The following is a 57,671-nucleotide window of genomic DNA, read 5'->3' on the forward strand; positions in this document are numbered from 1 at the left end:
ATTTTGAATGAAAGGGTGATTACATGACTGTAAACTATAATCCTTTAGTAAGCATAATAGTTCCCACATTTAACAGAGCCCAACTAGTAAAGGAAGCTATTAGTAGTGTATTAAATCAGACTTATAGAAATTTTGAAATTATCGTAATTGATGATAATTCTACTGATAATACTGCTGAATTAATAAGTAAGATAAATGATGGTAGAATATATTATTTTCGTTTAAATAAGAACCAGGGTGCGCCTGCAGCAAGAAATCTAGGGCTAAAAAAAGCAAGTGGTCAATTAATTGCTTTCTTAGATTCAGACGATCAATGGGTTTCTAAGAAATTAGAAAAACAGATAGCTCTTTTTGAAAGAGAGCAACAAATAGGTCTAGTGTATACAGGGATAAAATTTATAAATAGTCAATTTGAAAGAATCTTAGTTCCAAAAGTTAGAGGAGATATTAGTAAGAGTATTTTAAAGAAAAATTATGTGGGACCTACATCTTCTGTAGTGATAAAAAAAGCATTAATTGATGAGGTAGGAGGATTTGATGTAACTCTTCCTAGTTGCCAGGATTGGGATTTATTTATAAGAATAGGCCAAGTTTGTGAGATTGATTATATTGCAGAACCCTTAGTTTTATATTTTGAGCATGAGGGTACAAGAATTTCCACTAACCCTAAGGCAGTTGTAACTGGGCATTTAAAAATTTACAGCAAATATCGCCAACATATTAAAGCTCTATCAATGAAAGAAAAGCAAAAACATTTTCTGAATATGGGAAAAATATTGTTAAAGGCTAGTCTATTAAAAGTAGATAAAAATATTATAGAGAAGAGTCGATTTATAGAGAGGATAATTTTTAAGGTTATTCGGTTCTTATTTATGAAAACTGTTAAATTTTCACCTTTATTTTCCAGTAAGTTGATTTATTATAAAAAGTTTAGAAAACGTTTGAATTTGAAAAATCCTCAAACGTTTAATGAAAAATTAATGTGGTTAAAATTTAATGAAGAAGATTCTTTAAAAACGCTCTGTACAGATAAATCTTTAGTTAGAGATTATTTAAGTAAATTAGGTTACTCCGATATATTAGTGGATTTATATCAAACATATGATAGTACTGAACAAATTGATTTTGAACAATTGCCGAATAGTTTTGTGCTGAAGTGTACACATGGGTCGGGCTTTAATATTATATGTTCTAATAAGAAAACCTTGGATAAAGAGAGTGCCATAAAGCAATTAAAAAAGTGGATGATAATTGATTATTCATTGCTGATGGGCGAATCGCATTACTCTAAAATCAAACCACGCATAATTGCAGAACAATATTTGGGTGAAGAAGGAAATAACAAACTACCAGTAGACTACAAAATACATTGTTTTCATGGGGAACCCAAAATTTTGGATATCGTATTGGATCGAGGAACAAACGAAAAAAAACACATTATGTTCAATAGTGATTGGGAAATGATTCCCTATACAAATGATAGTATTAACTTCAAGGAAGAGATTAAAAAACCTGAGAAATTAGAAGAAATGTTGGAGATGGCAAGGGGACTAAGTAAAGGATTTACGTATGTAAGAGCAGATTTTTATTATTATAATGATAAGATCTATTTTGGCGAACTAACATTTACACCTGGAGCTTGTTTAGATACAGATTATGTTGAGGGCGTTGATTCTAAGATGGGGCAGTTAATCGATTTGACTATTTTAAGAAAAGAAAACTTGAACAATAGATTGATTAGAATATGAAATGAAAAAAATCTATTCTCTCATTTATGTGACACCATCGTCTAGAATAAAATATTTGAAGAATAATTTTATAGTAAGAAGTGTCATGAAGGTGGCATCAGGTACTGCTTTTGCACAAATAATCGCTTTGTTGCTTATTCCATTTATAACAAAAGTTTATGGAGCAGAGTCATATGGAATTATGGGCGTATATTTATCTACTCTTGCAATATTGACAAGTATAGTGGCCCTTACACTACCTAGAGCTATTGTTTTACCTGAAAAAAGAGAAGAAGCACAAGCAATAACTGCTGTATCTTTTAAAATAATTATTTTTATGACTTTACTATCATTCATTTTTTTAATTTTTACTAAAAATAAAATATTGATATTATTAGGAATTGAAACAATCGGTAACTGGATACTTTTGGTCCCAATTGCAGCATTTTTTTCTGGTATTCTTCAAATTATGCAGCAGTGGGCAATTAGAGAAAATCAGTTTGGAATATTCGCGAAAACAGCAGTATATCAATCTTTATATAATTATGGAGGAAAAGTTTTAACTGGTTGGATAGCGCCAATAACTGCCAATTTAATTATTATATCATCTTTAGTAGATTTATTACGGGCCAATACTATCATGTTTTCATTAAAGCATAGATTGGAAATTAACTTTGGATTTTTCCGGAAAAATCAGTGGGAAAATCGTAGGTTATTAAAGAAATATAAGAACTTTCCTCTATATCAGGCACCTGAGGAATTTATCGATGCCATTGCTCAAGGAATTCCGGTAATCATATTAACGTTTTTTTTTGGTCCTATGAGTGCAGGGTATTATACATTAAGTAGAATGGTGATTTCTACACCTTCTTCTCTATTAGGGAATGCAATAAATGATGTATATTATCCAAGATTAGCACAAGCGTCACAAAATAACGAGCCAATCAGGCCTATTTTAATAAAGGCTACAAAAGCTTTAATCATTGTAGGGGCGTTTCCTTACACAGTGTTTTTTATCTTTTCGCCGTTTATATTTGAATTAATATTTGGTGAAGAGTGGAGAACAGCAGGAGAATATTCAAAATGGTTAGTTTTATGGATTTATATGATGTTTGTAAATGGTCCAAGTGTAAAAGCCTTACTAGTAATAGGTGCACAAAAATGGAGTCTAAAGTTCACAATAATTACACTCATTTTTAGGTTGATGTTATTAATCATTGGTGCAGCATATTTTAAAAACGAGTTAATTGCAATTATTCTCTTCGCAATACTTGGATTCATAGTAAATATAACTTTAATTTTACAAACACTTATTAAAGTGAAAAAATTCGATGAGAGTAAGGGGGGAGACATTGACTAGTTTATTTATTTGTGGAGATATTTTAAATGAGTATAATGATCAGGAAATTTGTGATCAAAATTTAAAGGAAATCATAAAAAAGTCTGATTATGCAATTTGCAATTTTGAAGCACCTATTGAAGGGTTTGGTAGTAAAATTCAGAAATCAGGTATTCATCTCCGACAAAAGAGAGAAACGGTTGAAATTTTAAAGAATACTGGATTTAACTTATTATGCTTATCTAATAATCACATAATGGATTATGGCAAAGAGGCATTAGATGACACAATAAATGAAATTAAGGAAAATAACCTAGAATATATTGGGGCAGGAATGGATTTCAAATCAGCATATAAGCCGCTAATTAAACAAATTGATAATATAAAACTAGGAATAATTAACTGTTGCGAAGCCCAGTTTGGGGTTTTAGACAATAAAAGTAACAAAACTGATGCTGGGTATGCATGGATTAATCACCGGCTTATTTGTCAGATAATTTTGAATTTAAAGGAAGAATGTGATTGTGTTATATTACTTGCACATGCCGGCTTAGAAGATGTTTCTATCCCGCAAATAGAATGGCGTGAAAAGTACAAGCTTTTTTGTGATTTAGGAGTGGATATTGTAGTAGGTTCTCATCCTCATGTTCCACAAGGATATGAAAAATATAATAATTCTTATATCTTTTATAGTTTAGGTAATTTTTATTTTGATGATAAAGAAAATCACTTGGCAAAAAGGGATAGTTCATTTTCACTTCTAATTCAGATCGATGATAAAAAGGTATCAGGTATCGATTTTGTTTACCATTATACAGAAATTAACAAAGTGCGATTAGCAACTAAAGATGAAGTCGATATTGAAGAATTAAATAATCTACTAGGTAAAGGGTATGAATATCTTCATAAAAAAATAAGTAATGAAGCATATGCAAACATACTAACAGTAACTAAGTTATTTTCGAAAACCACTAATATAAATTTTAAAAATTTTATAAAAAATAATAATTTTATTAGAAGTATGTTTAAGAAGGATAAAATTGATAAAAAAGTAACCAATATGCATTATTTAAGAAATGAATCTTATTATTATGTTATTAAAAACGTGCTTATAGATAGAATTTATAATAAAACTACCGGGAGATGAGGAAAACGTGAAGACTCAATTACTCCAAACTAGTATCTTAAGTGAATCACTCTTACACATTAAGTGGTCTGACTATTATGAATCAGTTAATACTATTCATCATTATATAGAAAGAGAAAATGGTGAACTAACGGGTTGGATAAATTCACCCATAGAAAACAATGGTGTAACGTTGAACTCAATTCTTCAAATAGCCAATAAAATCAAATTGTACGCAGACGTTTTAGTAGTAGTAGGCATCGGTGGCTCCTTTTTAGGCGCTAAGGCGATTCAAGATGCATTAACCCCTTATTTTGGGCAAATACCAAGTGGAATTGAAGTTATATATGTCGGTCACAATATGAGTGGGACCTATATAAAACAATTACTGAAAAGCCTTGAAGCTAAAAGTGTCTATATAAATATTATTTCCAAATCCGGTTCTACACTTGAGCCTGCATTGGCATTCCGGGTATTACGCAATTATATGGAAAATCGATATGGTGATGATGTTCAAAATAGAATTATTGTTACGACAGATGCTAAAAATGGTCTATTAAAGAAAATAGCAAATAGTTCGGGTTATCGACAATTTGTCATTCCTGAGAATATTGGTGGTAGGTATTCTGTATTAACACCAGTCGGACTATTGCCAATTGCTGTTGCTGGCATAGATATAACACAATTATTAGAAGGAGCGAAAAAAGCTGCACTTCAATTAAAAGAAGAAAGCCTTGAAAAAAACGAAGCCTATCGTTATGCAGTCATTCGTCACGTGCTATATAAAAGAGGGTACAAGATGGAATTGCTTGCTTCATTTGAACCTGGACTTTCAATGTTTCAGGAATGGTGGAAGCAATTATTCGGCGAAAGCGAAGGAAAAGAAAAAAAGGGCTTATACCCAAGTGGTGTAATTTACACAACGGATTTACATTCTGTTGGGCAGTTTATTCAAGATGGAAATCCAATCCTTTTTGAAACAATCCTTCATTTTAATGAAGTTGCTACAGACTGTATCATACCGTTTGACAGGTATAATCGGGATGGGTTAAATTATCTGTCGAATAGAAGCTTTAATGAAATAAATTCGATTTCCAAACAAGGTGTAATTGCTGCACATACAGATGGAGGAATTCCTGTTATACAGTTGGAATTAGAGAGATTAGATGCCTATCATATTGGTTATCTTATTTATTTTTTTATGAAATCTTGCGCGATGAGCGCTTATTTATTGGAAGTTAATCCATTTGACCAACCGGGTGTAGAGGCTTATAAGTCGAAGACACGCGAGTTAATGCAAAGAGAAATTGTTTATAAAGAATCACTTGCATAACTCCAAAAACGAAAATAATTAGTTTCTATCTAAAAACCAATCATTAAAAGAGGAGAGAAGTTTTACAAGGGGGGAATGGAATTGGAAGAAACACTCGGTCTACAAGAATTTGCAAAAATATTAAAGAAACGCTCATGGCTTATTATTATTTTAACTGTTATTAGCATTGCAATCAGTGCAGGTATCAGTTTTTATGCCTTAACCCCAGTTTATGAGGCACAAACTCAAATTTTAGTAAATCAAAACAATAGTGCTGAGGGGGTATACTCTTGGCAAACAACTGAAACCGATTTACGTTTAATCAATACGTATAATGTCATTATTACAAGCCCTGTTATTCTAACTCCAGTAATCGATGCACTCGATTTAAACTACACTCCATCACAATTAACACAGCAAATCTCCATCTCTAACGAAAATGACTCAAAAGTTGTAACAATCAGCGTGGAAGATTCAAATCCATCAAAAGCAGCAGAAATTTCAAATAAGGTAGCAGAAGTATTTAAAGAACAAATTCCACATTTAATGAGTGTCGATAATATTTCTATTTTATCCGCAGCTAAACTAAGTGAAAATCCTACACCGGTTAAACCGAATAAAATGCTGAATGTAGCGATTGGCGGTCTTATCGGTATAATGGTTGGCATTGGTATGTCGTTTCTGCTTGAATTTTTAGATATGACTATTAAGAGTGAGACGGATGTGGAAGATTATTTGGAGTTGCCGGTGATTGGAATGGTTGATTTTATTAAAGAAGATAAGCAAAAGAAATTTTCATTGAATCTCCGAAAAGCGAGGAGAAGCTAAATGGTTAAATTGAGTTTAAGAAAAAAAGGGAAGAATGTAGAAACTGCGCAAATAGCTCGAAAACTGGTAACTATTTCAGGAACGAAATCTTATATTACCGAGCAATTTCGTACAATACGCACAAACATTAAGTTTTCGATGCCTGATGAACCATTAAAGACACTATTAATCACTTCCTCAACTCCAGGGGAGGGGAAATCTACGAATGCTGCGAATCTAGGTGTTGTATTTGCACAGGAGGACAAAAGAGTACTAATTATTGATGCAGACATGAGAAAACCGACGTTGCATCATACATTTAAAACATTCAATAAGGTAGGGCTTTCGAATATTCTTGCACGAAGATCGGCCTTACATGATGCGGTCCAGGAGACGTTTATTGTTGGGCTCGATGTTATTACAAGCGGTCCCGTCCCACCAAACCCTGCGGAATTGCTTTCGTCTCAATCATTGGAGGCTTTACTTCAGCAGGTAAAGAATGATTACGACATTGTCATTATTGACTCACCTCCATTATTATCGGTGACCGATGCGCAAATATTGGCGAATAAATGTGATGGGACGATTATGATTCTAAATACTGGTGTTGTCGATAAACGAGCCGTTAAAAAGGCGAAAGCTTTATTGGAAGCTTCGCACACAAAAATTTTAGGTGTGGTGTTGAACAATTATAAAACACCGAGTCATTATAACTATTACGAGGAGTATAGTTTCTCTGAATAATTTTCTTTACATAGATACGATTTTCGTAGTCTATTTAAGAATTGAAGCGCATACAATGACGTACAGGCAATAAAAATTGCCTAAAAAAAGATAAAGCAGTACTAGATGAGGAGGAAATAGCTGTGGATTCATTAAAAGTATCATCTCGTTCTAATCCTAATTCTGTTGCAGGAGCACTCGTTGCGGTTATACGAGAGCAAGGGTTTGCTGAAATGCAGGCGGTAGGTGCAGGTGCGTTAAACCAGGCAATTAAAGCAGTAGCAATCGCTCGAGGGTTTGTAGCCCCAAGCGGCACAGATTTAATTTGTGCACCGGCTTTCGCGGACATTATCATTGCTGGAGAAGATCGTACGGCATTAAAACTACTCGTTGAAAAAAGAAGTCGTTAAATCATGAAGACCCATACACCCGCTTAGCACCCGTACAAGGCTAAGCGGGTGTATTTTTGTTTGCGAGGTATATTAAAATAGAAGAGATTTGAATTGAAAATAAATTTTCCATGTTTTTTCGCCACTTTAAAAAAATGAAATTCTCACCTCATATATTTGAATGCCACCTCGCTTTATTTCAGAACGCAACCATCTTCCATAACCAAACGTCCTCCAATAAAAGATTTCTCATATAAATTTTAGGGAATAGAAATCTTGTTTTAATTCAAAACAAGTTGTGTACAGAACTTTCCGTCAAAGGTCTGATTTTTTGACTTGATATGACATTTGCAATAGAAGAGACTAACACTTCATGTTAAACTAATGTAGGAAAAAACTATAAAAAGGCTGTGCAATACGGCAGCTGCTCGATAAAGCATCTTATACGCTTTATTTATAAATACAGAAATCTTAAGGAGATGTTGATATGTTACATCAGCTTTCATGGAAAGTCGGTGGGCAGCAAGGTGAAGGGATTGAGAGTACAGGTGAAATCTTCTCAATGGCAATGAATCGTCTAGGGTATTTCCTATACGGTTACCGTCATTTCTCTTCTCGTATTAAAGGTGGCCATACGAATAATAAAATTACGGTTCGTCCGACAGAAGTACGCGCAATTGCGGACGACTTAGATATACTAGTTGCGTTTGACCAGGAAACAATCGACGTGAACTATAAAGAATTAACACCGAGCAGTATCATTTTAGCGGATGCGAAATTCGATCCGAAAAACCCGGAAGACAGTGTTGCGCCGTTATACGCGGTACCCTTTACGGAAATTGCGGCTGAGCTTGGTACATCTCTAATGAAAAACATGGTTGCGATTGGTTCAACAGCAGCACTTTTAAACTTGGATGAATCGGTTTTCCAAAGTGTTGTAAATGAAATTTTCGGACGTAAAGGTGAAGAAGTCGTAGCGAAAAACATCGAAGCGATTGAACGCGGTCGTCAAGCGATTTCAGAGCAGATCGGTGACCGTGTAGGCACATGGGAAATTGCGCCTGCAGACGGAAAACGCCGTATGTTCATGATCGGCAACGATGCAGCGGCATTAGGTGCATTGGCAGCCGGCTCTCGTTTTATGGCGGCATATCCGATTACACCGGCATCTGAAATTATGGAATACATGATTAAAAAGCTACCATTAGTAGGTGGAGCAGTTATTCAAACAGAAGACGAGATTGCAGCGGCAACAATGGCGATCGGTGCCAACTACGGTGGTGTGCGAGCATTCACGGCATCTGCAGGTCCTGGACTTTCATTAATGATGGAAGCAATCGGTCTTTCAGGTATGACGGAGCAGCCGCTTGTTGTTTTCGATACACAGCGCGGTGGTCCATCAACAGGTTTACCGACAAAGCAGGAGCAATCAGATTTAATGGCGATGCTTTACGGTACACACGGTGAAATCCCGAAAGTTGTTATTGCGCCATCTACAATGGAAGAAGCATTTTATGATACAATTCAGGCGTTTAACATTGCCGAAGAATTACAAATACCAGTAATCGTTATGACAGATTTGCAGTTATCATTAGGTAAGCAATCGGTTGATCCATTTGATTACAGTAAAATTGAAATTCGCCGCGGTAAAATTGTCGAAGCGGTTGAAGACGAAGAGACGAAAGATTACTTCAAGCGCTATGAAAATACAGAAGACGGCATTTCTCCACGTGTCCTGCCTGGTACAAAAGGCGGTATTCACCACGTAACAGGTGTAGAGCATGATGAAACAGGTAAGCCTTCTGAAGCAACGGGCAACCGTCGCACGCAAATGGATAAGCGTATGCGTAAATTACAGCATGTCCGCTTTGAAAACCCGGTATACGTGAACGCGCCACATGATGATGCGGACGTTTTACTTGTAGGCTTCAACTCAACGCGCGGTGCATTGGAAGAAGTTCAGGAGAAACTGAACTCTGAAGGCGTAAAAGTGAATCATGCACATATTAAGCTGATCCATCCATTCCCTGCAGAAGAGATGAGTGTATTAATGGATAAAGCGAAAAAAGTGATTGTTGTTGAAAACAATGCGACAGGGCAGCTTGCAAATATTATGAAAATGAATATCGGTGGTCACGCGAAGACTAAATCGATTTTAAAATACGATGGTACACCATTCCTACCACGTGAATTAACAAACTTAGTGAAGGAGGAAATTTAATCATGGCAACATTTAAAGATTTCCGAAATTCCGTAAAACCTAACTGGTGTCCAGGCTGTGGTGACTTCTCCGTACAAGCGGCGATCCAACGTGCAGCAGCAAACGTAGGCTATGAACCAAGCGAATTGGCAGTTATTTCAGGGATCGGCTGTTCAGGTCGTATTTCAGGCTATATTAACTCATACGGTTTCCACGGCATTCACGGTCGTGCATTACCGATCGCGCAAGGCCTTAAAATGGCAAACAAAGACTTGAAAGTTATCGCTTCAGGCGGTGACGGTGACGGCTTCGCGATCGGTATGGGACACACAATCCATGCGATCCGCCGTAACATCGACATTACGTATGTAGTAATGGATAACCAAATTTACGGATTAACAAAAGGGCAAACATCTCCACGTTCTGCTGCTGGTTTCATTACGAAATCAACACCAGGCGGAGCAATCGAGCCATCATTAAAACCATTGGAAGTTGCATTAACTGCAGGTGCGACATTTGTGGCACAAGGCTTCTCAACGGATATTAAAGAACTGACAGCAATGATCGAAGCCGGCCTGAACCATAAAGGCTTTTCATTCATTAACGTATTCTCGCCATGTGTAACGTACAACAAAGTGAACACGTACGACTGGTTTAAAGAGAATTTAACGAAACTTTCTGACATCGAAGGCTATGATTCATCTAACCGCGAAGTGGCGATGCAAACAGTAATGCGCCATGAAGGTCTTGTAACAGGTATTATTTATCAGGATACTGAAACAACTTCGTATCAGGAAAAAATCAAAGGCTATTCAGAGCTGCCGTTAACAGATATCGATATTAGCTTATCAGAAGAGCAATTTGATCAGCTGACTAAGGAATTTATGTAAATAGTTATTTTAGGGCTATACAGGCTGGAGTTTCCGGCTTGTATAGTTTTTTATTGTTAAGGAAATTATAGTTTTAGGCATTGTGCTTTTGGTGAAATACTAGGAGATTCATTTGATAAGTATGCGGCGAGCGCTTTTATTGAAACAATGGGGTGGCTATAAAAAAGAGTAGCGGGCTTTGGCTTTTATTAGAACAATGGAGTGGTTTATTGGACAATAATAATAGTTTATTAGAAGAAATTGGTGTCTTATTAGAAAATCGAACAACAAAATTTGAATAAAGCATCTTTAGAGCTATTTTTGAATTCAGATGCGATAGGGAATGAGTTAGCTTGGGTTTTTATTAGAACATTGTAATGGTTTATTAGAAATAGTCACCGTGATATTAGCAAATCAGGAGATGATATTTGAACATTCCGAACACTTATTAGAATAACAGGGGGCTATATTAGAAAATCTGCATTTTATTAGAACAATTAAAAATATATTGGAAGATTTCTTAATATATTAGAACATCTCCAGCCGCCAGCCTTTCTTAAAAGAAATAGACCTTTCTCGACAAAACAAAATATAGCGGGGATACTAATTGGTTCAAATTTCGGCTCAATCGCTGATTTGTCCGTTATGACGGCAGCAATTATAATTCACATAACAGATTATCCGACTCTAAATACCATTCTTCCATTGAATTTCATTAAGTCTTTTAAGGTAACAGAAATGAAAACCCCCACTCTTTTACAACAATTTTACATATTTACATATATTCGTTTACATAGTCCCTTTATACTGAATCAAAATACATAGATAAATGAGGTAGTGTAACGTGCGCTTTCGGAATGCGATTAAATTTAAAGACCGGCTTGCCGTATTAATGATCATTTGTATTTGCTCGAATATCATTTTAACCGTATTTAGTATGGATTACTTGCGGAAAATGGAAAGAGAAGCACAGGATTTATATGAAGAAAAGCTCATGACCTTACATATGATGCAGGACATCGAACATCAGTATCTCCAAACGAATGAAAACCCGGCACATTCCACAGAGCAGTTAACCACAGCCGCTTTCGATTCCAAAATGGAGTTTTATATGAAGCAGCTGGCGAGTAATCCATCCGCCGCACTGTTTGAGGAAATCGATGCATACATAATCGAGCGGGCATCCGCACAATTAGCCAGTCATGAAAACGATATAAAATTCGGCTACAGTCTTCTATTATCGATCTCCATCATTTTAATGCTGCTTGTAGTGTTTTTCGGCATTCAGGCGATTCGCTCGATCAATAAGCCGACCCGCGAGCTGAAGCAACTATTTAAACTCGTTCAGCAAGGGGATTTAACGAAGTACGCGACATACTCTGCGCGCGATGAGCTAGGGGAAACAACGAAATACTACAATTTAATGATCGGGGATATGAAGGAGCTCCTTAAAACAGTCCGGAAAAATACAGAATCGGCGACAGAAGCGAATAACGAGCTTCAGATAAATGCCGAGCAGATTACAACAGGGGCAGTACGTATTGCAGCAAGCTCGGATGACATGTCCGGTTCACTGCAGTATGCAGCGGCCCAATTAGCGGATAATGCGGCATCTGTTCAGCAGGTGGCTGCAGGAATTGATGAAATAACAGAGCGCATGCATCATGTTGACCATTATATAAAAGAAACGATTTCCCAAGCCGTGGACGGGGAAGCAATCGTTGGGCAAAATCTAGTACAAATGCATGAGGTGGAACGGGCAATGCAAACAGCGAACAATTCGATTACCGAGTTGAATGAACAGACTCAGCATATTTCACGGGCGGTCACAATGATTCACTCGATTGCCGACCAGACGAATCTGCTTGCGCTGAATGCCTCCATCGAAGCAGCAAGAGCAGGGGAACACGGGCGAGGTTTTGCCGTTGTGGCCCAGGAAGTGCGTAAACTGGCGGAACAATCGCAGGAGTTCACAAAGTCCATTGCAACAATCATCACGAAAATTCAGCATGGGACTCTAGAAGCGACGAACAATATGGAAGATGCGATGAGAAGTGTTGATATGGGGGTTACTACAACCGAACAAAGCGCGGGCAAGTTCAGGGAAATTACGATGCAAGTACAACAGATCGGTCCGCAAATGGAGCAAGTTTCTACTATTATGAATGAAATTTCCAACCATACTCATGATGTCGCGCAAAGTTCGATTGAATTAAGCAACCGCTCTGAGGAAAATCTCGTGTCGATGCACCTTATTCAGCAACAAATTGACAATCAAAAAAATTCAACGTCAGAAATTTATCAAGACATCCAAAGCATCGCTAAAAATATGCGTTCCTTAACACATGCAGTAAAACGATTTCATATTTAATCAAAATGCTTTTGACGAGTTTTGTCGAAAGCATTTTAATTTTTGTTATATTACTGTAATATTTATAAGTAATTTACAATAAAAGATAAAAATACGATAAAATTTGTAATTATTTTCTGAAAACTGATGAAATTTATCATGAAAACTGGTATCTTTAATCAAGAAGTCATATTAATGAATGATATGTAAATTTATTCCATAATACAATACACCTAAAGTCATTAATTTAATATTAAGAATATTTTTAATAATGTAGCTTTTATTAAATTATTGACTGTAGTAGAATAGTGGTATAAAAATACGTATTTTATTAGTTAATACGAAATTATATAGAGAGAATAGTTAGTAGAAAATACTTGTTTCGCACCATTTCATTTCAATGCAGACTTCATTTTTCTGAATGTTTGAAAAAGGGCAGAGTGTTATGTTCAACGTGGCAAATATTTAATAATTGCTGTGATCAATTAGATTTGTCATTAGATAAATATATTAATTAAGGGGATGTATTTTTTATGAACAGTCAAATTCAACTAATCGTACCGAAGTGGTTTGTCCAGGATGAGCTACATATTATCGAAACGATCGTTAGCAAAACGTCAGCGGATACTGGTATTGTCATTGCCGGTGAAAACTTTGATTCAACAAAGCGATGCCGCCCAACTGTACGCCTTTATATGATCCAATTATTGGATGATCAATATGAAATAACAAAAGAATTGGATGCCTTCCAATTCGACACTGCTGAAGAAGCAAAACAATTTTGCGCAAAGCTGCCTGAAATGACAGCTATTGATTTGGTAATGTTAATGAACAAGGAAGAGCCTGTATTTTCTATTTAATAGATTAATCCAGCTTTGTTGAATGAATCTTCATTTAACAAAGCTTTTTTTGTTGTTCTTTTTCCGAGGGTCCGTATTTGTATTTTAGTGGAGAAAGGCTACAATAAAGGAGAACAACTAGAATAAGGAAGTGATTTAAATGGCTAGAGGTGTATATATTCACATTCCTTTTTGTCATCAAATTTGTAACTACTGCGATTTTAATAAAGTATTTTTTAAAAATCAGCCAGTTGATGAATATATTGAAGCGCTTGGCCGGGAAATGGAAATGACGGTTGCGCAAATGCCGGAAGCGTTCTCGAATATTGAAACGATTTTCCTTGGTGGCGGTACCCCGACTGCATTATCTGCAAAGCAAATTGAAAAATTATTGTCGCTAATTACGAAACATATTCCGATGTCATCCGTAAAAGAGTTTAGTAGTGAAGCAAATCCGGATGAGCTGACGATCGATAAATTGCAGGCACTTTATAATGGAGGCGTCAATCGTTTAAGTATGGGCGTACAGTCATTCGACCAGTCACTGCTAAAGAAAATCGGACGTACCCATTCGAATGAACATGTATATGAAACGATCCAAAACGCAAGAAATGTTGGCTTTAAAAATATAAGCATTGATTTAATGTATGGTTTGCCTGGCCAGTCGATGGAGCAATGGCAAGAAACGCTTGAAAAGGCTTTGGCATTGAAACTGCCGCATTATTCAGCATACTCGCTTATAGTTGAGCCTAAAACGATCTTTTATATCCAGTATGCGAAAGGGAAGCTCCATTTGCCGACAGAAGATCTTGAAGCGGACATGTACGGTGTTTTGATGGACAAAATGGAAGCGCATGGATTGAGGCAGTATGAAATCAGTAATTTTGCGAATGAAGGCTATGAGTCTACACATAATAAAATCTATTGGGATAATGACGAATACGCAGGATTTGGCGCTGGTGCTCACGGTTACTTGGAAGGAGTACGCTATTCCAATGTCGCACCGATCAAAAAGTATATTGACACAGTGATGGCAGGAGAGCGTCCTTTATTGCATGAGCATGAAGTTACAGGTGATGAGAAGCTGGAAGAGCAGATGTTTTTAGGATTGAGAAAATCTGCCGGCGTGACACATGAAGAATTTGAAATGAAATTCAGTCAGCCGATGGTTTCTATATATAAGGAAATAATCAACCAGTTACTGGAAGAGCAACTGATTGAACTTGACGCTGAAGGGATCCGTTTAACAAGAAAAGGCCGGTTTATCGGCAATGAAGTATTTCAGCGGTTTTTAGTAGGGGAATAAACTTTTTGCAGCGGTGCTTTAAAAAAGTTAAAAAAAACGGACGAATTCATTGACATCATTTTAGAGATTTGCTAATTTATAAATATATTAGCACTCCTCTTAATTGAGTGCTAACAGAGGTGAGAAAGATGTTAACAAATCGGCAGTTACAACTATTGCAAGTAATCGTAGACGAATTTGTGATGTCAGCACAGCCTGTTGGTTCGCGTCAACTATCCAAAAAAGAAGGTATTACGTATAGTGCTGCTACAATACGTAATGAAATGGCAGATTTGGAGGAGTTAGGTTTTTTAGAAAAAACACATACTTCTTCAGGCAGGGTACCTTCTGAAAAAGGGTATCGCTTTTATGTCGACCATTTACTTCAGCCTCAAATCATTACGAGTGGCGAAGTAGCACAAATCCAGTCGCTCTTTAAAAAGCAGATTGTTGAAGCAGAACAAATTATAAAAGAATCCGCAAATATATTATCGGAGTTGACGACATACACGACGATTTTACTCGGTCCGGATGTTCAAAAACATCGTGTCAGAAAATTCCAGATTGTGCCGTTAACAGAACAAACAGCGGTGGCTATTATCATCACAGATAACGGTCATGTAGAAAATCGCACATTAACGTTACCACCGGGTTTTAACCCGCATGATATTGAAAAAATGGTTAATATTTTGAATGACCGCCTAGTTGGTGTACCGCTGTATGAGCTTCCGATAAAGCTTCAAAAAGAGGCGATTTCGGTATTGAAGTCACATATTCATGCATCGGATTCGATTGTCCGTTCATTGTTATCCATTACTTCAAACCATCACGAAAATAAAGTTTATTACGGTGGTAAATCCAACATGTTGAATCAGCCGGAGTTCCATGACTTAGAAAAAATGCGAATGCTGATGGATCTGATCGACAAGGAAAGCCAAGTTCAAACTTTATTCAATGAACAGAAAAATGGTATTCAAATCCGAATAGGTTCAGAAAACAATCATTTAGCGATGGAAAACTGCAGTGTCATCACCGCCTCTTTCCTTGTAGGGGAAGAACAGCAGGGGGCGATCGCAATTATCGGTCCGACGCGTATGGATTACCGACGTGTTGTTACATTATTGGATGTCATGGCAAACAGTCTGTCCAGAGCGTTTTTCGATAAAAAACAGTAAAGCCATTGATTCAGCGGTCACAGCGTTATACATACCGCTGAATTCATAAATGATTGATACTCGAGGAGGAAAAGAAGTGTCAGAAACAAAAAACAATGAAGAATTGCAGCAGGAAGAAACTACGGAAGAAGTAGTGGAAACAGCTGAAACTACCGAAACAGAAGAAAATGCAGTAGATGAAAAAGATCAGAAAATCGCAGAACTCGAAGCGAAACTGGCTGAAGAGGATGCGCGTTACCTGCGTTTGCGTGCCGACTACGATAACTTGACGCGACGTAACCGTTTAGATCGTGAAGCGGCTGAGAAATACCGTGCACAAAGCTTATTAACTGAACTTTTACCGGTGCTGGACAATCTAGACCGCGCACTGCAAGTAGAAGTGACGACAGAAGAAGCGGCTTCGTTGTACAAAGGTGTACAAATGGTATATGACCAGTTACTTGCTGCAACGCAAAAAGAAGGTCTTTCAATCATTCCGGCAGAAGGCGAAAGCTTTGATCCGAACTTCCACCAAGCTGTAATGCAGGAGCAGGACAGTGAAAAGGAAGCAGGCATCGTTTTACGCGAGCTGCAAAAAGGGTACCAGTTAAAGGACCGTGTACTGCGTCCGTCAATGGTATCTGTAAACGAGTAATTTAGTGCTTTTCGGTACTATTTATATATTTAATTAAATTTGATGTTTTTATATCAAACACATTTTGTTTTTTACTATTAGGAGGAAAATTAAATTATGAGTAAAATTATCGGTATTGACTTAGGAACAACAAACTCTTGTGTATCTGTATTAGAAGGCGGAGAACCAAAAGTAATTCCAAACCCAGAAGGTAACCGTACATCTCCATCTGTAGTAGCATTCAAAAATGGAGAAAAACAAGTTGGTGAAGTAGCAAAACGCCAAGCTGTAACAAACCCGAACACAATTATTTCTATTAAATCAAAAATGGGTACGAACGAAAAAGTTAAAGTGGAAGATACTGAGTACACTCCACAAGAAGTATCTGCAATGATTTTACAATACTTAAAAGGCTATGCTGAAGAGTACTTAGGTGAAAAAGTAACAAAAGCTGTTATTACAGTACCTGCTTACTTCAACGATGCTCAACGTCAAGCAACTAAAGACGCTGGTAAAATCGCTGGTTTAGAAGTAGAGCGTATCATCAACGAACCAACAGCTGCAGCATTAGCTTACGGTTTAGATCAACAAGACGTTGACCAAAAAATCCTAGTATTTGACTTAGGTGGCGGTACATTCGACGTATCGATCCTTGAATTAGCTGACGGCGTATTCGAAGTATTAGCAACAGCAGGTGACAACAAACTTGGTGGGGACGACTTCGACGACAAAATCATCGCTTATTTAGTAGAAGAGTTCAAAAAAGAAAATTCAGTAGACTTATCAAAAGACAAAATGGCAATGCAACGTTTGAAAGATGCAGCTGAAAAAGCGAAAAAAGACTTATCAGGTGTAACTTCTACTCAAATTTCATTACCGTTCATCACAGCAGGTGCTGATGGCCCGCTTCACTTAGAAATGTCATTATCTCGTGCGAAATTCGATGATTTAACAAAAGACTTAGTTGAGCGTACAATCGTTCCAACTCGTCAAGCATTATCAGATGCAGGACTTTCTGCCTCAGAATTAGATAAAGTAATCTTAGTTGGTGGTTCTACTCGTATTCCTGCAGTAGTAGAAGCAATCAAAAAAGCAACTGGTCATGAACCACACAAAGGCGTAAACCCGGACGAAGTAGTAGCAATGGGTGCTGCTGTACAAGGTGGCGTATTAGCTGGTGACGTACAAGGCGTATTATTATTAGACGTAACACCATTATCATTAGGTATCGAAACAATGGGCGGCGTTATGACGAAACTGATCGATCGTAACACAACAATCCCAACATCTAAATCTCAAGTGTTCTCAACAGCTGCAGATAACCAGCCAGCAGTAGACATTCACGTATTGCAAGGTGAACGTTCAATGGCTGCAGACAACAAAACACTTGGTCGCTTCCAATTATCTGATATTCCACCAGCACCACGTGGTATTCCACAAATCGAAGTAACATTCGATATTGATGCAAACGGTATCGTATCAGTTAAAGCGAAAGACTTAGGAACACAAAAAGAACAAACAATTGTGATCCAATCTGATTCAGGTTTATCAGAAGAAGAAATCGAGCGTATGGTGAAAGATGCAGAAGCAAACGCTGAAGCAGATACGAAACGTAAAGAAGAAGCAGATCTTCGCAACGAAGCAGACCAATTAGTATTCCAAGTGGATAAAACAATCACAGACTTAGGCGAGCAAATCACAGAAGACGAAAAGAAATCTGTTGAAGATGCACGCGACGAGTTAAAAGCAGCTTTAGAAAAAGGCGAACTTGAAGGCATCAAAGCTTCTAAAGAAAAATTAGAAGGCGTATTACAACCATTAGTAATGAAAGTATACGAACAAGCGGCAGCAGCAGCTCAAGCACAAGGCGGCGCTGAAGGCTTCGAAGGCGCAGCAGACGCTGGTCAAAAAGATGACGGTATCGTAGACGCTGACTTTGAAGAAGTAAAAGACGACAAAGACAATAAATAATTCTTTCTGATTTCCACATAAAAGCCAAAGACCGCTTGCGGCTTTGGCTTTTAAGCTTGTCATGAGCCCCATTTTTATTCGGGAGATTGGGCGAGGCAAGGCGGAGTGAAGCAGCGATTTTAATCCGTTTTAGGAAGTATCGCCAGTGGTTCGCGGGAGTTGGAGTTTTATTGGAAGAATTAGGCGAGAAAGTAGAACTTATGGGAGTGAAAGTAGAAAGTTCAGGGGCTGAAGTGGAAATTTTTCGATGAAAAGTAGAACAATTCACCCGTAAAGTAGAAGTTTGATTTTAATTAGAAGATTCGCTTGAGAAAGTAGAACTTATGGAAGCGAAAGTAGAAAGTTCAGTGACTAATGTGGAAGCTATTCAGAGAAAAGTAGAAGTCCTCGCCTATATTGTAGAACTTATTGAAAAGTCGGTTAATAAATCTTAACAAACCTTGACTCAAATTAAATAAGAAGCCCAAACTCCATACCAAACCTGAGTTGTGTGGAGTGGAGGGGCCGACTCCTTGGGGATTAAGCGTGCGCGGAAAATCCACTTGATGTATGCCGCCGTAGAGGCATACATCAAGTTAGTTGGAGCCACGCCCCCAGGAAAGCGTGCCCCGTAACGCAGCACAACGGGCTCTATGAAAGAAACGAAGTTTTTATAACTTTGAATCTAAGTAGAAGCAACGGACTTTATGAACAATCCGAAACATTATTTAAATTCACATAAGATGGACCAAAGCAAAAGCTATACATCAATTTTTCAACATGTTAAAATAGACGTTATGTAAAAAGAGCGGAGAGTGAACAATGAGTAAGCGCGATTACTATGAAGTACTTGGCCTGAGCAAAGGTGCAAGCAAAGATGAAATAAAAAAAGCGTATCGTAAATTATCTAAACAGTATCACCCTGATTTAAACAAAGAAGAGGGCGCGGACGAAAAGTTCAAAGAAGTCGCGGAAGCCTATGAAGTGCTGTCAGACGATCAGAAACGTGCCCGTTATGACCAGTTCGGCCATGAAGATCCAAATGCCGGCTTTGGCGGGGGCGGCTTCGGAGGTGGCGCTGGATTCGGCGGTTTCGAGGATATTTTCAGTTCGTTCTTCGGAGGCGGCCGACGCCAAGATCCAAACGCCCCACGTAAAGGTGACGATCTTCAGTTCCGTATGAACATTTCTTTCGAAGAAGCAGTATTCGGAAAAGAAACAGAAATTGAAATTCCAAAAGAAGAAACATGTGATACGTGTCACGGCTCTGGTGCAAAACCAGGTACGCAGCCGCAAACATGTTCACAATGTAATGGTGCGGGTCAAATTAACCAGGCGGTCGACACACCATTTGGCCGTATGGTAAACAAACGTTCATGTCCATCATGTCGTGGTCAAGGTAAAATCATTGTGGAGAAATGTACACCATGTCGCGGTACTGGTACGATTACGAAAAAGAAAAAAATCAAAATCACGATTCCAGCAGGTGTGGATGATGGCCAACAATTACGTGTAGCAGGTCAAGGTGAGGCAGGATTCAACAATGGTCCGGCCGGCGATTTATACATTATTTTCAATGTTCGCAAGCACGAGTATTTCGAACGTGACGGCGACGATATTTTATATGAACTAAAACTAACAATCCCGCAAGCTGCGTTAGGTGATGAAATCGAAGTACCGACAATTCACGGGAAAGTGAAGCTGAAAATTCCTGCAGGCACACAATCCGGTGCACAATTCCGCCTGAAAGATAAAGGCGTAAAAAATGTACACGGCTATGGCATGGGGAACCAGTATGTCATCGTAAACGTTGTCACACCGACGAAATTAACGGAAAAACAAAAACAATTGTTACGTGAATTTGCAGAAATAAGTGGAGACATTCCGGAAGAACACGGAAGCTCCCTGTTCGACAAAATTAAGAAAAAAATTAAAGGCGACTAAGGAGTGTATTGCAAGTGAAATGGACAGAACTTTCGATTTTAACAACGCATGAAGCTGTTGATGCAGTGACGAACATTTTACACGAAGCTGGTGCAAGCGGTGTAGTAATTGAAGACTCAAAGGAATTAGACAAAGAGAGAATCGATAAATTTGGTGAAATTTACGCACTGAATCCTGAAGATTTTCCGAAAACAGGTGTCATTGTAAAAGCATATTTATCGGCTTCAAGTTTTTTAGCGGAAACAATCGAAGAAATTAAGCTTGCAATCGCAAACCTTGTTAACTTTGATATTAATATTGGCGAAAATGTATTAACCCTTTGTGAAGTGGATGAAGAAGATTGGTCAACGGCGTGGAAGCAATACTACCATCCGGTAAAAATTTCGGAACGCTTCACAATTGTACCGACTTGGGAAGATTACAAACCAGTATCAACGGATGAGCTGATCATCGAGCTCGATCCGGGAATGGCGTTCGGAACAGGAACACATCCTACAACAGTTATGTGTCTGCAGGCACTTGAAAAAGTTGTACAACATGACCACGCAGTAGTCGACGTTGGTACAGGATCTGGCGTACTGTCAATAGGTGCTGCTATGCTTGGCGCGAAAAGTGTTCATGCACTGGACTTAGATGAAGTGGCAGTAAATGCAGCGCGTGAAAACGTTGAATTGAATAAAATGAGTGATATTGTTGAAGTATTCCACGGCAATTTATTGGACACAGTAAAAGAACCTGCTGATATTGTCGTAGCGAATATTTTAGCAGAAATCATTATGTCATTTACAGATGATGCATTTTCAATTGTAAAACCAGGCGGTATTTATGTTACATCGGGTATTATCGGAGCGAAGAAAGATGATGTAAAAGCAGCTCTTGAAAAAGCCGGATTTGTCATTGAAGAAGTCTTAATGATGGAAGATTGGGTAGCGATTATTTCACGTCGTCCTTAATTAAATCGTTTAATCGAAAATCGAACATTTTGCTATTGGGCAAAATGTTCGATTTTTACGTTATCAACAAGGAGTGAAGACAATGCAAAGATATTTTGTAGATACACTGGATAATGATATGGACCAATTTATCATTTCCGGAGAAAACGCGCGCCATATTTCAAAAGTAATGCGCATGACGGTAGGAGAAGAAATCATTGTTGTGCATGACAATGTAGCATATGTTTGTGAAATTATCGAGCTGGATCAGGATGTCCATGCGAAGAAAACAGGTACGACAATCCCTTCACCGGAAATGCCGGTTAAAGTCGATATTGCATGTGGCCTGCCAAAAGGCGATAAACTGGAACTGATTGCACAAAAAGCGACAGAGCTCGGAATGTACGCATTAATTCCGTTTGCTGCGGAACGTTCGATTGTAAAATGGGATGATAAAAAAGCGAAGAAAAACCAGGAACGCCTTCAAAAAATCGCTCAGGAAGCGGCTGAGCAATCGCATCGTACATATGTCCCGAGTGTTGCACAACCAATTAGTTTCAAACAGCTTGTACAAACATTCTCTAACTATGATGCGGTATATATTGCAGATGAAGAAGATGCGAAGCTGGTGGCACGTACGACATTTAAACAAAAGCTGCAGTCGTTAAATACTGATAAAACACCGCGCATCTTATGCATTTTCGGTCCTGAAGGCGGCATTTCCCGCAATGAATTGGCAGCATTGCTCGAAGCCGGTGCACAGACAATGTCACTTGGGCCGCGTATTTTACGCGCAGAGACGGCACCGTTGTATGCGTTGGCTGCGATTTCTTATGAATTTGAATAATTGAATGCGTTTTAAATAACAGTGCCAAAGAAAGCAGAAAGCCTTAATTTCTCACGTAAAGAGAAATTAAGGCTTTTTGTTTTAAAAATATCTCAAATTAAATGTATTTCCGCCTTGTATAACGAAATTCAAATATGTATAATGTTTGTATAATATAAGACAGCGTCTATGGACAGAAATTTATTGTAAATAGCTTTATTGTGAAAATTTATTAATATTAACAGTGAAAAGAATTAATTACACCTCTGAACATTATACAAATTAATCTGTGTGAGTGAAACATTGTACAATATTGAATCGAAACAGGGAGGAACTATAAATGAAAAAAATTGCAGTGGTAGGGGCAGGACCTGGCGGATTAGCAGTCGCCATGTTATTGGCGCATAAAGGTTATGAAGTGACGATTTATGAAAAGCAGGCTTATGTAGGTGGGCGAACAAGCGAAATTAAGCTTGGTGATTATAAATTTGACATGGGCCCGACTTTTTTAAATATGTTGTACATTGCAGAAGAAATTTTTGACCTAACAGGCCGTAATATACACGATTATGTGGATTTGATTGATTTGAATCCGATGTATCAATTAATCTACCATAATAAAAAAATTAATATGACACGTGATGCAGATGAGATGATTCGTCAAATCAATGAGCTTTTCCCTGGGAATGAGGGGAGCTACGAGCGTTACATGGAGCAGACGCAAAAGAAACTAGAAGTGCTTGCCCCTGTGCTGCAGGCTCCGATGAATAAGCTGACAGATTTGTTCAACCCGAAAGTTATGAAAGCTTTTAAAGAATTGGAAGTTGGAAATTCTCTTGTTGATACGTTGTCCAAGTTTTATAACGAAGAGGAATTACAGCTCGCTTTCACATTCCAGGCAAAATATTTAGGGATGTCTCCATGGGAAAGTCCTGGCGCATTTTCAATACTTTCGTATATTGAACATGCGTACGGCGTTTATCATATTAAAGGCGGCATCAATAAGCTGACGGAAGCAATGGGAAGAGTTGTGCTGGAATCGGGCGGGAAAATTCTTCTCAATAACGGCGTAAAAAAATTGAAAACTAACGGCAGAAAAGTGACGGGTCTACTACTGGAAGATGGTCAGGAAATCGAAGCGGATGAAGTAATTATTAACGGAGATTTTGCACATGCGATGACAAATCTTGTTGAGCCGGGACTATTAAAAAAATATACACCGGAAAAACTCGAGAAAAAACAATACTCCTGTTCAACGTTCATGCTGTATTTAGGTGTCAATAAACGATTTGATTTACCGCACCATACAATATGGTTTGCGAAGGATTACCGGAAAAATGTGGAGGAGATTACAAAAACAAAACTGATGTCCGAAGATCCATCGATTTACATTCAAAATGCAGTAGTAACGGATGAAACGGTAGCACCGAAAGGGAAATCAACATTATACATTTTAGTACCGGTACCGAATAATATGAGTGGAATTGACTGGTCGGAAAAGGCAGGTCCTTTCCGGGATATGGTTTTAAATATGGTAGCAGATAAACTTGGTGTTAAGGACATTTGGGACCATATCGAAGAAGAGCGTATGATTACACCTGCTGACTGGGAGCGCGATATTCATGTATATAAAGGGGCGACGTTCAACTTAGGCCATCAATTATCGCAAATGCTTGTATTCCGTCCTCGAAATAAATTTGAAGAGCTGGATCATTGCTGGTTAGTCGGTGGCGGAACACACCCGGGCAGTGGGTTGCCGATTATTCTGGAATCAGCCCGAATTACAGCAAACGGCATTTTACAGCAGGATAAACAGACGTTGCTTCCTGTTAAACCACTGCCGAATGTGGAACTGTATAAAAAGAAAAAACCACAATTACAGCATCAGCCTGCAGCTATTCAAACAAATGCTTAGAGAGTGAGTTCATTGTATGAAACTTTTATTTGAATGGAAACGTATAATAACTATTCATTTAAAGGAGGCAATACAATGTTCAAAAAATTAGCATCAGATGCATTAGGTCTATCAGATATTGGGGTAGTTATTTCAAGACAGGACTTTGACAAAACAGATTCGGATGATTTTATTTTTAATGAAGTAGATGAAAAAATTTATTTCCTGATCAAAACAAAAGCGGATGAGTATTGCTTCACAAACTACGCATTAATTCATGTAGACGGGGCGAATGCAATCAGTAAAAAACGTATGCTGCGTCGCTATGATTATGAACATTTTGCGATTGAAGAAGTGCTGCTGGAAACGGCCGGAACAATTGATCTGGATGTTGAAATTAAATTTGTGATCGGAAATGTGCCGTTAAGCATTGATATTCATAAAAAACACTTAACGGAAATAAAAGATCTGTACAAAGCGCTTCATGCTATTTCACTTGAACAAAAAGCGAATACATTCAGTATGGATGCTGCAAAACAAAGCTTGAATTTAGCTGCATCAGCAATCGGCCGCGCGGGTAATGAGGGTGTTTCACCAGCTGATGCATTTAAGGAAATCACAGCATTTTCACATAGCTGGCTGCTGGAGCAGAAGAAATCGTTTGTTAGAAAAGATTTTGGCGATGTTTTCGAGAAATATATTAATAACTAATAGATTGTAGACGCACTCATAATCTGAAATAGATTATGAGTGTTTTTCATATCAATTCTTTCCGTTTTCGGACCGTGTTTTAGGGGAATAGAAACATTAAAGTAATTCTTTCCCTTTTTAATTAAAATGATGATAGGTGGCGCTGATGAAAAAAATATTACTCGTACTAGGATTGCTGCTGCTCATAACAGTTCCGCTAGCGATTTATTTCATCAATGATAAATCCATTTCGGAAAGTGATGAGGCAGATGGGGAATCTTCAACATCAAAGCAAATAGTTGCAACATCCGTTGAACCGGTCCATGAGCAGAATATTGCCTATAATGCCCGGGTGCTAAGCGATCGATATGAGGTGCTGCAAAACGGTAAATGGCAGGAAATGACCATAAAAGGGGTAAATATCGGTATGGCTAAGCCTGGCCTTTTCCCGGGAGAAGCAGGAATCACAAAAAAAGATTATACTAGATGGCTCGAATCAATTGGTAACATGCACGCGAATGCAATCCGTGTTTATACGATCCACCCGCCGGCATTTTATGAAGCGTTGTTGGAGTACAATGAGTCGCATGAACAGCCAATCTACTTGTTCCATGGGGTATGGCTGGAAGAAGAGCCGGTAATTGAGAAGCTGGATGTATATGGTGAAACGACGGAAAAGTTTCAAAAGGAAATAAATGATATTATCGACATTCTGCACGGCAATGCAGAAATTGAGCATCAGCCGGGCCATGCTTTTGGGGATTATACTGCGAATGTCGCTCCATATGTAATTGGCTGGATGATCGGCATCGAGTGGTACCCGGAAGCAGTTAAATCGGTTAATGAGAAATATAAAGGCAAGGCACAATATGATGGTAAGTATTTTTCGACAAAAGATGCTGCTCCATTTGAAATCTGGCTTGCAGAGCAGATGGAATATGCGGCCCAGTACGAAATGGATGAATACAAATGGATGAGGCCGTTCAGCTTTACGAACTGGGTAACGACCGATTTATTGAACCACCCGTACGAACCGAGTGAAGAGGAAGATATGGTGTCCGTAAATCCGAATGTCATTTATGAGAAAAACGAGTTGCAGCATGTTGGTCAATTTGCAAACTACCATGTTTATCCATATTATCCCGATTTTTTGAATTTCACGCCTGAATATTTACAATATAAGGACCATCGCGGTGAACCGAATAGCTATGCAGCATATTTAAATGATTTGAAGAAGGCGCACCGTCTGCCGATATTAATTTCCGAATTCGGAATTCCGGCTTCCCGCGGGTTGACACATAAAAATCCGTTTGGCTGGAATCAGGGTTTTGTGACCGAGCACCAGCAGGGGGAATATTTAGTGAGTCTCTATGAAGATATTCTGCAAGAAGGTATGCTTGGCGGTATAGTATTCTCCTGGCAGGATGAATGGTTTAAGCGGACATGGAATACGATGGATCTCGATAATCCGGACCAAAGGCCATTTTGGTCAAATGCACAAACGAATGAACAGCAGTTCGGACTGCTCAGCTTTGATACGTTGAAAATAAAAGTAGATGGGGATATATCGGACTGGTCAGGGAAAAAGCCGATGTATGAAACGAAACAGACCGCCATGTATATGGATTCTGATGAACGCTATTTGTATATACGGATGGATGTGGAAAATGCACAATTCTCAAATGACAATTATCCGATAATCTATTTTAATACAGTAAAAGGGCAAGGAAATTCAACATATAAGGACTACCCGTTATTGAATAAAGCAGATTTCGTACTGACGATTAAAGATGAGGAAAATAGCAGAATCGAAGTGGATGCCTACTATGATCTGTTCCAGAAACTGTATGGCGACCAATTGAAGCTCGTACCGTTTGAAGGGATGACTGAAAAAAACAGCGGGCAATTTAACTCGATTGAGTATGCGATAAATAAACAGCTCACGATTCCAATTCTCGATAAAACCTATCCATTCGAAAAATACGAGACAGGGAAACTGCGAAAAGGAAACGGCAACCCGGAAAGTCCGGATTATGATTCACTTGCCGATTATGAAATCAACGAAGCCGATGGGATTGTCGAAATTCGCATTCCTTGGCTATTGCTGAATTTTACGGATCCGAGCCGCCAGAAAATTTGGTCGGATATATATGCAGGTGAGGAAATGACAAGAGAAATTACCGGAGGGATTGAAGTGGGTGCATTATTCATCGAAAATAATGCCGTGAAAAACCGTATACCGGAAAATAAATCCGACCTGAAAACCTATACATGGGAAGGTTGGACACTACCCAAGTATAAGGAACGTTTAAAGGAATCGTATTATATTTTGCAGGAAAAATTTTCAGAGATACATTGAGCCATTGTAAATATCCACTGTTTTCCGAGCGATTGGATGTGGATTGCAGTGAGGCGAGGCATCTGTATAAACAGGGGTGAAATAAAATGGAAGAAAATGAGAATCATTTAAGTAATAGCATAGAGAATTTTCAGAGTTTGAAGGATCTTTATGATTTGCAGATAGCTTATATTAAGAAAAAGGGGATTCATTTTACTTTTGTTTTCGTAAAATATTCAGATGAAATCTCAGTAAGCTATGAAGAATTCTATCAGTTAGTGCAAGAAAATTTACGTAAGTCGGATTTTGTTTTTGCGCATCGGTCAAAACAATATATCATTCTTGTTCTGTCAATCAGCAAAGCTATGGAAACCAAATCATTTCTAGGACGGCTTCAATCTGCCATATCACCATTCAAAATGCCGCTTGTCGCCGTTATTGCAGAAATTGCGAATTCTTTGCATCCGCTTGAAGAAATACTGGAAGTTGGCGAGGCAGAGGTGATGAGCCTGGAATTTTCAGAGGCACAAATAGTGTCGATTCCTCATTTTATGGAAAAAGAGCGAATTAAGATGAAAGTCAGCATCATCGAAAATGATCATATTACACAATCTATTTTTTCGAATCTGTTTCAAAACCTGGAAACAGCTGAACAGGATTTGGATGTCCGGGTGTTTAATGACGGGCTTGAATTTGTAGAATCAGACTGGTATCGAAGTGAGCATCATCACATCATCGTGCTGAATGATATTTTACCTAGAAAAAATGGCTTTGAGGTTTTGCATTATTTGCGCGGTTTGCCTAATGAAGAAAAATATTTAATTTTGTTTATTTCAACGCGTAATTCAGAGGAGGCTCAGCTTTATAGTTTTGAAAATGGTGCTGATGCTTACTTTGTCCGTCCCTTTAATTTGAAAATTTTTGAAATACGTATTAAAAATCATTTGAGAAGGTCGCGATAATATGATAGATCGTCAATTTTTAGTCGGGGCGCTCATGGCCGGCGCTATCATGCTGATCGTTATATTATGTATATTTATATATTTAGTCTATAAAGGGATGAAAAGAAATCGGACGAATGAAAAGATGAACGCATATTTCGAACAATATAAAACGGTATGGTATAACTATCTTGTTTATAACGAACCGCTAGATCACCGGCCGGAAAATCAAATTACGATGAAGGCGGTGGATCATCTGTTTGTTTCCTATTTGACGACACTTAATAATGATTCTATTCATAGAAAGGTTTCCGAATACGCAGCATTGAATATGCAGAATTACTATATCGAGCAAATAAAAAGCCGTGATCGATCGGTCCGTTTGAATGTATTGCAGCGTACTTTGTTGCTGGAGCTGGAATTTTTAGTACCGATCATTGAGCGGCATTTAAAGAACAAGCGCGATTATGAGATGGAAGAATATTTATTAATGCTGCGGGTAGTCGCAAAATTTAATCAGAACTTGTTTTATGCCCATGTGTATCAGCCGAGATTACCTTTGGATGACTATGAATATAAACTTTTGTTATCGACGATTGGTGAAGGCTATATCGACTATTTTACAAACCATTTTGATTCCTTGCCAACGGGGCTGAAACTTGCCCTTCTTGATTATCTGAGTTTAAGCACAAATGTAAGTAATGATTCTCTCTCTTTCTATGAGCGTTTGTTAATATCCGAAGATCAGGAGCTAAGAATCCGGGTTCTAAAAGCGATTGCCTCATTCGGCATGGTTTCTGATCTCCAACTGTATGAGCGTTTTGTCGATTCCGCCAGCTGGGAAGAGAGGCTAATGATGGCGAAAATTTTGCGGTTTGTAAAAGAAGAGCAATCTTATCAAAATCTTCAACGATTAATAGCCGATTCAAATTGGCAAGTACGTAAACAGGCGGCCTTATCTTTATTGAATATGCCAGGCGGGCGAGTGATTTTACAGCAAATAATCGACAGTGAAAACGATTTGTATGCAGCAGATATGGCAAAGGAAGTCATGAAGTTAGGATGATGATAAATGAATTCAGATAAAATACTTTATTGGTTTAACGAAGTGTTCAGTTCATTAATTTTTATATACATGTTATTTGTTATTGTGGTTTATACATTAATGCTGGTCTTTGCTTTTTTTCAGTTGAGGAAAGACAGGAATCTGGATAAGAATTTGGAAGGAAAGGTAAATTTGAATGCAGTCTATTCAAAGCCTGTTTCAATAATTGTCCCAGCTTATAATGAGGAAATCGGAATTATCAGTACGGTTCAGTCATTATTGACACTTGAATACCCGCAATATGAAATCTTGATTGTAAACGATGGTTCGAAAGATTCGACATTGCAGACTGTGATTGACGTCTTTCAGATGGAGCCTGTTTTCCGGACCGTACAGAATCAGCTGCCGTCAGCGGAAATCAGGGGCATTTACCAGTCGAAGCTCCATTATAATATTGTTTTAGTGGACAAGGAAAATGGAGGGAAGGCGGATGCTTTAAACGCAGGCATTAATGTATCAAGATATCCTTATTTTTGCTCAATAGACGGCGATTCGATTTTATCCACTAAGTCATTGCTGCAGGTGATGAAGCCGATTGTCTCTTCTAACGGAAAGGTCATTGCAGCAGGGGGAAGTGTGCGTATAGCAAACGGTTCAGAAATCGAGTACGGCAGTGTATTGAAATCGGTTGTCCCGAATAATCCGATTGTCGTCATGCAGATCATCGAATATTTACGTGCATTTTATATGGGCAGAATTGCGCTGAGCCGTTTCAATTTATTGTTAATTATTTCCGGTGCGTTTAGTGTCTTTTCGAAAGAATATACAATAAAAGTCGGCGGCTACAATAAGAATACGATTGGCGAGGATATGGAACTGGTCGTCCGGCTGCATAACTATTTATTAAAGAATAAAATAAAAAAATCCATTGAATTTATTCCCGACCCGGTATGCTGGACAGAGGCACCGGATAATTTAAAGGATTTAAAAACACAGCGTAGACGGTGGCATCAGGGGCTGTTAAGTAGTCTAATGCTAAACCGCGGGATGCTGCTCAACCCCAAATACAAACAAATCGGTCTCATATCTGTTCCTTATTTTGTATTTATTGAATTAATCGGTCCGATTGTTGAACTATTGGGTTATATATATGTCATTTTATCATTTGTGATCGGGAATATATATTTGGAATCGGCGCTTACTTTGTTTGTCCTGTTTTTAATTTACAGTACAGTTATCTCTATGTTTTCTATTTTACTGGAAGCATGGAGTATGGGCACTTATCCACGTATCCGTGATTCGGTGAAACTATTACTGTACTCCTTATCGGAAGTGTTCTGGTTCCGTCCTCTAATGGTAGTTTTTCGCCTTCAGGGGTTCTGGTATTTTATAAGGGGCAAAAATGACTGGGGAAGTTTGACGCGTTCCGGTTTGCAGAAGAAAACGAATGATACATTATAATATAGACTAAGTCGATAGGCGGAAACCTTCCGTCTATTTTGTCTGTCTTCTTCTCTATTATCAGAAGAAGAATCTGAGTTTGTCAGCACATAAAATTTGCAAAGCTAATATTCTGGATTACATAAAGTGTTGCCTCCCCAAACTTCTATATATCTTCATAAGTCAACAAAATATGGGGTAAATTCCATATATAAATGAAGTATTGGGGACAGGAGAAAAAATTGGATGTATAAACATAACGGAAAAAGGTGATATATTAGTAACTAACATGGAAAACAGATTGAGAGGGTCGCAATTATAATGAAAATTGAAGAAATTTTAACAGGGATCTTAATTATCTGTAGTGTAATACTCTTTATTCTATTATGTATTTATTTTTATATGATTTATCGAAAGTACTTAAAGGAACGTTCTTTCACTAAAATAAATAATTATATCCAGCAAAATGATCGGGATTGGTATAATTATTTAGTTTTAAACAGGCCACTTCGGAATCATTCCACTACAAAGAATGAGCTGGCGGCAATTGATACGATTTTTGTTTCATATGTTACAACGATGAATAAAGACGAAATCCTGGAGAGAGCTTCAACATATGCTGCGTTAAATATGAAAAATTATTATGTGAAGCAATTGACAAGTCGTGATGAATCTGACCGTCTTCATGCTTTGCAGCGCACATTGGTTCTGGAGCTGAAATTTTTAGTGCCGTTAATCGAACGCCGGTTAAAAGAGAATCGTACCGGGTCAATGGAAGAATATCTGTTAATGTTAAAGGTTGCAGCAAGATATAACAGAAATTTATTTTTGGCGCATATGTATAAGCCTAGATTGACTTTTTATGATAATGAGTACCATCAGTTGCTATCAACTATTGATGATAGTTATTGTGACTACTTTAGAGACCATTTTGAAGAATTGCCAATTCAGCTGAAATTAGCTTTCCTGGAGTATTCGTGCATAAATAGGAATCTGAATCCTTCATACCTTTCATTATTTGAACAGTTACTGACATCCGAATGTGCGGGAATCCGTCTCCGTGCATTAAGAGCAATTTCATCGTATGGCAAAATTTCGGATGTGAAGCATTACGAAATCTTTGTCGATTCAACACATTGGGAAGAGCGTCTAGTAGTGGCCGAAATTTTGCGTTTTGTCACAGAGGACGATTCGTATACTTATCTGAAAAAGTTAATGCTTGACCCTAACAGCAATGTCCGAAAACAGGCTGCTTTATCGCTGATGGATTTACCGGATGGACAGGCGGTACTGCAACAGGTTTCCGGAAGTGAAGAACATATCCCCTCTACACAGGCGTCAGCGGAGGAAAGCCGGTAATTTAACAAGTAGTTAAAAAAATAGGCTTTGTATAGCGATTTGTGCTATTATAAAACACGTTGATATTTTTCTTCATTTAGTGAATGGAGAGCATGCTACCGGTCGACTTAAATGGGGCAATTCGCCGGAGTAAAATAGATAAGTGCTAACCTTGAAAGGATGATATAAATTATGAGTTACGAACGTACGAAAACCGTATCTCTACATACATTAGGGTGTAAAGTAAACCACTATGAAACAGAAGCAATCTGGCAGCTATTTAAAGAGCAAGGATACGAGCGTACTGAGTTCGATCATCAGGCGGACGTTTATGTTATTAATACTTGTACAGTAACGAACACTGGCGATAAAAAATCACGCCAAGTGATTCGCCGTGCTATTCGTCAAAATCCGGATGCGGTTATTTGTGTAACGGGCTGTTATGCACAAACATCACCGGCTGAAATTATGGCAATTCCAGGGGTAGATATCGTTGTTGGTACTCAGGACCGCGAAAAAATGCTTGGATATATCGATCAATACCGTAACGAGCGTCAGCCAATTAATGCGGTACGTAATATTATGAAAAACCGTGTGTATGAGGAATTGGATGTACCGGCATTTACAGACCGTACTCGTGCATCATTAAAAATCCAGGAAGGCTGCAATAACTTCTGTACGTTCTGTATCATTCCTTGGGCGCGCGGCTTAATGCGTTCACGTGATCCGGAAGAAGTTATTCGTCAGGCTCAGCAGCTTGTTGATGCGGGTTATTTGGAAATCGTCCTAACAGGTATCCACACAGGCGGATACGGACAAGACTTCAAAGACTATAATTTAGCGCAGCTGTTACGTGACTTGGAAGCACAGGTTAAAGGCCTAAAACGTTTACGTATTTCTTCAATTGAAGCATCTCAATTAACAGATGAAGTGATTGAAGTACTGCAAAACTCTGAAATTGTAGTAAACCACCTACACATTCCGATTCAATCGGGTTCAGATACAGTTTTAAAACGTATGCGTCGTAAATATACGATGGAGTTTTTCGCTGAGCGTCTGGAAAAACTGAAAATCGCTTTACCGGATTTGGCGGTTACTTCTGACGTAATCGTAGGTTTCCCAGGTGAAACGGAAGAAGAGTTTATGGAAACATTCAACTTTATCCGTGACCACAAATTCTCTGAGCTTCATGTATTCCCGTACTCTCAACGTACAGGTACACCTGCAGCGAGAATGGAAGATCAAATTGATGAAGAAATTAAAAATGAACGTGTTCACCGTTTGATTGCGCTGAATGATCAGCTTGCAAAAGAATATGCTTCCCGTTTTGAAGGAGAAGTGCTGGAAGTTATTCCGGAAGAACGCTTTAAAGATGGCGACAATGAAAACCTGTATGTCGGCTATACTACGAACTACTTGAAAGTAATTTTTGAAGGTACAGAAGAAATGGTCGGTCAACTTGTAAAAGTTAAAATTACTAAAGCAGGTTATCCTTATAACGAAGGACAATTTGTTCGCGTATTGGAAGGCCAGGCAATTTAATAGTATGTTTTATAATGAAAGAGGAATTGCACTGTGCAATCCCTCTTTTCTATTTGTTGGAATACTTTCTTTATTGCTCTTTCTCTGTTACGGCAGTCGCTTTCCAGGGGCACGAGGCCAACACGAAGTTGTTCCGTATCTCGGGCGTCGTACTTGTCCCCTAGGCTTTGAATTACTTCTCCGCTTTGCTTTCCAACGAGATGCGAAGCCGGTAGTTGCACTCACCGCCTTCACTCCGATAACTATTTAACCTTTAATAGTCTATTTTTACTTCTAATAAAATAGGGTAGAGAAATTAGTGTGCGTAAGTTTTTATAATCGGGCGAAACATCATCTATTTTTAGTGCAGCATATAAATTTACAAAAGTTAGTCGTAAACTGCTGGAAGTTTAAGTATATTATGAAGAAGACAAGCCAACACTATTATTCGGAACATAATGTTTATCCCGATTACAAGCAAAGAAGGTGAGCAATTTATATGAAGAAAATATGGATGTGTGCTGCAATTCTATTTATTTTATATGGTTGCACGGAGAAAAAAGAAGAACCAACAGTAGAAAGTGAATCGGCAATGGTGGAAGTCAATATCCCTACGGAAGTAGCCCGAGATTACGGCTCGCTTAATATTGAGTACAAAGCATCGGATATTTATAAAACAATTCAGCCAAATGGTGTCGTTTCTTTGGAAATGAACAAGCAACAGTTAACTGAAATTGCACAACAAACGGAACAATTTCTGGAGCAGTACAAAGAAACGAGTGGGAAAAGTACAGAAGATGGAATTACGCATATCAATGCAAATGAAAACTATTCAAATTGGGAAATTGTATTATCGGATGATTCCCTTTTAGGACAAGAAGCGTTTGATTTAGCACAAGAACATTTAATAAAAAATATTTTAACGTACCAGTTAGTACATCGTCATAACCCAGAGTTAAATATCCAGTATGTCACAGATGCCGGTGAACCCTTAGACAGGAAAATTATTCGTACAAAATTCGCCTATTCAGACGAATAATTTAAGTTGTCTGATAATTTGCGTCAATTAAAATACATGCTAAACTATAGATGTACGGACAACTAATGTTTAGTAAAAGGAGTAATGAAAAATGACTCAAAATTATGCAGTAATGATTGATCATACTTTATTAAAAGCTGAATCTACAAAAGATCAAGTAGAAAAAATCTGTGCAGAAGCGAAGGAATACGGTTTTGCTTCAGTATGTGTAAACCCTACATGGGTGAAGTTCAGTGCAGAGCAATTAGCTGGTACAGAAGTTAAAGTATGTACAGTAATCGGCTTCCCGTTAGGTGCTACAACATCTGCAGTAAAAGCATTTGAAACAAAAGATGCGATTGCAAACGGTGCTGGCGAAATTGATATGGTTATTAATATCGGTGCTCTAAAAGACGGTAATTACGATTTAGTTCGTGATGACATTAAAGCAGTAGTAGACGCTGCAAATGGTACATTAGTAAAAGTAATTATTGAAACTTGTCTATTAACGGATGAAGAAAAAGTAAAAGCTTGCGAACTTTCTGTTGAAGCAGGAGCAGATTTCGTTAAAACTTCTACTGGATTCTCTACAGGCGGAGCAACAGCTGAAGATATCGCATTAATGCGTAAAACAGTTGGTCCGGATCTTGGAGTAAAAGCTTCTGGTGGTGTTCGTAGCTTAGAAGATATGCAACAAATGATTGAAAATGGCGCTACTCGTATTGGTGCTTCTTCTGGTGTTGCTATCATGAATGGTCTAAAATCAGATTCTAATTACTAATTCGATAGTTTTTGTTGACTCTTTTTTAAGGATACGCTATACTACTTTAGTACACATTAACTAAATGTTAGCATGTACTGACGTGTGTTCGGAGGGAGGGAAAGAGAGATGTCAAAAACTGTCGTTCGCAAAAACGAATCGCTTGAAGATGCTCTTCGTCGCTTCAAACGTACTGTATCAAAATCAGGTACAATTCAGGAAGTTAGAAAGCGCGAGTTCTACGAAAAACCTAGCGTTAAACGTAAAAAGAAATCAGAAGCTGCACGTAAACGTAAGTGGTAATTTTCCCTGTAAAAACCCTACGTTCATAACACGCAATTTTCAGATTTAACTGAGCAGACAAATGATATACCCCGCAGTTATTTATATAACTGCGGGGTATTTGTATTTGTTTTTATTCTCAAAATCAACCATAATAGAGTAGAGAAAGAAAGCGTTTTCGAGAAAGTTTTAATAATCTGCAATTAGTACCGTATGATTGGTATATGTTAGCAAATAATAGTGAAGTAAGTTTTTTTAAGTTTTAAAAAAAAATGAAACTTTTCATAATCTCATCCGTAGAATTAACTGTACATAACTTAGCTAAAGGGGTGATAAAATTGAGACGAACGAAAGGGATTAGTTGGATTTTTCTGATGGTCATGTCATTCGTATTAATGTTTCCTTCTTTAACAGCATTTGCAGATGGTAAAGTGTATGAAATATCCATCAATAATGAAATTGAAAAAGGTTTGGTGGAGCATTTAAAGCGTGGATTCGATGAAGCGAAAAGCAACAATGCAGAAGCGATTATTCTAAATATGCACACACCGGGCGGATTTGTAACTGCGGCTTCGGAAATCGGCAGGCTGATGGATGAAATCGATATACCGATTATTGCATTCATCAATTCAGATGCGCTGTCTGCTGGTGCATACATTGCTTTACATGCAGATGAAATTTATATGACACCAAATGCAACAATGGGTGCTGCAGCGGTCATCGATTCTTCGGGTAACACAGCAGGAGAAAAGGCGGAAAGCGATTGGCTTGCTAAAATGACATCTGCTGCCGAAAACTCCGGAAGGGATTCTAAATATGCGCGGGCAATGGTCAGAAACGATTATGATCTGCCTGAACTAAGAGCCCCGAAAGGAAAACTCCTGACGCTAACTGCGAAAGATGCGGAAAAAGTTAAGTACTCGGAAGGCACTGTTGCTTCGATAACGGAACTGCTTGAAAAAACCAACCTTGATGGCAGCCAAATAGTAAAAATCGAGCAAACATTTGCTGAAAAGCTGGCACGCTTTATTACCAATCCGATTATCGTTCCTATTTTACTGTCGATTGCAAGTATCGGATTAGTTGTTGAACTGTATTCACCAGGATTTGGTGTTGCAGGGTCAATGGGGCTTGCTTCGTTAGGTATGTTCTTCTTTGGGCATACGATTGCAGGTTTTGCCGGATATGAAACAGTCATCATTTTTGTAATCGGACTTATTTTACTCATTGCCGAGCTATTTGTACCAGGTGGTATTGTTGGTATTATCGGTGGCGCATTAATGATTGGAAGTTTGCTTTTTGCAGGGGAAAGCTTTGTTCATATGGCTTATTCGATTTTAATCGCAATGATAATTGCAGGTATAGGAATGGTGATACTTATGAAATTCTTCGGGAAAAAGTTGCATATGTTCAACCGTCTCGTGCTGAGAGATGCAACGACGACGGAAGAAGGTTATGTTTCAAACAAAAACCGAATTGAATTAATAGGCAAGACAGGGCAGGCTATTACGCCGTTGCGACCATCAGGGACCGTTGTTGTTGATCAGGAACGTCTGGATGTTGTAACACAAGGCAGCTATATTGATGCTGGTAAAACAGTTGAAGTAGTGAAAGTAGAAGGCTCTCGTATTGTCGTAAGAGAATTTATTGGAAGAGGTGGAGAATAAGTATGAATATGTTGGCAGATGCAGGAACAATTTCATTAATCGTCGGATTAGTCATTGCATTTATTGTCCTGGCAGTATTTTTCACATTTGTTCCGGTTGCACTATGGATTAGTGCACTAGCAGCAGGTGTAAGAGTAAGTATTTTCACATTAGTCGGAATGCGTTTACGTCGAGTAATTCCTTCACGTATCGTGAATCCGTTAATTAAGGCTCATAAAGCCGGTTTAGAAGTATCAATTAACCAATTGGAATCACACTATTTAGCAGGTGGTAACGTAGACCGTGTTGTCAATGCATTAATCGCGGCACACCGAGCGAATATTGAGTTAACATTTGAACGTGCAGCAGCAATCGATTTAGCTGGCCGTGACGTATTAGAAGCGGTACAAATGTCGGTTAATCCGAAAGTTATTGAAACACCATTTATTGCCGGTGTTGCGATGAACGGGATTGAAGTAAAAGCAAAAGCACGTATTACAGTACGTGCAAACCTGGACCGCTTAGTCGGTGGTGCTGGTGAAGAAACAATTGTTGCCCGTGTTGGTGAAGGTATCGTATCGACACTAGGTTCTAGTGAATCACATTCGAAAGTACTTGAAAATCCGGATTTAATTTCTCAAACGGTTTTATCTAAAGGTTTGGACTCTGGTACAGCATTCGAAATTCTATCGATCGATATCGCGGACGTTGATATCGGTAAAAACATTGGTGCCGAGCTTCAAATCGAGCAGGCACAGGCAGATAAAAACATCGCTCAGGCTAAAGCCGAAGAGCGCCGTGCAATGGCCGTAGCAAGCGAGCAAGAGATGATTGCAAAAGTTCAGGAAATGAAAGCGAAAGTAGTAGAAGCAGAGGCAGAAGTTCCAATGGCTCTTGCAGAAGCGCTACGTTCTGGCAACTTCGGTATTATGGATTACATGAACTACAAAAATATTCAGGCGGATACATCAATGCGTGATTCGATCTCAAAAGTTTCGAATGACGACAACAACAAAGATCCGAAAAACAAATAATCGAGGAAAGGAGTGAGCACTAAATGGAAGGAATAATCATTATGGTGATTGTCTTTATTGTCAGTTCTTTATTGGGTAAAGGTAAGGAACAACAGCAAAAAAAAGAATCAAAACAGATGCCGCCATTTAGCAGTCAACCTGCTCCTCGAAAACAGGAAGTTGAGCGCAGAACAGAGCAAAGACGTCCGAAATCATTGGAGGACTTTGCGAATGAAGTATTCGGCCAGCTGAATGAAAAAGCAAAACCAGTAAGCCAAAAAATAGAACGAGAGCTTCCTAAACAAGCAGAAAAACCTGTTGAAGCTGCTCGCTCTATAGTGGAACCGGTAACTGACAAAATCAATAATGCTCGTTCATTAAAGGAGCGTCCAATTGTTGCAATGGCCAAAAAAGAAGCAGAAGCCTTCCAGGTCGTTCCATCGAACAAACGCGATTTAATGCAGGCCATTATTATGACAGAAGTTCTGGGCCCGCCTAAAGCAAGAAGAAAATAATACGAGACTACCTATTTCAACGTAACGTGGGAATAGGTAGTTTTTTTACATAAGATATAATGTAGTGGTGAAATATAAGGGAAATCAACGGACTTTATGAAACAAGCAACTAAATTTTTGCGGAAACGGGTATATCTATTATGAGAGGGGGAAACAGACATGAAAAAAAGATGGATGTTATTGTTTATACTTATTTTAGTACTGGCTGCATGCGGTAAGGAAGCGGAAGAAACACTTTCGGAGACGGAAGAAACCGCTACTGTTTACGAGAGCGAGGAGTCATTGACACATGATATGGAAGGTGTCACTTTAAAGCTTGACTATAAAATTCAAAAGGTATCCGCAGAGCCGGGAGAATTAAAGCTTGAAATTAACGGCAATATTGAAAATGAGTACAGCCAAATCGTTTATTATACACCGGATTTTACAATTCAAACACCAGAGCAGGAAGATATAGAGCAGCTGTCGTCTTCTGTTGAGAACGGACAGATTATGGTGAATCCTCAAATGGAAACGACTTTTAATGTAACTTATTTGATCCCTCAGAATGTATACGATGAAAATAAATCGCTGAATCTGCAAGTTCCAGCTGCATTTAAGGAGCCGGAAAGTGAAAGTTCCGGCGATGCGTTAGGTGACTTTGCGAACTGGGAAATTCCGATAAAGTGAAACTTCAATCAATTGGGGGCTTTTACGGGTAGTAGTTGATCACCTATGCTTTAAGCATAGTTGGTAGTCTTGCCTCTAGAGCAGCACAATCGAGGAACATAAATTACTACCCGTTAAAGCGGGATTAAATAATCTATACATGCCTTCTTTTTTCTAAGCATATAGTGACGTAAAAAGGAGGCTTTTATTGAAAAAATTATTTCCTAAAAACAATAAATTGCAAATCACCTCTTTTATGGATATCCGCTATGATGGTTCCTATACGATAGGTGATGTAACCCCGACCGAATATAATTGTACGACAAAAGATTTTACGATGTATGTTCATGCAGGGGAAGTGGAAGTCCAGCATTTATTCGAAGAAGGTTTTTTAATTCAATGTAAAAATCTGCAGAAGCTTACGATTGAGCGGAATGCAAAATGAGTAAATCCTATAAAAAGCTAATAACGATTAAACTAAAGCAATCTAGAGAAGCAAGCACTTTTATTATGCTGATGAAAGAGCATAAAATTGGAATTTACCATTTAACTTTTAAACAGAGCGAAATAACTTTCCAAGTAGCGCATAGTAATTTGTCTTTACTGCGCAAACTAAGAAAAAAAGCGAAAGTAAAAATTACAATCCGTTACAGCGAGCCGGAGAGAGTTCTGCAGAAAGATATGGTTACGGCGATTGGTATCATCATGTTAATCATCCTGCCGATCATACTATCGCGGTTTGTATGGCAAGTCGAAGTTGATGCCGCCACAATTGAACTGGAAGATGAAGTGGCACTCTATTTGCAAAAGGAAATGGGTGTGAAGTTTCCTGTACCGAAAAAAACATTTTTATCCGATAATGAAATCCGACAGACGATGATGAAGGAGTTTCGGGAGTTTTCATGGGTACATATTATGAAAAATGGAAGTAAAATTACGATTAATCCGCAATTGGCGCCAAAGATTGAGCCGGTTCCAAAAGTGAACAAGAACCAGCATTTAGTTGCGACCAACAGCGGTGTCGTCACTCATTTCCAAATTGAACGCGGTGTTCGTCAAGTTGAGCAAAATATGACGGTATACAAGGGAGATATTCTCGTTTCGGGTGTGCTGCAGCATGGGGAAAAAGAAATTGTTATCGGTGCTGAAGGCGAAGTGTTTGTTGATTACTGGCTTGAAACATCTTTTTCCGTTCCTAAAACAATCGAAATGGAAGTATTGGATGACCATGGCTGGGAATATGACGTGAACTGGGAGAAGATCGGGACAGCGATAGAACAGATGTCTATTGAACCGTTGAAGTCTGTTGTGACGTATAAGCCTTATCGAATGTTTCATAAAAAAAAGGAAAAGATAAGTGAGAAGGATGTAAAAACAATTATCTTGCCATTATTGCATGAAAAGATGATTTCTTCATTACCGCTTGAAACCGCCATTAAAGCAGAAAAACTTTTGCACGTCTACAGTGATGATGATACAGTTAAAGGGAAAGTCTTGTATTTAATTAATGAAAATATCGCACAACCACATCCAATTCACCAAGGAGAATGAGTATGTCAGAAAAATATGTTGAGCTCCAAATCGACAATCCGAATGAAGCTGTAATGCTTTTGGGAATGTCAGATGCAAATATAACATTGATTGAAGAAACTTATAGCGTACAGATAATTACGCGTGGGGAAGTCATACAAATTGCAGGCGATGATTTAGAAAAGAAAAATCAAGCATATGCAGTTTTAGAAGCGTTATTGAAAGTTATTCGGAAAAATATTAATATCGATCAGCGTGATGTATCAACAGCAATTGAAATGGCCGGTAAAGGCACGATTGAATATTATGCGGAGTTATATGATGAGGAAATAGCGCGTAATACAAAAGGCAAGCCGATACGAGCAAAAACAATCGGACAGCGCGAATACATCCGGGCAATCCGTCATAAAGACCTGATTTTCGGAATTGGACCAGCCGGAACCGGTAAAACGTATTTAGCGGTTGTGATGGCTACGCAGGCATTAAAAAATGGTCATGTAAAGCGTATTATTTTAACACGTCCTGCCGTTGAAGCGGGAGAGTCTTTAGGGTTTTTACCGGGTGATTTGAAAGAAAAAGTCGATCCGTATTTACGTCCGCTGTATGATGCCTTACATGATATTTATGGACAGGAACAGACACAGCGTCTAATTGAGCGCGGGACGATTGAAATCGCGCCGTTAGCGTATATGCGTGGCCGTACATTGGATGATGCGTTCGTCATTTTAGACGAAGCCCAAAACACAACGCATCAGCAAATGAAAATGTTCCTAACACGTTTAGGTTTTGGCTCGAAAATGGTCATTACGGGAGATAAAACACAAATTGATTTACCTAAAAACACGGAATCAGGTCTGATTATTGCAGAGCGTACATTACGCTATGTAAAAGACATCCATTTCCAAATACTCGAGCAAGGTGACGTAGTCCGTCACCCGTTAGTAGCGAGAGTAATACAGGCTTACACGGAGCAGGAATTATAAAAAAGGAACTTTCAACTTTTATTGTAAGGTTGAAAGTTTTTTTATTGGGAAAAATGGCATGAAACTTATTGGAAAAATTTACGTATATAAACTAAAAGGAGGAATTGATGTCATCGTTAATTGGTAGAAAGACATTTATTTGAAAAACATACGTACTTTTCGTAACACCAAACATATAAATTTGATAAAATGTACATAGAAACAAGGGGAGGTGCATGATCATAGAAAGATTTAACAAGCTCATCCAACTAATCAGCTTTCGCGCGCTGTTAATCATCGTACTTGCGGCTACTGCCCTATTGCAGTTTTTCCTGATGATTGATAATGTTCGTGGCGTTACATATGATATTCAGCTAACTGAATTATCACCGGAAACCATTCGTTCATCTAAAACAGTGGAAGATACAGTAAAGACAGAAATAGAAAGGGAAAATGCGGAGAAAGCCGTAGACCCTGTATACATATATAAAGATGAGGTACCAAGTCAGCGTGCAACTTTTGTGACAACCATTTTTGACATTGCATTGGATGTGAAGAATGAGATTGCAAAGGCAGAGGAAGAAATACCTCAAGGTGAACAAATAAAAATGCTGCGTACAGCGTTAAAAGATATTTTTGATAACCAGCAAAATCTGATTTTATCAGATGCACAATTGCTGAACGTATTAAGTGCATCAGAAGCAAATCTTGAATCTACACGTGATGCATTAGCGACATTGGTTGAAGTGAACTTAAATTATCCGCTTCGAAAGGACAGCTTGCTGCCATACCGAAATGAACTGGAAAGTAAGATCCGTCAGCAGCCTTCAATTTCAGAAGGGTTAATGAGTTTGGCGATCGTCATTGGTCGTGCAGCGATCGTTGAAACTGAAGTACTCGATGATGAAAAAACGGCGATTGCCAAACAGCAGGCGAAGGAAGCGGTTGAGCCGACACGTATTTTGCAAGGACAGATTATTGTCCAGGAAGGCGAAGTCATTACACGCGAAATTTACCGCCAGCTAGAATTGTTAGGGATGCTGGACAGTGAGGAATCGATTAAACCGATTGCCGGGCTGATCATTTTGATTTTACTGCAAATGTCTTTCCTGTTCGTCCTGTTTGATCGGTCGGAAAAAGACATTGCTTCAAAACGCAGTGAACTGCTCGTTACAATCATTGTGTATGCGATTGCGATAGTTATGATGAAACTGATCGCGTTGATTTCAACGAATTTCGATCTGATGATTGCCTTCATTTTCCCGTCAGCGTTAGTGACAATGCTTGTCCGTGTGCTGGCCAATGACCGCACCGCAAGTATTTTGACGATCATTACTGCTGCATCTGCAGGGATCATCTTTCATGAAGGATTATCCGGTATTTTACAGATGGATACAGCGCTTTACATTTTATTTGGCGGGTTCGCATCAATTATTTTCATGCGCAGCCTGGAAAAACGGACAGACATTTTGCAGGCGGTTGGTATCGTAACGCTTGTTAACATTGTATTTATCGCATTTTATATTCTAATGGGACAGTCAGGCTACGGAATGAAGGAAGTTGCATTTTATGTTGCTGCAGCAATTATTTCGGGATTATTATCCGGTGCTTTAATGATGGGGCTGCTGCCGTATTTTGAATCGGCTTTCGGACTTTTATCGGTCGTACGTCTGATTGAATTATCGAATCCGAATCACCCGCTATTAAAGAAAATTCTGACGGAAACACCCGGTACGTATCACCACAGTATAATGGTTGCGAATCTGGCTGAAGCGGCATGTGAAGCAATCGGGGCTGATGGCTTGCTGGCAAGAGTCGGTTGCTATTATCATGATGTAGGGAAAACGCGAAGACCTCTGTTTTTCATTGAAAACCAAATGGGGACAAATCCTCATGATACGATGGCGCCAGAAAGTAGTGCGGAAATTATTATTGCGCATACTACGGATGGGGCAGAGCTCTTGCGCAAGCATAAGATGCCTCAGGAAATCATAGATATTTGCCTGCAGCATCATGGGACAAGCACATTGAAATTCTTTTTGTTTAAGGCTAGGGAAGAAGGGAAAGAATTGGACGAAAGTGTATTCCGTTATCCGGGTCCAAAGCCACAGACGAAAGAGGCCGCGATTATCAGTATTGCGGACAGTGTGGAAGCAGCAGTCCGTTCGATGCAGCAGCCAAATGCAGAGAAAATACAGAAGCTTGTGCAATCGATCATTCAGGATCGTGTACAGGATGACCAGTTTGATGAATGTGATATTTCGCTAAAAGAACTGAAAAAGATAGAAGACGTATTATGTGAAACATTGAATGGAACGTTCCACTCGCGTATTGAATATCCAAAGGAATAGTAGGAGGGAACAACATGTTATTAATCGATTTTTTAGATGAAACAAATGAAGTAAAAGAAACCCACTTAGAACTAGTGGAAAAATTACTCCAGCATGCAGCGGAGCAGGAAGGAATCGAGGATGGCTCGGAAGTGTCGGTTACGTTTGTGACAAATGAAGCGATCCATGAAATTAACCGTGAATACCGTGATAAGGATCAGCCTACTGATGTTATTTCTTTTGCATTGGAAGAAATGGGTGAAGGGGAACTGCAAATTATCGGTGAAGGGATTCCGCGCGTTTTAGGAGATATTATCATCTCGACAGACCGTACACGTGAACAGGCAGCCGAATATGGCCATACGTTTGAACGTGAGCTTGGTTTCTTGGCTGTCCATGGCTTTTTGCACCTGCTAGGCTATGATCATATGACACCGGAAGATGAAAAAGTCATGTTCGGGAAGCAAGATGAGATTTTACAGTCATACGGCCTAGGTCGTGATATGAATGAACGTCCGTAAATTTTTTCGTTCTTTTCGTTATGCAATGGAAGGACTGGTTACGGCAGTACTCGAACAGAATCTCAGATTTCACTTAGTGAGTGCCATCGTTGTCATTATGGCAGGATTCGTGACAGGGCTATCGATCGTCGAATGGTGCATCATCATTTTAGTCATAGCTTTTGTCATAGGAACAGAGTTAATAAATACAGCAATCGAGCGTGCAGTGGATTTGGCATCACCGGAAATTCATCCGCTCGCCAAGCAGGCAAAGGATGTTGCGGCAGGTGCCGTACTTGTTTTTGCGCTCGCAAGTGTTATAATCGGACTACTCATATTTTTACCAAAATGGTTTTAAAAATAATGTTTTGGGGGAACCAAAGATGAACATGGAACAATTAATGGAACAATCTAAAATTGCACGTGAATTTGCTTATGTGCCATACTCTAAATTTAAAGTAGGTGCGGCTTTATTAGTTGAAGATGGTACAGTGTACAATGGCTGCAATATTGAGAATGCAGGTTACAGCATGACAAACTGCGCGGAACGTACGGCGTTTTTCAAAGCAGTGTCAGAAGGCAATATGAAATTTAAAGCGCTGGCGGTCATAGCAGATACACCGGGTCCATGTTCCCCATGCGGAGCTTGTCGACAAGTAATGAGTGAATTTTGTGCTCCGGATATGCCCGTCTACTTAACAAATATGAATGGTGACGTTCAACAAACAACAGTAGGTGAGCTGATCCCGGGTGCATTTAATACGGAGGATATGAAAAATGCAGGAAAATAAAGGATACAAATCGGGCTTTGTCTCGATTGTAGGTCGTCCTAATGTGGGCAAATCAACATTTCTAAACCGAGTGATCGGCCAGAAAATTGCGATTATGTCTGACAAACCACAAACGACACGTAATAAAGTACAAGGTGTTTTAACACAACAAAACTCTCAAACGATTTTCATCGATACACCGGGCATTCATAAGCCGAAACATAAATTAGGCGAATTCATGCTGAAAACTTCACGCAACGCTTTGCGTGAAGTCGATGTAATCATGTTTATGGTTAACGCTGAACAAGCGATCGGAAAAGGTGACGAATTTATCATCGAGTTGTTGCAAGGCAATCAAACACCGGTATTTTTAATCATCAATAAGATCGATTTAGTACATCCCGATGAACTGGTAAAAATTATTGATTCGTATAAAGATAAGTTCGACTTTGCGGAAATTATTCCGATTTCAGCATTACAGGGCAACAATGTTGAAAACTTATTATCGACAATCGAAAAGTATTTACCAGAAGGGCCTCAATATTACCCGGCAGACCAAGTAACGGACCACCCGGAACGTTTTATTATTTCTGAGTTGATCCGTGAGAAGGTATTGCACTTAACACGTGAAGAAATTCCCCATTCAATTGCGGTTGTTATTGAGCGCATTAAGCCACATGAAGAAAAAGAGAACATGATTCATGTACAGGCAACTATCATGGTAGAACGCGATTCACAAAAAGGAATTGTTATAGGCAAACGCGGCGCCCTTTTAAAAGAAGTCGGCTCACGTGCCCGCCAGGATATCGAAATGCTATTAGGCTCAAAAGTATACTTAGAGCTTTGGGTAAAAGTTCAAAAAGATTGGCGTAACAAGCAAACGCATTTACGCGATTTCGGATTTAGAGAAGACGAATATTAAGATGTAGCGAAGCACCCATTTTCTTAAGGAAAATGGGTGTTTTTTGATATTATACGTTTTGCGCGTATTGTTCCACATTACGATGAAAAGGTTCTAGTTTCGGGCAGGAAAGTTCTACTTTCGCCATTAAATTTTCTACATTTCCCGGTGAATTGACGAATAAAGTAAGCGCGTTCTACATTTCATTCGTATTGTTCCACATTACGATGAAAAGGTTCTACTTTCGGGCATAAATGTTCTACTTTCACCACTAAACTTTCTCCATTCCCCAACAACGAGGCGAATAAATTCTCCCACCTGAGAATAACATTATTCTTGATTATAGTGAATGTTCTGCTACCATTTAGTAAGGGAATATTTAACAGAAGTAAGAAGGTGAATATATTGAATAATTTAAATAAATTTTTACTGGGTCTTTGGGCGATTTCTCTCGCTTTATTATTTATTGTCATTGTGACCGTCGATCAGAATCAGCCAATTTTGGTTGCAGAAGGTCAAATGAATATTGAAGAGCCCGACCCCTCACAGATAAAGATAGAGAAAGATATAAATGAAAAAAACAAACCTATTAGTGAAACAAAGCTACAGGTCACTAAAGAATCGATTCGTCTTGCAATGACGGGGGATATTTTGCTGCATTTAAGACTAGCGAAATATGATGATTATACTTCATCTTTTTCTGCGGTGATGCCTAAGATGCAAAGCTATGATTTTCTGATTGCCAATCAGGAATCTCCACCTGTCGGCAACGAATATCCATTAAGCGGCTATCCACTTTTTTCGAGTCCACCCCATATTATTCGGGATCTTCAGCATGCAGGAGTTGATTTGGTGACGATTGCCAATAATCATATAGTTGATCAAGGAGAAAATGGTATGCGAACGGTCTTTAACAATCTGGAAGACTATCACATGCCATATGTGGGAGCTTTCAAAAATGAAGAGGACAAATCTGCACAACGCATCATGGAAATCGGGTCGATAAAAATTGGTCTGCTTGCCTATACTTATGGGACGAATGGACTTTATTTACCTAAGGAATCATCCTTTCTTATTAATTATATCGATGAATCGAAAATAAAAGCGGATGTGGAGGTATTAAAACAATCGGTCGATGTAGTAGCAGTATCGATGCATTGGGGATCTGAATATGTTTATGAAGCGAATGATAATCAAAAATATTATGCCAATATACTAAATGAAGCGGGAGCCGATATCATTTTTGGGACCCATCCGCATGTACTGCAGCCATATGAAAAGCTGATTAATCAACAGGGACAGGAGACGCATGTTTTTTATTCGCTCGGTAATTTCTTTTCGACAATTATAACGGTACCAAACACGATGATTGGCGGAATCGCGAGCCTTGATATTACAAAGGAAGGTGACCGGATTTCTATAGATGAACCAGAGCTTTATGCCACTTCTGTATTAAAAGATGCTGACGGAATTTATCGCGTCTATCCATTAAAGGATGTGGAACAGCGCTCTGTAAAAAATCTGCAATGGGTAAAGAAAATCATGGGACAACATGTAACCGTTTATTAAACTTTTCTAGCAATAGTGAGGTATAATAGAGTTACAAAAGAAATAGAAGGATGTGCAACAGATGCTACATAAATGGGAAGGCATCGTTTTAAAGGCGCGTGCTTATGGTGAATCCAATAAAATCGTGACACTTATGACACGTGAAGCTGGTAAAGTCGCGTGTATGGCACGTGGAGCGAAAAAACCGACGAGTCGTTTAGCAGGTGTAACACAAACATTTATGCATGGCTCGTTTTTAGTTCAGCGAACATCAGGCATGGGGACCTTGCAGCAAGGGGAACATTTCAATTCGATGCGTCATATTCAAACAGATATTATGGCGACAGCCTATGCAAGCTACATCGTGGAAATTGTAGATCGCCTCGTTGAAGAAGGCAGACCGGAACCTTATGCTTTTGATATATTAATTCAGGCATTGAATGCAATTGAAGAAGGGTATGATCCTGAAGCAATTACATTGTTTGTTGATTGGAAAATGCTCCCGTTTGCAGGTATCCAGCCGATTTTGCATGCATGTGCAGGGTGTGGGGCTGTTGATGGGGAATTTGCATTTTCATTTACACAAGGCGGATTTATATGTCATCGATGCTTCCATTTGGACCCGTATATTATTCGGTTGTCACCAACGCAGCTCAAGCTGATCCGTATGTTTTATACGGTGCCGATTGAGCAAGTCGGCAAGTTGGAATTAAAGCCGCAAACAAAGCAGTTTATAAAAAAAATTGTGACGACAATTTATGAAGAGCAAACAGGAATCCGTCTGAAATCACGCAATTTCATCGAACAACTGGAACGCACACCGTTACTGCAGCGTGAAAAGAAAGAAGAAGAATAAAATTATTGCCTAGGAAATAAAGCGAGTTGAAAGTGCGTAGAATCGCGCAGACTCGCTTTCTTCTATTGAGGAGGGAAATAATGCGTCAATATGAAAATAAGCAACTAACCGTTTTTCAAAGTGTTTTGTATCAAACGACATCAGCGGTAATCAAAACAAAGCAGGCATTAATCGTAACCGATCCTAACTGGCTGCCGAACGAAATTGCCGAAATAAAAGCCTTTATCGAGTCGATTATTGAAGATCGGAAATTATATATTATTTATACACATAGTGATTATGATCATATTATTGCAGCAGGTGCTTTTCCGAATGCGACAACAATTGCCAGTGAAGCTTTTGTTAAACGAATAAATAAAGAAGAAATATTGGAGCAAATCCGTCAGTTTGATGCTCAGTACTATATTGAAAGAGATTATCCTATTATTTATCCTCACATTGATATCGTTATAAAAGAAGATGGCCAAGCAATTGAGCTGCAGGATATAACGTGTAGCTTTTACTTATCGCCAGGGCATACGGCAGACGGATTATTTACAGTGGTGGAGCCGAACGGAATTTTGTTGGCTGGGGATTATTTATCGGATGTCGAGTTTCCTTTTATCGAGGATTACGATGCTTATTTAGCAACACTCCAAAAGGTGCAAACAATTATATCTGATAAAAAAGTTGAAGTTGTCGTGCCAGGACATGGGACAACGACCAATAATCGAGATGAAATTCAGAAACGAATTGACGGATCGTTATTATATTTAAATAATTTATCGGATGGTAGTATTGATGAAACAAAACTGCAAAAGCTTTATCCGTTTTATAAGGGTTTACAAGAAATGCACGAATTAAATAAAAAAGCTGTAAACAAAAGCCAAAGAATTTAAGTGATCATACTTAAATCTTTGGCTATTTTTGTGCAAATCTAGCTGTTTGCCAGTCCATTTATCCGTTCCAGTACTCTTCGCTTGCGATATAGCATCATGCCTGCCTCGGCAATATCTTCAATCATCGACTTATTAATAAAGGCACCGAAAATCATTCCTGCAACAGGAATCATTTGAAAGAGCTTTTTCATACCGAAGTTATCCCGGTACGTAAAGAAGACTTCCTGCCAACCCTGTAACTGAGAAACCATATTTTCTGCAGCGTTCGGTTTTTCATAATGTTGTGCCAGTTCATTTAATATCGCTTCTTTGCCAACAACATCGGAAGACGCAAATTGCAGACATTTCACGATGAAAATACGCTCGGCTTTTTCATTTGGATCATAGCCATGGATCATCGCGATTTCCTGCAATGTTTTTAGTGCAATCCCAAGAATGACGGGGATATCGAGTGCCAATGTAAACACTCCTCCAAAGCCGGTAGATGCTCCTTGTACCGTTGCAACCTTTGCACGGTTTTTCTGCAGTTTTTCACTCAGTTCCACCATATCTTCAATTGGCATTTGTCCAATATCCTCCAATGTGGAAACCGAATGCAGTGTATGTTTTTGAATATGACGCATCATCGATTTTTCGTTTACTAAATATTTTCCGCCCGTTTGGACATAGCTCACCAGCTCGTCGATCAAGACGGAAATTTTCTCCTGAATGAATTTCGGTGTTAATTTATCGAGTATTTTAAAAGGGATACGGCCAATTTTCTCCCAAAACCATAAACCGCTTTGATCTTTTTCCCATAGTTGGATTGCTAATAAGTGATTTTCTAGCTGCTGTTGAGTTTCCATGAATCGCCCTCCCAATGGACATGTTCCTTATTTTACGTTCCATAATGAAAAAGGTTTCAGTGAGTCACTCGAATTGTGTCAACAATGGGATGATATCTTCTTTTAACCGTTCATAAAATTCTTCTTCAAGCTTTAGGTATTGATGATGGTGTATGTGTTCAAAAAGAGTGAACATATTCTCGATCTTTTCTTTGGAAAAGCGGAAGTGATGATTAAAATGGTCGCGCTTATTATTGTCGCTTAAATGCATATAGCCCCGGATGATTGTAAACAATTGATTGTATTTTTTATTTGCCAGTTTATAAGCATCGCGGCTTAAACGACCAAGTGCATTGCTCGGATCGTCAAACTTTCTGTAGAATAACTGCGCTTCACGATAAGTTTCAAGTTTCATGTTCGCCGTGTAGAGGATGTGGTGCTGTGTGCGGTGTTCAGGGCATTCAAAGTGGAGTATTGCTTTTACGAGATGTGAAATTTTATCAAACGTCTCTAAAGGTAGGTCGGTTTTGTCCTTTAACTGAAAAAACATAAAATCCCCTCCAACTATTGCTTTTTTAGATTATAACCGGTTTTTACATAAAATGTCTAAATGTTAAATAAATAACAAATGGATTATGAGTCTTCTTATGAATGCTAAATTCTCGATAACGCAAAATTTTTCTGTAAAAAACAATGATATTGTACAAAAGTTTTGACAATTCAGAAAAATTTACTTTATAATATCGTTATTAGAAAGTTGTTACACAATATGCGTAATTGGAGGTAAAGTTATGAATCTACCGAATATACAATTTACAGAAGAACAGAAGCAATTTAGACAGGAAGTCCGTAGTTTTTTAAAACAACATATTGAAAAGGGGACATTTGAAACACGGTGTGACTCATGGCTAAGTGGTTCTGATCCTTCTTTTTCTAAACTGGTGGCAGAGCAAGGTTGGATCGGAATGACATGGCCGAAGCAATATGGCGGCAGTGAGCGAAGTACAATTGATCGCTATATTTTAACGGAAGAATTTTTGGCATTTGGTGCGCCGGTAGCTGCACACTGGTTTGCGGATCGTCAGACAGGACCATTGCTATTACGTTTTGGTACGGAATATCAGAAGGAATTTTTCTTGCCGAAAATTGTGAAAGGAGAATGCTTTTTCGCTATTGGGCTAAGTGAGCCGAACAGTGGTTCTGATTTGGCGTCTGTTGCAACACGTGCGGAAAAAGTGGATGGCGGCTGGATTGTAAATGGTGCAAAAACCTGGTCCAGTAATGCCCATGATGCACATTACATGGTGACGCTCATCCGTACAGAACCATTAGGAGAAAAAAAGCATGAAGGTCTTTCACAATTCATTATCGATTTAAAAGGTGAAGGTGTGACAATTGCACCAATTCGTTATTTAACTGGTGAACCGCATTTTAACGATGTCTACCTGGATAATGTATTTGTTCCGGATGAGATGGTAGTGGGGACGCTAGGTAACGGGTGGAAGCAAGGTTTGGCAGAGCTTGCATTTGAACGCAGCGGTCCTGAGCGAATTTTAAGTACATTTCCTCTACTAAATGAGGTAATTGAACAATTGAAGATTAAGAGAGATCTAATTGGTCTGGAAGAAGCGACGAAGCTCGTAGCAGAACTATGGTCATTACGCAACTTATCGATCGGGGTTGCAAAAGTATTGGAAGAAGGCGGAGAAGTTGCCATACCGGCAGCACTTGTAAAAAGTATCGGCACAAAGTTCGAACAGAAAATTCCTGAGATCATCCGTCTGTTGCTAGATGTTTATCCACACTTGCAAAGCAGCAATAGGGTTGAGCGATATTTGGCTGAATCTATTTTACATGCACCTGGCTTTACAATACGTGGTGGTACATCAGAAGTTATGTATGGAATTTTAGCGAAGGGGGTTATTGCACAATGAGCGAAGTTAAAGAAATGGTCGTTGAAGTAGTTGAAAAAATATTTAAGGATAAAGTTGAAAAAGAAACGGTCGATCTTTTGGAAGAAAATAAGTGGGCTGAAGATGTTTGGCAGCTGCTGCTTGAAAATGAACTGCATCATGTAGCGGTAAGCGAAGATGATGGTGGGGCCGGTGGGGATGTTGAAGATTTATTTGCACTGTATTTCCTTGTAGGAAAATATGCGGCACCTGTCCCGTTTATTGAACATACGTTAGCCAATTTTTTCTTACAGCAAGTGGACTTGAAAGGATTTGGGCAGTTAACTACGTACAGCATTACAAACCCGCTGCAGTTAAAGGATAATGCTTTAAGCGGTACTTTAAAGCATGTCGGGTGGGCACAGTATGCGGAAAAAATTGTGACGGTTGCCCAGGAAGGTTCACAGCATTTTATCGTTGTTGCCGATTTAAAGGATGCACTGCTGAAAAATAGCACAAACTTGGCAGCCGAACCACGTTCAGAAGTTGTATTCGAAAATTTGAAAGCGCTTAACAAACTGCCGATAACCGCAAATCAATATGACGCATTTAAAAAGTTTGTTACAGCGGCATCTGTCAGCAAAATGAGCGGAGCCCTAACAACGGCATTCCAGCTAAGTATTCAATTTAGTAAAGAACGGGAACAGTTCGGTCGACCAATTCACCGATTCCAACTTGTACAGCAGCATTTGGCGAATATGGCAGGAGAACAGACGCTTATGACAGTGGCCGTCAATAATATCCTAACATTATTAGCTGATGGGCGAGAAGAAAACGAAGTAGCTTATGCGCGTTTGAGGATGGAGGATGCGAGTCGTACAGTGGCAACTTCTGCTCATCAGGTACATGCCGCGATCGGTGTGACACATGAACATCGCCTTCATCATTATACCCGCCGCTTATGGGCTTGGCGTGACGAGGAATTTACCGCACGTTACTGGAAAAAACAGTTGGCACAGCAACTGCTGGAAACAAAACTCGACTTGTGGGAAAGCATTACAGATCAAGTAGAAACGCATGTACATGCATAAGGAGGAAAATTAATGACGGATTTATTATTTGAAGTGAAGAATCATATTGCAACAATTACACTGAATCGTCCTGAAAGTTTAAATGCATTTAGCGAAGAAATGATCCTTTCTTGGATCAAAGCATTAGAGGAAGTGCGAGACAATGATGACATTCGGGCCGTTATTTTAAAAGGGAACGGTAAAGCATTTTGCGCAGGCGGTGATATAAAAGCGATGGTGGCAGGACAGGGCTTTTACCATAGTGAAGAAGATATTACTTCAACAGCACTGGCCCGCAAAAATTCTTTATGGAAAAAAGTGCAGCGCGTACCTTTATTGCTTGAAGAAATAGATAAGCCGGTCATTGCGCAGATGCACGGCTTTGCAATGGGTGCAGGACTTGATATGGCATTGATGTGCGATATCCGTATTGCTGCACAATCTGCAAAATTCTCAGAAAGTTATATTAATGTAGGGATTGTTCCTGGTGATGGCGGCGCTTACTTTTTACCTCGCCTTGTCGGCATCGATAAGGCACTTGATATGCTGTGGACTGCGCGTGTCCTAACGGCAGAGGAAGCGAAAGAAGCGCGTCTTATTACATTTATTGTAAATGATGAGGAACTGGAAAGCTTTACACAAAGTTATGCAGAAAAATTGGCGAATGGGCCAATTGAAACGATTAAAATTATAAAACGGGCTGTTTATCAAAGCCAATCAATGAGCTTGCGTTCATCACTTGACTATATTTCATCAAAAATGGGCTTAGTAACAGAATTGCCATCATACGAAGAAGGGGTCAAAGCAATAGTGGAAAAACGAAAAGCCGTTTTCAAATAATACATGAGCAAATGGGGGACGCGGATGAAGAAAATATTTCTCGCAATAGTTTCAATCGCTGCTATGTTACTAGTAGGTTGTCAAAGTAATGTTGAGCGTTATGGGGAGCCGCTTATTTTTACAACAGGTACAACAACAGGTGTTTTCTATTCACTTGGAGCTGGAATTTCGACAATGTGGACAAATGAACTGGAAAAGCGTGTCGCTTCACAGGCATCGAATGGAAGTATAGAAAACTTGAATTTAATGCGTAAAGGTGAAGCGAATATTTCATTTACGACGGTGAATATTGCCTATGAAGCTTACAACGGTGTTGGAAGCTTCGAAGGTAAGCAATATGAAGACGTTCGAATATTAGGAAACCTATATCCAAATATTAGTCATATTATTGTGAAAGATGATGAGAAGTACAATTCGATTGAAGATCTAAAAGGAACAAGCTTCGTATTCGGAGCTGCGGGAAGTGCGACTGAGGTAGAATCCCGCCTTGTCCTTGAAGCACATGGTATTGGAGAAAATGATATTAAAGCAAACTATGTCGGCTTCACTGAAGCGACAGATTTAATGCGAAATGGTCAAGTGGAAGGTGTCAATATTTATACAGGTGTACCGGCAGCCGCTGCGACAGAGCTGATTTCAACGGTAGACTCAAAAGTATTAAGCTTTTCTGACAGCGCCATTGCCCAGTTAGTAGAGGAATATCCTTGGAATTTTGCTTATACGATCGAGCCAAACACTTATGATAAACAGCCGGAAGCGATTCAAACTGTCGGTCAGTACAGCACGATTGTAATTGACGAAAGTGTTAATGAAGAAACCGTCTATCAGTTAACGAAAGAGCTGTGGGAAAACTTGAGCTCACTGCAGAAATCATACAGTATTGTAAAGCAGTTCAGTCCGGAAAGTGCGGTTGCGGGAACGGCGGATATACCGTTGCATCCTGGATCGGAGCGCTACTATCGTGAAATTGGTGTGATCGATTAAAAGTAAAGTACAAGGAGGGGACGGTATGGCAGAAAAAGTACTTGAGAAAGATGAAATTCAACAATTAATGGATCTTGAAGATAAAAATATTAACTCACGTAATTATGTTGGTATATTTGGGAAAATCGTGATCGGTGTTGCGATTATCTGGTCAATATTCCAAATATATATGAGTAGTATCGGTGTAATGGAAGCGACAAAATTTCGTGCATGGCATTTAGGATTTTTACTCTTATTCAGCTTTATTTATTATCCTGCTACAAAGAAAAGTGTAGGGACGAGAAAATTGCCTACGTGGTTTGACAGTGTTTGTATTACTTTATCAATTTTCGTAACGCTTTATTTCGTAATTGTATACGATATTTTAGTTCGTGATCGTGCAGGTGAAAATACGATTCTTGATCTATGGGTCGGCGGAATTGCCATCGTATTGTTATTTGAGGCAGCACGTCGTGTTGTCGGCAATGCGCTGACATTAATAGCACTGTTTTTCCTTGCTTATAATTTCTTTGGTGCCTATATACCGGGAATTTTGGGACATTACGGATTTAGCCTTGAGCGAATCATCAATATCATGTTCTGGGGCGGGCAAGGTATTTTCGGAACGGCTCTAGGTGTATCGGCAACGTATATTTTCATATTCGTCCTGTTCGGCGCGTTCTTGAAAAACAGCGGGTTTTCAGATTTCATCAATGACTTGGCACTGACAATCGCTGGACGTACAGCTGGCGGACCTGCTAAAGTAGCAGTTTTTGCAAGTGCATTGATGGCGACAATCAGCGGGAGTGCTGTTAGTAATGTTGTAACAACGGGTACGGTTACCATCCCAATGATGAAAAAGGCAGGGTATTCGAAAAAATTTGCCGGTGCTGTAGAGGCAGTTGCCTCGACAGGCGGATTAATTGCACCGCCGGTTATGGGTGCAGCAGCCTTTATTATGGCTGAGTATTTAGGTGTAGCGTATTCGGTTGTTATGCTGGCAGCGGTCGTACCAGCAATACTTTATTATTTAACATTGTTTATGATCGTACATTTTGAAGCGAAAAAAATGGGGTTATCGGGTATTTCTAAAGAAAATATTCCGGTAGCAATGCAAGTTCTGAAAAATGGCGGGCACTTATTAATTCCTTTATTCATTTTATTGTTTATGCTGTTTGCAGGTTATTCGCCGTTATATGCGGCAATCTTTGCCCTATTTTCAATCGTACCGACAGCAGCCATTCGCCAACATACACGCATGAACTTGAAAACGGTTATTGATTCTGTTGTTGAAGGGGTCAAAGGAGCGATTAGCGTAGGGATTGCCTGTGCAATCGTCGGAATAGTTATTGCGACAATCACGCTAACAAGCATCGGCTTGATCATCGGTAACAACGTATTAAGTTTTGCTGGTGACAGTGTCATGCTTGCAGCTATTTTAACAGCGGTAATCAGTATCGTATTAGGAATGGGAATTCCGGCAACAGCGGCATATATTATTGTTGCAACAATTTCTGTGCCGATTTTAACACAATTAGGCGTACCAGCGATTGCAGCCCATATGTTTGCCTTCTACTTTGCTGCTTTATCAAGCATTACTCCTCCAGTAGCATTGGCTCCGTATGCCGCAGCAGGTATCGCTGGTGAATCTCCGAATAAAGTATCGTTTGAATCGGTTCGTCTCGGCTTGATTGGTTTTATTGTTCCATTCTTCTTTATCTTTAACCCGGCGCTCCTTCTAACGGGCGGGACAATCGGAGAATATATTTTTGCGGCAATTACAGCTTGTATTGGCGGGGTATCAATTGCAGCAGGCATTAAAGGCTATTTATTCCGACACACTTATTTCATCGAACGTCTTGCCTTCTTCGGTGCAGGTATTGCATTAATGGATACTACGTTAATTTATAATCTTATCGCTTTAGTAGTAATTGCAGTTGCAGTTGCGACACAAATCGTATTGAAGCAGCCTGAACGGAGCATAGAACCGTCGTTAATAAAAGAGTAGAAGAATTGAGGTGATGGGGATGCGCCCATTAGATAATGTTAAAATATTGGATTTATCGCGGGTGTATGCTGCACCGGCAGGAACGATGATTTTAGCGGATTTAGGTGCTGAAGTCATCCGGATCGAGCATCCTGCGGGATCGGATAGTATGCGTGGCTGGGGACCTTTTATAAATGGTGAAAGTACGTATTATATTTGTGCGAATCGTAATAAAAAATCAATTACATTAAATTTAAAAGACCAGTCCGATAAAGAAGTGCTGCTAGATTTTGTAAAAGAAGCGGATGTCATCATCGATAATTTT

At 38.9% G+C, this 57,671-nt stretch carries 52 protein-coding genes (1 of these 52 running past the window's edge); 50 read left to right on the plus strand and 2 right to left on the minus strand.

What is annotated here, in order from left to right; genetic code table 11:
- The first annotated feature begins 23 nt into the window (after nt 1-23).
- From ABS917_RS01415 to ABS917_RS01630, 44 genes are all read left to right on the plus strand, one after another.
- Nucleotides 24-1,748, plus strand: a complete 1,725-nt coding sequence (locus ABS917_RS01415) for an ATP-grasp fold amidoligase family protein (protein WP_350477330.1) — start codon at nt 24-26, stop codon at nt 1,746-1,748.
- Nucleotides 1,749-1,833: 85 nt separating this feature from the next.
- Nucleotides 1,834-3,087, plus strand: a complete 1,254-nt coding sequence (locus tag ABS917_RS01420; RefSeq protein WP_350477331.1) for a lipopolysaccharide biosynthesis protein — start codon at nt 1,834-1,836, stop codon at nt 3,085-3,087.
- Nucleotides 3,080-4,213 (plus strand): CapA family protein, encoded by a 1,134-nt coding sequence (locus ABS917_RS01425; protein ID WP_350477332.1) that lies wholly within the window; start codon nt 3,080-3,082, stop codon nt 4,211-4,213. The genes ABS917_RS01420 and ABS917_RS01425 overlap by 8 nt, the downstream gene beginning before the upstream one ends.
- 7 nt (nt 4,214-4,220) lie before the next feature.
- A complete protein-coding gene (locus ABS917_RS01430) occupies nt 4,221-5,525 on the plus strand; it encodes a glucose-6-phosphate isomerase (protein WP_350477333.1) in 1,305 nt (434 codons plus the stop codon).
- Nucleotides 5,526-5,600: 75 nt separating this feature from the next.
- Complete coding sequence (locus ABS917_RS01435; RefSeq protein WP_350477334.1) at nt 5,601-6,332, plus strand: YveK family protein; 732 nt, start codon at nt 5,601-5,603, stop codon at nt 6,330-6,332.
- Nucleotides 6,333-7,055 (plus strand): CpsD/CapB family tyrosine-protein kinase, encoded by a 723-nt coding sequence (locus ABS917_RS01440; RefSeq protein ID WP_350477335.1) that lies wholly within the window; start codon nt 6,333-6,335, stop codon nt 7,053-7,055.
- 122 nt (nt 7,056-7,177) lie between these two features.
- Nucleotides 7,178-7,444 (plus strand): stage V sporulation protein S, encoded by a 267-nt coding sequence (locus tag ABS917_RS01445; RefSeq protein WP_008403166.1) that lies wholly within the window; start codon nt 7,178-7,180, stop codon nt 7,442-7,444.
- 466 nt (nt 7,445-7,910) lie between these two features.
- The gene (locus tag ABS917_RS01450) at nt 7,911-9,644 is read left to right on the plus strand and encodes a 2-oxoacid:acceptor oxidoreductase subunit alpha (RefSeq protein WP_350477336.1); all 1,734 of its coding nucleotides are present in this window, start codon (nt 7,911-7,913) and stop codon (nt 9,642-9,644) included.
- A 2-nt stretch (nt 9,645-9,646) separates the two neighbouring features.
- The gene (locus ABS917_RS01455) at nt 9,647-10,513 is read left to right on the plus strand and encodes a 2-oxoacid:ferredoxin oxidoreductase subunit beta (RefSeq protein WP_350477337.1); all 867 of its coding nucleotides are present in this window, start codon (nt 9,647-9,649) and stop codon (nt 10,511-10,513) included.
- Between the two features lie 823 nt (nt 10,514-11,336).
- The gene (locus ABS917_RS01460) at nt 11,337-12,863 is read left to right on the plus strand and encodes a methyl-accepting chemotaxis protein (protein WP_350477338.1); all 1,527 of its coding nucleotides are present in this window, start codon (nt 11,337-11,339) and stop codon (nt 12,861-12,863) included.
- A 512-nt stretch (nt 12,864-13,375) separates the two neighbouring features.
- Nucleotides 13,376-13,702 (plus strand): geranylgeranyl pyrophosphate synthase, encoded by a 327-nt coding sequence (locus ABS917_RS01465; RefSeq protein ID WP_350477339.1) that lies wholly within the window; start codon nt 13,376-13,378, stop codon nt 13,700-13,702.
- A 139-nt stretch (nt 13,703-13,841) separates the two neighbouring features.
- Complete coding sequence (gene hemW, locus ABS917_RS01470) at nt 13,842-14,987, plus strand: radical SAM family heme chaperone HemW (protein ID WP_350477340.1); 1,146 nt, start codon at nt 13,842-13,844, stop codon at nt 14,985-14,987.
- A 128-nt stretch (nt 14,988-15,115) separates the two neighbouring features.
- Nucleotides 15,116-16,141, plus strand: coding sequence for a heat-inducible transcriptional repressor HrcA (gene hrcA, locus ABS917_RS01475; RefSeq protein ID WP_350477341.1), 1,026 nt, complete (start codon nt 15,116-15,118; stop codon nt 16,139-16,141).
- A 76-nt stretch (nt 16,142-16,217) separates the two neighbouring features.
- Complete coding sequence (gene grpE / locus ABS917_RS01480; protein ID WP_350477342.1) at nt 16,218-16,775, plus strand: nucleotide exchange factor GrpE; 558 nt, start codon at nt 16,218-16,220, stop codon at nt 16,773-16,775.
- A gap of 96 nt (nt 16,776-16,871) precedes the next feature.
- Complete coding sequence (dnaK, locus tag ABS917_RS01485; RefSeq protein ID WP_350477343.1) at nt 16,872-18,725, plus strand: molecular chaperone DnaK; 1,854 nt, start codon at nt 16,872-16,874, stop codon at nt 18,723-18,725.
- An 801-nt stretch (nt 18,726-19,526) separates the two neighbouring features.
- Nucleotides 19,527-20,648: a molecular chaperone DnaJ gene (dnaJ, locus tag ABS917_RS01490; protein ID WP_350477344.1), complete on the plus strand. Its 1,122-nt coding sequence runs from the start codon at nt 19,527-19,529 to the stop codon at nt 20,646-20,648.
- 14 nt (nt 20,649-20,662) lie between these two features.
- Nucleotides 20,663-21,601, plus strand: coding sequence for a 50S ribosomal protein L11 methyltransferase (gene prmA, locus ABS917_RS01495; RefSeq protein ID WP_350477345.1), 939 nt, complete (start codon nt 20,663-20,665; stop codon nt 21,599-21,601).
- An 82-nt stretch (nt 21,602-21,683) separates the two neighbouring features.
- Complete coding sequence (locus ABS917_RS01500) at nt 21,684-22,427, plus strand: 16S rRNA (uracil(1498)-N(3))-methyltransferase (protein ID WP_350477346.1); 744 nt, start codon at nt 21,684-21,686, stop codon at nt 22,425-22,427.
- A 319-nt stretch (nt 22,428-22,746) separates the two neighbouring features.
- Nucleotides 22,747-24,321, plus strand: a complete 1,575-nt coding sequence (locus ABS917_RS01505; RefSeq protein WP_350477347.1) for a phytoene desaturase family protein — start codon at nt 22,747-22,749, stop codon at nt 24,319-24,321.
- Between the two features lie 75 nt (nt 24,322-24,396).
- Nucleotides 24,397-25,011 carry a PH domain-containing protein gene (locus ABS917_RS01510; protein ID WP_350477348.1) on the plus strand — a complete coding sequence of 205 codons (615 nt, stop codon included), beginning with the start codon at nt 24,397-24,399 and terminating at the stop codon, nt 25,009-25,011.
- A gap of 145 nt (nt 25,012-25,156) precedes the next feature.
- A complete protein-coding gene (locus ABS917_RS01515) occupies nt 25,157-27,349 on the plus strand; it encodes a hypothetical protein (protein WP_350477349.1) in 2,193 nt (730 codons plus the stop codon).
- Between the two features lie 86 nt (nt 27,350-27,435).
- Nucleotides 27,436-28,290: a response regulator transcription factor gene (locus ABS917_RS01520; RefSeq protein ID WP_350477350.1), complete on the plus strand. Its 855-nt coding sequence runs from the start codon at nt 27,436-27,438 to the stop codon at nt 28,288-28,290.
- Nucleotide 28,291: 1 nt separating this feature from the next.
- On the plus strand, nt 28,292-29,335 hold the full coding sequence (locus tag ABS917_RS01525) for a HEAT repeat domain-containing protein (RefSeq protein ID WP_350477351.1): 1,044 nt from the start codon (nt 28,292-28,294) through the stop codon (nt 29,333-29,335).
- Between the two features lie 6 nt (nt 29,336-29,341).
- The gene (locus ABS917_RS01530; protein WP_350477352.1) at nt 29,342-30,775 is read left to right on the plus strand and encodes a glycosyltransferase family 2 protein; all 1,434 of its coding nucleotides are present in this window, start codon (nt 29,342-29,344) and stop codon (nt 30,773-30,775) included.
- A 300-nt stretch (nt 30,776-31,075) separates the two neighbouring features.
- Complete coding sequence (locus ABS917_RS01535) at nt 31,076-32,113, plus strand: HEAT repeat domain-containing protein (protein WP_350477353.1); 1,038 nt, start codon at nt 31,076-31,078, stop codon at nt 32,111-32,113.
- 171 nt (nt 32,114-32,284) lie between these two features.
- Complete coding sequence (gene mtaB / locus ABS917_RS01540; protein WP_350477354.1) at nt 32,285-33,634, plus strand: tRNA (N(6)-L-threonylcarbamoyladenosine(37)-C(2))-methylthiotransferase MtaB; 1,350 nt, start codon at nt 32,285-32,287, stop codon at nt 33,632-33,634.
- Nucleotides 33,635-34,112: 478 nt separating this feature from the next.
- A complete protein-coding gene (locus ABS917_RS01545) occupies nt 34,113-34,652 on the plus strand; it encodes an adenylate cyclase (protein WP_350477355.1) in 540 nt (179 codons plus the stop codon).
- A 91-nt stretch (nt 34,653-34,743) separates the two neighbouring features.
- Entirely contained in the window at nt 34,744-35,412 is a 669-nt protein-coding gene (gene deoC / locus ABS917_RS01550) for a deoxyribose-phosphate aldolase (protein ID WP_350477356.1), read from the plus strand.
- A gap of 108 nt (nt 35,413-35,520) precedes the next feature.
- Nucleotides 35,521-35,694, plus strand: a complete 174-nt coding sequence (rpsU, locus tag ABS917_RS01555; protein ID WP_004227078.1) for a 30S ribosomal protein S21 — start codon at nt 35,521-35,523, stop codon at nt 35,692-35,694.
- A 317-nt stretch (nt 35,695-36,011) separates the two neighbouring features.
- Nucleotides 36,012-37,340, plus strand: a complete 1,329-nt coding sequence (locus tag ABS917_RS01560; protein ID WP_350477357.1) for an NfeD family protein — start codon at nt 36,012-36,014, stop codon at nt 37,338-37,340.
- A 2-nt stretch (nt 37,341-37,342) separates the two neighbouring features.
- Nucleotides 37,343-38,353, plus strand: coding sequence for a flotillin-like protein FloA (floA, locus tag ABS917_RS01565; RefSeq protein ID WP_350477358.1), 1,011 nt, complete (start codon nt 37,343-37,345; stop codon nt 38,351-38,353).
- Nucleotides 38,354-38,376: 23 nt separating this feature from the next.
- Nucleotides 38,377-38,847, plus strand: coding sequence for a hypothetical protein (locus ABS917_RS01570; protein ID WP_350477359.1), 471 nt, complete (start codon nt 38,377-38,379; stop codon nt 38,845-38,847).
- Nucleotides 38,848-39,006: 159 nt separating this feature from the next.
- The gene (locus ABS917_RS01575) at nt 39,007-39,516 is read left to right on the plus strand and encodes a hypothetical protein (protein ID WP_350477360.1); all 510 of its coding nucleotides are present in this window, start codon (nt 39,007-39,009) and stop codon (nt 39,514-39,516) included.
- Between the two features lie 187 nt (nt 39,517-39,703).
- On the plus strand, nt 39,704-39,940 hold the full coding sequence (locus ABS917_RS01580) for an RNA methyltransferase (protein WP_350477361.1): 237 nt from the start codon (nt 39,704-39,706) through the stop codon (nt 39,938-39,940).
- Complete coding sequence (locus tag ABS917_RS01585; RefSeq protein ID WP_350477362.1) at nt 39,937-41,046, plus strand: sporulation protein YqfD; 1,110 nt, start codon at nt 39,937-39,939, stop codon at nt 41,044-41,046. Before ABS917_RS01580 ends, ABS917_RS01585 begins: the two co-directional genes overlap by 4 nt.
- A gap of 2 nt (nt 41,047-41,048) precedes the next feature.
- Nucleotides 41,049-42,008 carry a PhoH family protein gene (locus ABS917_RS01590; RefSeq protein WP_350477363.1) on the plus strand — a complete coding sequence of 320 codons (960 nt, stop codon included), beginning with the start codon at nt 41,049-41,051 and terminating at the stop codon, nt 42,006-42,008.
- A gap of 215 nt (nt 42,009-42,223) precedes the next feature.
- Nucleotides 42,224-44,338 carry an HD family phosphohydrolase gene (locus ABS917_RS01595; protein ID WP_350477364.1) on the plus strand — a complete coding sequence of 705 codons (2,115 nt, stop codon included), beginning with the start codon at nt 42,224-42,226 and terminating at the stop codon, nt 44,336-44,338.
- Between the two features lie 14 nt (nt 44,339-44,352).
- Complete coding sequence (gene ybeY, locus ABS917_RS01600; protein WP_350477365.1) at nt 44,353-44,838, plus strand: rRNA maturation RNase YbeY; 486 nt, start codon at nt 44,353-44,355, stop codon at nt 44,836-44,838.
- Entirely contained in the window at nt 44,825-45,175 is a 351-nt protein-coding gene (locus ABS917_RS01605) for a diacylglycerol kinase family protein (RefSeq protein WP_350477366.1), read from the plus strand. The genes ybeY and ABS917_RS01605 overlap by 14 nt, the downstream gene beginning before the upstream one ends.
- A 25-nt stretch (nt 45,176-45,200) precedes the next feature.
- Entirely contained in the window at nt 45,201-45,608 is a 408-nt protein-coding gene (locus ABS917_RS01610) for a cytidine deaminase (RefSeq protein WP_350477367.1), read from the plus strand.
- The gene (era, locus tag ABS917_RS01615; protein WP_350477368.1) at nt 45,595-46,509 is read left to right on the plus strand and encodes a GTPase Era; all 915 of its coding nucleotides are present in this window, start codon (nt 45,595-45,597) and stop codon (nt 46,507-46,509) included. Before ABS917_RS01610 ends, era begins: the two co-directional genes overlap by 14 nt.
- A 375-nt stretch (nt 46,510-46,884) precedes the next feature.
- Nucleotides 46,885-48,057: a CapA family protein gene (locus tag ABS917_RS01620; RefSeq protein WP_350477369.1), complete on the plus strand. Its 1,173-nt coding sequence runs from the start codon at nt 46,885-46,887 to the stop codon at nt 48,055-48,057.
- A 61-nt stretch (nt 48,058-48,118) separates the two neighbouring features.
- Nucleotides 48,119-48,892, plus strand: a complete 774-nt coding sequence (recO, locus tag ABS917_RS01625) for a DNA repair protein RecO (protein ID WP_079525613.1) — start codon at nt 48,119-48,121, stop codon at nt 48,890-48,892.
- A gap of 80 nt (nt 48,893-48,972) precedes the next feature.
- Nucleotides 48,973-49,770: an MBL fold metallo-hydrolase gene (locus ABS917_RS01630; protein ID WP_350477370.1), complete on the plus strand. Its 798-nt coding sequence runs from the start codon at nt 48,973-48,975 to the stop codon at nt 49,768-49,770.
- Nucleotides 49,771-49,808: 38 nt separating this feature from the next.
- Here ABS917_RS01630 and ABS917_RS01635 read toward each other — a convergent pair whose 3' ends face one another.
- Together ABS917_RS01635 and ABS917_RS01640 are read right to left on the minus strand one after the other, a co-directional pair.
- The gene (locus ABS917_RS01635) at nt 49,809-50,615 is read right to left on the minus strand and encodes an EcsC family protein (protein WP_350477371.1); all 807 of its coding nucleotides are present in this window, start codon (nt 50,613-50,615) and stop codon (nt 49,809-49,811) included.
- Nucleotides 50,616-50,679: 64 nt separating this feature from the next.
- The gene (locus tag ABS917_RS01640) at nt 50,680-51,144 is read right to left on the minus strand and encodes a hypothetical protein (protein WP_350477372.1); all 465 of its coding nucleotides are present in this window, start codon (nt 51,142-51,144) and stop codon (nt 50,680-50,682) included.
- Between the two features lie 241 nt (nt 51,145-51,385).
- Here ABS917_RS01640 and ABS917_RS01645 point away from each other — a divergent pair, with 241 nt between their 5' ends.
- The 6 genes in view from ABS917_RS01645 to ABS917_RS01670 are tightly spaced (at most 25 nt apart) and all read left to right on the plus strand, a layout consistent with a single transcriptional unit that may run on beyond the window.
- On the plus strand, nt 51,386-52,528 hold the full coding sequence (locus ABS917_RS01645; protein WP_350477373.1) for an acyl-CoA dehydrogenase family protein: 1,143 nt from the start codon (nt 51,386-51,388) through the stop codon (nt 52,526-52,528).
- Nucleotides 52,525-53,577 carry an acyl-CoA dehydrogenase family protein gene (locus ABS917_RS01650; protein WP_350477374.1) on the plus strand — a complete coding sequence of 351 codons (1,053 nt, stop codon included), beginning with the start codon at nt 52,525-52,527 and terminating at the stop codon, nt 53,575-53,577. The genes ABS917_RS01645 and ABS917_RS01650 overlap by 4 nt, the downstream gene beginning before the upstream one ends.
- A 12-nt stretch (nt 53,578-53,589) precedes the next feature.
- Complete coding sequence (locus tag ABS917_RS01655) at nt 53,590-54,396, plus strand: enoyl-CoA hydratase/isomerase family protein (RefSeq protein WP_350477375.1); 807 nt, start codon at nt 53,590-53,592, stop codon at nt 54,394-54,396.
- Nucleotides 54,397-54,420: 24 nt separating this feature from the next.
- Entirely contained in the window at nt 54,421-55,380 is a 960-nt protein-coding gene (locus tag ABS917_RS01660) for a TAXI family TRAP transporter solute-binding subunit (protein ID WP_350477376.1), read from the plus strand.
- 25 nt (nt 55,381-55,405) lie between these two features.
- Nucleotides 55,406-57,367 carry a TRAP transporter permease gene (locus ABS917_RS01665; RefSeq protein ID WP_350477377.1) on the plus strand — a complete coding sequence of 654 codons (1,962 nt, stop codon included), beginning with the start codon at nt 55,406-55,408 and terminating at the stop codon, nt 57,365-57,367.
- Between the two features lie 19 nt (nt 57,368-57,386).
- On the plus strand, nt 57,387-57,671 hold the beginning of the coding sequence (locus ABS917_RS01670) for a CaiB/BaiF CoA transferase family protein (RefSeq protein ID WP_350477378.1). 855 nt of this gene lie beyond the right edge of the window; 285 of the gene's 1,140 nt are visible here — the first part of the coding sequence; its start codon is at nt 57,387-57,389; its stop codon lies beyond the right edge, outside the window.

It is taken from the genome of Solibacillus sp., assembly GCF_040273735.1.
GTDB lineage: Bacteria > Bacillota > Bacilli > Bacillales_A > Planococcaceae > Solibacillus.

What these genes read in the sequence shown, in the direction of transcription:
- ABS917_RS01415 (WP_350477330.1), top strand. Translation starts at nt 24, where the DNA reads ATGACTGTAAACTATAATCCTTTAGTAAGCATAATAGTTCCCACATTT.
- ABS917_RS01420 (WP_350477331.1), top strand. Translation starts at nt 1,834, where the DNA reads ATGAAGGTGGCATCAGGTACTGCTTTTGCACAAATAATCGCTTTGTTG.
- ABS917_RS01435 (WP_350477334.1), top strand. Translation starts at nt 5,601, where the DNA reads ATGGAATTGGAAGAAACACTCGGTCTACAAGAATTTGCAAAAATATTA.
- ABS917_RS01440 (WP_350477335.1), top strand. Translation starts at nt 6,333, where the DNA reads ATGGTTAAATTGAGTTTAAGAAAAAAAGGGAAGAATGTAGAAACTGCG.
- ABS917_RS01450 (WP_350477336.1), top strand. Translation starts at nt 7,911, where the DNA reads ATGTTACATCAGCTTTCATGGAAAGTCGGTGGGCAGCAAGGTGAAGGG.
- ABS917_RS01455 (WP_350477337.1), top strand. Translation starts at nt 9,647, where the DNA reads ATGGCAACATTTAAAGATTTCCGAAATTCCGTAAAACCTAACTGGTGT.
- ABS917_RS01465 (WP_350477339.1), top strand. Translation starts at nt 13,376, where the DNA reads ATGAACAGTCAAATTCAACTAATCGTACCGAAGTGGTTTGTCCAGGAT.
- hemW (WP_350477340.1), top strand. Translation starts at nt 13,842, where the DNA reads ATGGCTAGAGGTGTATATATTCACATTCCTTTTTGTCATCAAATTTGT.
- hrcA (WP_350477341.1), top strand. Translation starts at nt 15,116, where the DNA reads ATGTTAACAAATCGGCAGTTACAACTATTGCAAGTAATCGTAGACGAA.
- dnaK (WP_350477343.1), top strand. Translation starts at nt 16,872, where the DNA reads ATGAGTAAAATTATCGGTATTGACTTAGGAACAACAAACTCTTGTGTA.
- dnaJ (WP_350477344.1), top strand. Translation starts at nt 19,527, where the DNA reads ATGAGTAAGCGCGATTACTATGAAGTACTTGGCCTGAGCAAAGGTGCA.
- ABS917_RS01500 (WP_350477346.1), top strand. Translation starts at nt 21,684, where the DNA reads ATGCAAAGATATTTTGTAGATACACTGGATAATGATATGGACCAATTT.
- ABS917_RS01505 (WP_350477347.1), top strand. Translation starts at nt 22,747, where the DNA reads ATGAAAAAAATTGCAGTGGTAGGGGCAGGACCTGGCGGATTAGCAGTC.
- ABS917_RS01510 (WP_350477348.1), top strand. Translation starts at nt 24,397, where the DNA reads ATGTTCAAAAAATTAGCATCAGATGCATTAGGTCTATCAGATATTGGG.
- ABS917_RS01515 (WP_350477349.1), top strand. Translation starts at nt 25,157, where the DNA reads ATGAAAAAAATATTACTCGTACTAGGATTGCTGCTGCTCATAACAGTT.
- ABS917_RS01520 (WP_350477350.1), top strand. Translation starts at nt 27,436, where the DNA reads ATGGAAGAAAATGAGAATCATTTAAGTAATAGCATAGAGAATTTTCAG.
- ABS917_RS01525 (WP_350477351.1), top strand. Translation starts at nt 28,292, where the DNA reads ATGATAGATCGTCAATTTTTAGTCGGGGCGCTCATGGCCGGCGCTATC.
- ABS917_RS01530 (WP_350477352.1), top strand. Translation starts at nt 29,342, where the DNA reads ATGAATTCAGATAAAATACTTTATTGGTTTAACGAAGTGTTCAGTTCA.
- ABS917_RS01535 (WP_350477353.1), top strand. Translation starts at nt 31,076, where the DNA reads ATGAAAATTGAAGAAATTTTAACAGGGATCTTAATTATCTGTAGTGTA.
- mtaB (WP_350477354.1), top strand. Translation starts at nt 32,285, where the DNA reads ATGAGTTACGAACGTACGAAAACCGTATCTCTACATACATTAGGGTGT.
- ABS917_RS01545 (WP_350477355.1), top strand. Translation starts at nt 34,113, where the DNA reads ATGAAGAAAATATGGATGTGTGCTGCAATTCTATTTATTTTATATGGT.
- deoC (WP_350477356.1), top strand. Translation starts at nt 34,744, where the DNA reads ATGACTCAAAATTATGCAGTAATGATTGATCATACTTTATTAAAAGCT.
- rpsU (WP_004227078.1), top strand. Translation starts at nt 35,521, where the DNA reads ATGTCAAAAACTGTCGTTCGCAAAAACGAATCGCTTGAAGATGCTCTT.
- floA (WP_350477358.1), top strand. Translation starts at nt 37,343, where the DNA reads ATGAATATGTTGGCAGATGCAGGAACAATTTCATTAATCGTCGGATTA.
- ABS917_RS01570 (WP_350477359.1), top strand. Translation starts at nt 38,377, where the DNA reads ATGGAAGGAATAATCATTATGGTGATTGTCTTTATTGTCAGTTCTTTA.
- ABS917_RS01575 (WP_350477360.1), top strand. Translation starts at nt 39,007, where the DNA reads ATGAAAAAAAGATGGATGTTATTGTTTATACTTATTTTAGTACTGGCT.
- ABS917_RS01585 (WP_350477362.1), top strand. Translation starts at nt 39,937, where the DNA reads ATGAGTAAATCCTATAAAAAGCTAATAACGATTAAACTAAAGCAATCT.
- ABS917_RS01590 (WP_350477363.1), top strand. Translation starts at nt 41,049, where the DNA reads ATGTCAGAAAAATATGTTGAGCTCCAAATCGACAATCCGAATGAAGCT.
- ABS917_RS01595 (WP_350477364.1), top strand. Translation starts at nt 42,224, where the DNA reads ATGATCATAGAAAGATTTAACAAGCTCATCCAACTAATCAGCTTTCGC.
- ybeY (WP_350477365.1), top strand. Translation starts at nt 44,353, where the DNA reads ATGTTATTAATCGATTTTTTAGATGAAACAAATGAAGTAAAAGAAACC.
- ABS917_RS01605 (WP_350477366.1), top strand. Translation starts at nt 44,825, where the DNA reads ATGAACGTCCGTAAATTTTTTCGTTCTTTTCGTTATGCAATGGAAGGA.
- ABS917_RS01610 (WP_350477367.1), top strand. Translation starts at nt 45,201, where the DNA reads ATGAACATGGAACAATTAATGGAACAATCTAAAATTGCACGTGAATTT.
- era (WP_350477368.1), top strand. Translation starts at nt 45,595, where the DNA reads ATGCAGGAAAATAAAGGATACAAATCGGGCTTTGTCTCGATTGTAGGT.
- recO (WP_079525613.1), top strand. Translation starts at nt 48,119, where the DNA reads ATGCTACATAAATGGGAAGGCATCGTTTTAAAGGCGCGTGCTTATGGT.
- ABS917_RS01630 (WP_350477370.1), top strand. Translation starts at nt 48,973, where the DNA reads ATGCGTCAATATGAAAATAAGCAACTAACCGTTTTTCAAAGTGTTTTG.
- ABS917_RS01635 (WP_350477371.1), bottom strand. Translation starts at nt 50,615, where the DNA reads ATGGAAACTCAACAGCAGCTAGAAAATCACTTATTAGCAATCCAACTA.
- ABS917_RS01640 (WP_350477372.1), bottom strand. Translation starts at nt 51,144, where the DNA reads ATGTTTTTTCAGTTAAAGGACAAAACCGACCTACCTTTAGAGACGTTT.
- ABS917_RS01645 (WP_350477373.1), top strand. Translation starts at nt 51,386, where the DNA reads ATGAATCTACCGAATATACAATTTACAGAAGAACAGAAGCAATTTAGA.
- ABS917_RS01650 (WP_350477374.1), top strand. Translation starts at nt 52,525, where the DNA reads ATGAGCGAAGTTAAAGAAATGGTCGTTGAAGTAGTTGAAAAAATATTT.
- ABS917_RS01655 (WP_350477375.1), top strand. Translation starts at nt 53,590, where the DNA reads ATGACGGATTTATTATTTGAAGTGAAGAATCATATTGCAACAATTACA.
- ABS917_RS01660 (WP_350477376.1), top strand. Translation starts at nt 54,421, where the DNA reads ATGAAGAAAATATTTCTCGCAATAGTTTCAATCGCTGCTATGTTACTA.
- ABS917_RS01665 (WP_350477377.1), top strand. Translation starts at nt 55,406, where the DNA reads ATGGCAGAAAAAGTACTTGAGAAAGATGAAATTCAACAATTAATGGAT.